Genomic DNA, 57,671 nt, shown 5'->3' on the forward strand with positions numbered 1-57,671 from the left:
TCATCCACGGTATCCGAATACCCTTCTGATACTACTCTCTTGATCAAGAGATTGCTTAAAAACAAGGGGGAGGTGTCAAAGCGTAATCCAAATGGATAGCCATGACCAATGTAGTCCACATAATGACCATTTGCCAAATCAACTCGACGACCTGAAAGAACTACAAAAAAGTCCATCTGTTCGCTTTCAAATGATTCAACCAAATCCTTAGGAAGAAGCTCACGGTCAAGTTCCACAACAGTACCCAAAGGATAGATACGACTTAAGCAGAGATCCACATAGGAAGCATACTGGATAAAAAGCGAACGAGGTAAAGTGACTTCTTCCTGGAGACGCCGAATTCGCACGAGTTCTTTTTCATAGAAAAACTCCAACGGTGCCCCTATCATTGGATGATAATGATAACTAGGTTCGTCATTCATAAAAGCTATATAACAGGCTCGAAAAACATCTGGATGTCCTGATAAGGTCATCGCTACCGCAGTCAATACTTCTTGGTCCTTTTCAGATAGGTTACATCTAGACAAAGCTCGGGCGAATAAAATCATTTGTTCTTCCTTCATGGTCGCAACCCTCCTGATGCGATAGCTCCTGCTGCGATAGCTCCTGCTTCATGCGCGTCATCATCTATCTTATTCTGTCCTGCTTGTTCCATTTTTAGAGCATCTGCGCTGGTAAAATTTTTCAAAGTAACAATAGACTTGTTAAAGTGCTCCAAAACGTCATTAAAAGTGGTAAAAGGGGTAAGATCTGTGCGACTAAATCGCATATCACTTAGTTTACCGATTCCTGTAGTTGAAGTAGAAACATCTCTTGTAATAGTGTTCCAACTGGATTGATTTACACCTGTATCTACCATTTTCTCCCTAATCCTCCATATATTCATAGACACGAGCCTGACGATAATAAGATGCTATTGCAGACTGTAGTTCACTTGATTGAGTTTCCAAACTTCGTATCTTATCCTCTATAGCCGTTTTATTATTGTTGTGACCATCTCGAAAATTAGTAATATTGGTTCCTAAATTATAAAAATATCCTTCAAAATCTTGCTGACGACTACCCTTAAAACTAGAGGAATCTAAAGGAAGAATCTGACCTAAAGATCTTGCACGATTATCAATAGACTGTATCTCACTTGCTAAACTACTGCTAGCTTTTCTTAATCTAGATATTTTCCCATCAACTACACTTTTTGCTCTTTGAGCTTCAGCAGCTTGTCGACGAAATCTAGCCGCAATTTGTTTATAATACGACCCCATTTCCCTTCTCCTTTTTATAAACTGTAATTCATTTTAGCATATTTTGCGTAGAATCAACAACCCATATACATATTCTTAAGATTAAACTTACACCATTTGAATCAATCCCCAAAAGTGAGAAGTCCTCTAGTTAACTTTTGGGGATGGACTCTTATCAAGTTCAAGCGTGAAGGATTGCTGATGCCAACCATACCTCCAATTGCAGAGTAAGCTATTGTCAGGTCTGGATGGGCAAATTTCATCAATAACCATTCTACTTATTCTTCATTATAACATTTTCTCACCATATAGAAAATCCTAGAATGAAATCCTAGGATTTGTATGTCATTTTTTAAAGTCTTCTATGGTGAAATGGTCATAGGTGATTTTTGAGACTTCCTCATCATAACGACTCAAAAAGTCTTGAAATCGACGATCGATATAGCCAAAGAATAGAACTTCATCTATATCCTCTTTGTTAAAGAAGATAATGTTTTGATTCATAAGCCCTAGTGGAAGACTGACAGCTCCAAAGTCAAAATAACCTTGCTTGCCGTCTTTTTCAGTAACTGGACAATGATTAACAATCATGACAGGCTCCACACCTTCTCTCACTCGAACAACACTCCCAATCGGTAAAGCCGTACGTTCTGACATCAGTTTTCTCCTTCTAAATATTTCTTCGCTTCCTGAACATAAAAGAGTTCTGGATTTTCATGGGCGATGCTTTCAAACAAACTACGAGCACGAGTTTCATCTCCTTTTAATTGGGCATTGAGAGCGCCGTAATACGAAAACATGATTCGAGCTAGCTTATTTTCAGGTTCTGTGGTATCGAAGTAGTCGTTCACTTCTTGATTGAACACAATATCTTTTATGGCTTGAGCTTGAGCAACCAGTTTGGCCTTACCACCTTTCGAATCTGGTGCCTTGGACAATTGTTCCTCAAAGAAAGCAATGTCTTGCGCATCTTGAAGATGGATGGAAACTAGCAATTGATTGGAGCTTGTTCTTAGAAATAAGTCTCCCCTGAATCTCTTCCAAATTTTTTTAAAATTAATCTTTGCAAAATTTTCCTTAGCAGCTTGAAAATCTCCTTTTAGGAAACTGACTTGCCCCTTAACAAAATGGAAATTTTCTTGGTACGTTGCTCTATAGGGCTTGATAGATTTCTCAGCTTCAACCTTGAACATGTCCACATAGAGCTTAAGATTAATAGAATCGTTTAACATTAGATAAATAACCTTGTTTAGGACAAAACGTAGATATAAAACCCACATGACTACAAGCGACATCAGTAAAGCAAGTATTATCCCCCACCTTTTTGTTTCAGGTTGGTGTTCTAAAAAAACTGCTAATACTCCGATAACTAATGATATGATATAACTTACCTGACTAATAGTCTCTATTTTAAGTAAGACATCCTCCGCTGCTGAACTGACTATTTTTTTTACTAATTTCATATATTACTTCCCTTTATCATTAAAAATAGCTACTCCGATAAGGATACCAATCGCAACTTCTATTAGTTTTACACTTCCAAAAGCAGCACCTACAGCAGGGGCAAACGCTACAGCACCAACTACAGCAACAACTGCGACAATAGACTCAACGGGGTGTTCCGCGACATAGTCAAATGTTCTTTGAAGATAATCAACACTTCTCACCCCTGTTTCAGTGGTTGTTTTAACTGTTCCGTAGTCTTGTTTGACCTGGTTATGTTCTTTCACATAGGTCACGCGGTAGCCATCCTCTGACTTGGTACCAACCTCAAGAGAGCGATTCTTATAGCCAAAGCCAATGGAAAGGTTAGGTGCGAGCCTCCCGTACTTCGAACTAATCTGGTCTGCTAAACTGAACTCACTCGTAACTGAATAATCCTTAATCGCTACCTTTCTCTTAAGGTTTACATTTTCATCTAGGAAATCTGTACTTAAACCTCCAACGCTATACTCTCCTTCTTGACTTAACTTACCATCTTTATATTTAGTGTTAAAAGTGATGGCACTTTCCCCTTTGAAGTGACCTTTTATCTGGATTTTACTCTTGAGGTAGTGTTGACCATTGTCAAATACTGTGATCTCCTTCTCAAACGTAACTTCATTCCCTTTCAAGAAATCAATCAGTTCCTGAGGTTTCTTACCGCCATTCCCATGGGAGGCAAGAGAGATCGTTCTACCCAAGGTCTGTAGTTCCTGCTCACTCATTTGGCTCAAGTCAAAGGCCGTTTCTGGATTATAATGTCGAATATAATGGATTAGTTCTTCGTGCAGAGTTTTAGAATTCTCGATCTGTTGATCCCGTAACTTCGTGTCCTTAAAAATTGCAAGGGCTTCCACATTGTGATAAGGGTCTGTCATGCCAACAGCTTTGCGAGACCGACTCAAACCACTTGCGATTGTGGAGAGGGTAGTGGTCACACCGCTCCCCAACAATTCACCATTAAATGATTCCATCCGACTTTCAGTTGTACGAAGAGATTGTAGGGCTTCTTCCTTATGGCTTTTGATATCTGCTGTAGAAGGATTGCTGATGCCCACCATACCTCCAATTGCAGAGTAAGCTATTGTCAGGTCTGGATATTTATGTTTACATCAGTGGGTATTCTACCTAATCTTCATTATAACATTTTCTCACCATATAGAAAATCCTAGAATGAAATTCTAGGATTTGTATGTCATTTTTTAAAATCATCTACACTAAAGTGGTCATAGCTGATCTTTGAGACTTCCTCATCATAACGACTCAAAAAGTCTTGAAATCTACGATCGATGTAGCCAAAGAATAGAACTTCATCTATATCCTCTTTGTTAAAGAAGATAATATTTTGATTAACAAGCCCTAGTGGAAGACTGACAGCTCCAAAGTCAAAATAACCTTGCTTGCCGTCCTTTTCAGTAACTGGACAATGATTAACAATCATGACAGGCTCCACACCTTCTCTCACTCGAACAACACTTCCAATCGGTAAAGCCGTACGTTCTGACATCAGTTTTCTCCTTCTAAATATTTCTTCGCTTCCTGAACATAAAAGAGTTCTGGATTTTCATGGGCGATACTTTCAAACAAACTACGAGCACGAGCTTCATCTCCTTTTAGCTGAGCATTGAGAGCTCCGTAATAAGAAAACATGATTCGAGCTAGATTATTTTCTGGTTCGGCAGTGTCGAAGTAGTCGTTTGATATTTTATTTAAAACAAGATCCTCTATAGCTTGTATTATGTTTATTGCATTCGTCTGCCTAGTGACCTGAGAATTTGTTCGAACTTTTAATGTAGCTAACATATCGATTTGGTTCGAAATTTCTTCTGTTTTATCAGCATGGATTAGAGAAAGAATCTTAAAGTAAGCTGTGGACAATTGGATTTCAAATTTCTTATTAAAATTTTTATCCTCAAAATTTATTCGTTCCAAATTATCAAGTGTTTCTTCAAACTTTCCTTGGTAGTATGACGCTTGGGCAATAGCTAGTAAATAATTTGCATTATTAAACAGTTGTTGAGACTTGACTGAGTGTTCAGCCACATAACGATAATAACTTATGTGCTTGTCGAAATTAATATCCGTCAAAAGGATATTATCTACAGCTAATTTAACTAGTTTATTGTTTAATGAAAGGAGTGTCTCAAACCCAAAACATACTACCGTATAAGCAATGAATTTCATAAAATTCATTTCCCCACCTTTAAATAATTCAACAACCATCCCTATAAATGCTAGACAAACTATAGGAAATAAGCAAATGTATACTATTTTTGTCAAATTATATAATTTTGGAATTTCAAATCCAGATATTTTCAACGAATAGTTATTTAATATTTCTTTCATCATTATCCTCCATTGTAGAACTTAAATATAAGAAGGCGCTCGCTATTACTGGAGCCGCTATCGAGACTCCAAATCCAAATGTAGATGCACTAACTGTAACACCATAAATTATAGCACCAATAACAAAAACTGTAGCAACTACTACTTTCCCCGCTTTTATTATCTGTTCTCCATGATCCACCGTTCTCACCCCTGTTTCAGTGGTCGTTTTAACTGTTCCGTAGTCTTGTTTGACCTGGTTATGTTCTTTCACATAAGTCACGCGGTAGCCATCTTCTGACTTGGTACCAACCTCAAGAGAGCGATTCTTATAGCCAAAACCAATGGAAAGGTTGGGTGTGAGTCTCCCGTACTTCGAACTAATCTGGTCTGCTAAACTGAACTCACCCGTTATAGAATAGTCCTTTAGCCCTATCTTCGTCTTATAATTGGCCTTTTCATCTAGAAAATCTGTACTCAAACCTCCTACGCTATACTCTCCTTCTTGACTTAACTTACCATCTTTATATTTAGTGTTAAAAGTGATGGCACTTTCCCCCTTGAAGTGACCTTTTATCTGGATTTTGCTCTTAAGGTAGTGCTGACCATCGTCATATACTGTGATCTCCTTCTCAAACGTAACTTCATTCCCTTTCAAGAAATCAATCAGCTCCTGAGGTTTCTTACCGCCATTCCCATGGGAGGCAAGAGAGATCGTACGACCCAAGGTCTGTAGTTCCTGCTCACTCATCTGGCTCAAGTCAAAGGCCGTTTCTGGATTATAATGTCGAATATAATGGATTAGTTCTTCGTGCAGAGTTTTAGAATTCTCAATCTGTTGATCCCGTAACTTCGTGTCCTGAAAAATCGCAAGGGCTTCCACATTATGATAAGGATCTGTCATGCCAACAGCTTTGCGAGACCGACTCAAACCACTTGCGATTGTGGAGAGAGTAGTGGTCACACCGCTCCCCAACAGTTCACCATTAAATGATTCCATCCGACTTTCAGTTGTACGAAGAGATTGCAGGGCTTCTTCCTTCTGGCTTTTGATATCTGCTGTAGAAGGATTGCTGATGCCAACCATACCTCCAATTGCAGAGTAAGCTATTGTCAGGTCTGGATGGGCAATCAAGTTCAAAATCTCTTGAGTCGGTTTCCCCACAGCTGTTTTTAAACCAGAAAATTCTGACGTATCAATGACAGCAGCAGGACTATGCTCATCAACCAACTCCTGAAAGCGTAACATCAGCCGATCCCACTCATTATATAAACCATTGGCTAAATCATGGTAACTAAATAATAAAGGCAGGTTATAATTACTCAGCTCTGCATTAATCGCATCTTTGGTGGCAGAACGAAAACTTTCGGTGCCAATCAACTCTCGAGTACCTTGAATCGCTGCTAGAATCTTATCCTCAAATCCACTTTTTGAACGATAAAGTCCCTCACGCGCTATCAATAATTCAGAATACTTATATTTCATCGGCTAGCCTCCATTTGATAATTGTGAAAAGTATAAGAATCCAGATCCTTTGCAAGTAGTTGGCGACGTAGGTTTAAGACATGTTGTTCCTGAATATCATTCTTCTCTAGCCCCCTAAAAAGGACGGATGCAATCATGTCATCGGATATAACTAAGGTTTCTTGATTTGGAATCAAACCTTTTGGCCAAAAATATCCTGTGTAATCTAGATAAAATTTGTTTTCAATTGATACCCGTTGTCCTGTAATTAATACATAGATAGGCATTTCTTCAATAAAATCCTCAAGGGCATCTTTGGGTAACTTTTCTCTATTTATTTGAATAACACTACCTAATGGCAGAATTTCTGTATAAATTTTATCAATTAATCCAAGTAAACGCACAAACTCAGATGTGGAAAAAAGCTGAGTTTCCCCAAGACGAGTGATAATAACCTCTCCCTTATTGAAGCGAAAATCAATACTTGCTCCAATTGTTGGATTGTACTCATAACTCATATCACTCTGAGACAAATTTAAAACCAATGTTCTAAATAAATCCGGTCTATAAATAATAGCTTTGGCGATTTGATCGATGAGTGAATTCGGCTTAAAACCAAGATAGGACTCTGTAAAATACTGCGCCCATAACATTTCTTGTGAAATCATCTTATCCTCCTCTAAAACCTGCAGCCCCAGCAGCATCATCAGACACTTTATTCGCTACAGCCCTAGACATATTTCCTGTCTGATCTATTGAATTGCTTTTAAATGTTTTTATCGAACTGTTTAACTCATCTATCATAGAATTAATTTTAAGGAAAGGTTGTAAGTCATTCTCACTCAAGGCAGGTTTTGAAAGATCGGACAAAGCATCAATTGATGAAGAATATGTAACAACATCAACAGACCAAATATTTAAATCTAATTTTATTTCTCCCATAAATCTCCCCCTTAATCTTCATTTTGACTTTGAAGATAAATATAAGTATTTAGTGATTGGCTAGCGTAATTCATACCAATTGCTAAATTAGAAGCTTCAGCCGTATAGGTTGAGATTTTTTGGTCAATCAAATCAATATTATTCTGGGTATTCTTCAACCATTGGGAAATCGACCCTTTTAGCGTCTCTATTTTATTATTAAAATCATCTCTTCTATTTCCAGCAAAATTAGAAGTAGCTTTTGCCTTTATCAAATCGTATTGAGACAATTGTTCTGAAATTGCACTTTTCTTGCTCTGTATTTTACTCTTATTCTGTTTTAGAATACTAATTTTATTTAATATATCCGCTCTTTCACTAGACATTGTTGAAATCTGTTGTCGTAAAGAGTAAATCTCATAACTGTAATCACGAGACATAGCTATATCTCCTTTGTTTTTTATCAACTTATGTTAAAGATTCTATCCATTATCTGTAACCAATCGTAAACGATAACCTATTCTACCCACAAAAAAGTTTGTCTCATCCTCTGCTACAACTGGCTCGCTGAAGCTCGTTTGTACTTTTGAAATATTTTGATCTTTGAACCTTGTTCCAACACATCCAGCAGGAACATTGCTCTTTAAGACCTTGTCAACATCTAAGTAGCCTACACTAATAGCTTGTTGTTCTCCCATAAATACAAAATGAATGTGAACTTTTCCGCTATTTCTAACAATCTTTTTAAATGCATCCTCGGTTACTTTCATATTTAATAAAGTCCCCAGCATATGCGCTTCTGGGATAAATACGTACATCATTGAAGCCTCCTTACCATTGTGACGGCTTTCAATTTCTCCTTGAATATCGTTAAAGAAACTAGGTATATTATCTCTATCAATAATTTTATCAAATACTTCTGTTTTTTTGTAACTATTGTTGGTATTTAATAATATTTTTTCAATATTTACTAATCTGTTCAGACCTGGTATCAAACTATTTTCACAATATTCCAATTGTTGCGGGGTATCATATAAGAATTCAAAATACCCATCTCTATCGGGAACAAACCCTTGAGGATCCGTTGTTTCTTTATCAAACCCTATTGGTAATTCCCCCCTCGACCACATCTCAAGTACTTTAGGATGATTACTAAAGTGTGTAAGCGTCACTTCATTTGGCAACATTGGGATTGGTTCTGGGCAAACTCCTGTCCAGCTTCTTGCAATCAACTTGACTTCTTCTTCCAAGTTATACAGGCGCTCAATGTCCCCTTCTCCACTTATTGGGAGATAAACCTGAATGGCATAAGGAATATCTTCTTTCAATTGGGCACGACCAAAAATTTCTTGCTGAATTAAAGCATCGCGTCCGATAATTTCCTTAGAAGCTCCTTCATCAACCAGGTAAAAGGCCAAGCGCGAGGTGATATTACTTGACATACTGATTTTAAGGCTATTTGAACGAAGTGCTGTCAAAATCACATAGCATCCAAGACTCGCTCCCTCACGTAGGATGCGGTTAATCATACTTTCAATAGCTTCTTCTAGCGGTGTGTCTTTTATAGTATCAAAGCCGTCAAAAATAGTAAGAATAGCAGGGAGTTTCTCACCCGATTTTTGTTCGTATTGAGAAAGGCTTGCTACATTATAGAGAGCAAATTTTTCCTTGCGAATCTTCAACTCTTGGTCAATACGTTTTAAAAACTTAACCAGTTTTTCTTCTTCATCAAACCGTGTCAAATCAACCACATGAGGTAAATCTTTTAGTGGCAAGAGTCCATTTGTCCCAAAGTCAAATAAATTGATTTGTACTTGCTCTGGAGTATTCAAACGAGCGAGATTTAACACTAGAGTTTGAAGAGCTAGGGATTTCCCAAAACCTGGTGAACCATAGAAAACTGTATGACCCATTTTTTCCAAATCAAAATGATAATCCTTCTGACGTTGCTCTGTCGGAATATCCATTCGAGCAAAGGGAACGGCCAATACTTTTTCGTCGGTCCAGTGAATATCTGTTTGTGGGGATATGATGGCTGTCTCTAGTGGTTCTAACCACGGTTTATCTGGCAGGTTGAGGGGAACAGTCTTGCTCACTCTTGCTATGTAGTTTACAACAGCTGAGAGTTCCGTGATTTCTTCCGTCTGATCAGCAGTATAATTTTCGTCCTTAGATAGGTCATCAGATAGCAATTCATATTGTCCTAAGTCATTTATCAACCAGATTCGTTCATCAACAACTTCTTGAACTCCCTCTGTTTGTGGGGCATACTGCGCACCACTCCATGCAGACTGGAACAATTCATAGATTTCGTTATTTCCTACTTGTAGGTAAGCACGCCCTGGTTCAGTAATGCTCGCCGCATCTGGTGTTTTGATAATTTCATTTGAATCAGACTCATCTGACACTTTCAAAGCTAGTTTGAAACGCGAGTTTGACCATATTTGATCATTCACGACACCTGATGGCTTTTGTGTAGCAAGAATTAGATGAACTCCAAGCGAACGCCCGATACGGGCTGTCGAAACCAGCTCTGTCATAAATTCTGGTTCATGTTCTTTCAATTCAGCAAACTCATCACTAATAAGGAAGAGATGAGGTAATGGTTTGTCTGGATAACCTGATTTGTCAGTAGCTTGTTGACCTTCCTTATATAATTTAGTGTATCCATTGATATGGTTGACGCCAAATTGATTAAATAGTCGTTGACGTTTTTGTAACTCTGCTTTGATAGAAGCTAGGGCACGCGCACTAGCAGCTCCATCTAAGTTAGTAATAGACCCAAGCATATGTGGTAAATCTTTGAAAAGATTCGCCATCCCACCACCCTTGAAGTCAATGGTAAGAAATCCAACATCCTCTGGACTAAAATTCACAGCCATGGATAATATATAAGACTGAAGAATCTCCGATTTACCTGAACCAGTGGTTCCTGCTACGAGGCCATGTGGTCCATGTGCACGTTCATGTAAGTTGAGCTCCACCTGATCATCTTTCCCACGTAATCCTAATGGCACTGCTAACGTTTTAAAAGTATCCGCTTTGGACCATCTAGAAGCAACCTGTAACTCTTCAACTTCTCTGACTTGATAGAGTTCCAAAAAAGTAACAGATTTAGGAATCGTATTCTTCTCTACTTCCATGTGTTTTAGATTTGCTAAAGTACGAATAGAATCTTCATAGCAATCCAACAGCGGGTGGGGAATAAAGGTTTGAGCACTATAGGCACCTTCATCATTAATGATTTGACCTAAATTTTGATTCTTATATTCAATTAGAGTTGTGATAGTTTCTGGCAAAAGACGACGTGCCTCTTTTACCCAAATGACTGTTACACCCAACTCTGTCAAATCCTTGGCTAGATACTCATTCAAACTATGGCCAAGTAAATGGGAGTCATCCATAATCGTTAAGACATAATGAGGTTTAAAGCGTGCATCTTTTTCCCCCATTTCACGTTTGATTTGGGAACGTTTTTGAATGATACGGTAAAGCGAATTTAGAACAGCATCACGGCTTCTAGCATCATGAACAAAACCACGAATATTTCGTTCCTGCATATTAAAATGAGGGAGAAAGCGCCACTCAGACCAATCTTTCTCATATCTCTGTTCTTGAACAAGGTTGATAAAATTAACATCTAAGTAGCTATGAAACATTGCCATCTGTAATAGCATATTATACACAGCTGTCCTAGTTACTTCACTGTTTCCAACAAGACCAACTGTCGCTTCAAAGATATTAACAGTGATTGGAACTTTCTTTTGCAAACTGTAGTCTTGCAAGACCGTTCGAGCAAACTGCGATATTTCATCTTTACTTTGCTCATCAAAATTTGTTTGCAACTCCAGCTGACTTAATTTATCTCCTAATCCTAAAGACACCTGCAAGAAATCTTCATTATAATCCATTCGCTCATAAATTCTAGAATCATACTTTGCAATCAGCTCAGTAATGGTTGATATTGACGGTTGATTGTAATGTAAAATATTAGTTTCTTCTTTGTAGTATCTTTCTAAGTCGGATACTTGTTTTAATAAATATGCTTCGTAATCTTGAATCCGATTTTTTTCCTGTTCTTTGGTATCCTTTCTCTCCTCAAAATACTGACTCATAGTTGTCGCTGCCGTCAGGAGGCTAAAACCACCCATCCCTAGCATCATTACAGGATTCCCTTTTGTCCAAATTGAACTCAATGCAGTCAAAGTAAACATTCCTAAAGCTGGGACAATGGCTCGGATGAGCGAGTTTTTGGGTGGCTTTATCGGCTGTGGAGGTTGATTGATAATGATTTTCCCACTATGGATAATAGGGTTAATTCTCGGACTCCTTCTATACTCTGGAAAATCCAACGGATATTCATTATTTTTTTCTTGTATCAGAATTTGATTCTTATTCAATTGTGGTTCTTCGAAAAGACATCCAATCTTCCACTGGTTCTTTCTTTTTTCTATAAAATAGTTAGAAACCTTCATTCGGTTTCCCACTTCAAACGGATAAAGCCCTTCCTCTTTGATAAGACGGTCATTTAGATAAATTGGAGATTCCCCAAGAGTAACCTGTACTTGATTATTTGAGAAAATAAGTTGGTTTGAAATAGACCAACTAATGTCAGCTGATTCTTTCTTGCTACAAATAAATCGTTGGGGCGGAAAAATATAAGTGACAAAAATATCCTCTCCAGGGACCAATAAGGTTACAGTTTCTTTATCAAAGGTAGATTTTCCTCTTTCTAATTCCTTACCGTTTCGATAGACTCTTCTGCCTTCTACTGTATACTCATTAGCACCTACTCTTACCTCTTGTCCTTCAAACAAATCTATTTTTTCCAGTTTTTCTTGTTCGATCAACAAGGTATAAAGAGGTTTATGAAGCTCTCCTAATTGGTCTCCCAGTTGATGATCATATTCTAGCTTTTTTGCCTTCATTTATCGTTCACTCTTTTCTTTTGTTTGGTTGTCCTTAGGAGTTGTGGTCTCAGTAGATGCTTTTGTATCACTACTATTTGTTGTAGCTTCTCCAATCTCAGCAGAAAGTTCTTTTATTTTCTTTTCATATTCCTCCAGTTTCTTTTGTTTTTCAGAACCGTTCATATTGATATCTGCTTTGACTGATTCATATAGATTTGTATAAGCGTGTAAAATCAATTGTGTGTCCCCGATATTTTGTGCCACATCTAGAGCTTTTTCAAATTTTCCACGTCCAAGATAAATCCAATAATAGAAAATTGTATCATCTGTTGATTCTGTAATCGTATTTAAAATAACTTCCTTTTGCTTATCGCTCAAACTATCTAAACGGACATAGCTGGCTGCTAAGATATACTTAGCTTCCTTCGGCAATGATTCTGCACCATAATTTTTTAATGATTCAACTGTTTCAGAATAGTCTTTTCGCATGAAATTTGATTGGGCCATAATGACTGATGATTTTAGGGGGCCGTCTTTAAACATAGACTTATAAGTTGCAAAACTTAAAACGACTGTGGTTGTAGCAAGTAAGGCTCCCCCTATTAACAAAGCCTTCCATTTTTTCTTGTTCACCAACAAATTAGCTTTTGAACTCTCTTCTGATAATTTTGCATACTTTTCTGCAATATATTTATTAACATCAGCTACACTCCCTAAGGGAATAATATCCTGTGCTACCTTTTCCTTTATTGCATCAATCCCATGGATGACTAAGTCAAAATCTACCTTAGGTAGTAAAATTGAAATTATTAAAGCTTTATAAGATTCTAAATAGAGTTCAGAACTATACTGTTGAGGTGCAAGTAATTTTTCGATTCCATAATGTAATATCTGTACATTACTCCCAAAAACAATGATATTTTCAGGATGAATATACGGAATTTTATAATCATTTTCAGAATGAACTAATACCGACATACTTTGTGCCAAACCAAAACGTTCAAGTTCCGTAGTTCTTTCTAAAATTTCTTCTTTAACAGTTTTAAAATACTCTGGAATAATATAATGCAAAGAAAGAACTCCATCTTTCTGCACTATTTCTACTGGACAATATTCTTTAATCAATTCAAGCTGTTCTCTATGGTAACCTGATGAAGAAATTTGAACTGATATTTGGTTGCCTTCTCTCACAAATTGTAGTTGATCTGCTTCAAACATTTTTTTCTCCTATGATACATCCTCAATCTCTATATAATCCCCATCACTAACTGGATAAGCAGCCAAGATATCCGTTTTTTCGATATGAATTTGTTTATTTCTGACTTTGAAACAAAACGAACTATTTAGGGGTAAATTCAACTGTTCTCTAACTTTGGTATCTTTTAATAATTCTTCTAATCTTAACCAAGTAAGGGATTTTGAAACTCGAATATCTATTTGTTTTGTTCTATACTCTAGAGTTAACTTTATTTTTCCGTAATCCATGCCATTTCCTTCCTAAATAAATACCCAAAAAAACCATAAACAACAAGAAAAAACTTGTCAATACACTTCCTATCCAATCCTTAAAAATTGAATAGTCACTTCGTTTAAAAGAAGGCTTCTCATCTACAGTGTATTGATTAAACAATGATGTTTTAAGGACAGTAGTTTCTAAACGATAAATAGAATGATTTTCACTATCGGTAAATATAGTCTTCTCTGCCCCCTGTAAAAGTTCGTTCGTTGTTTGAGTTCTCTGATCCACAACCTTTTGGGTACGATTTAAAAATAAATTTGGAGCATATTTGGATTCTATCCTATTTTTGACTGAGTCCTGTGTACTATTTGTAATGATATCTGTATCAAGTTTTAAGCTACCATCGTCTGCATAAACTAGCACAGGAAATACGATACAAAGAATTAATAGGTACTTTTTAATTTTCTTCATCATGGTATAAAAATAAGCGTCAAGTTTCCCTGACGCTCCTCAAAATTAACTACAAACCAAAGCTTTGTGCATCTTGTTGGTCACGTTCAGCTACTGTTTGAGCATAGTTGTTCAATTGTTGGTTGATGCTCGCTAGAAGCTCCTCGAATTTTTGAACATGTGTATACAACTGATTGTATTGCTCAAGGTAAGCATTAAATGCTTGCCCTTTCCATTGTGATGCCATTTCTCCATTTGTTCGATTAACGGTTTGTACCGCTTGTTCAATTTGATCTTTAGCGCTAAGATAAATTGCCGCCTGAGATTGTAACTGTTCTGGAGTTAAACTAATTGCTGACATAAGGATTCTCCTTTAAAATTTTTATCTGCTTTAGTTTATCATATTTTTTAATGTTTGTCTATCAGTTACACACTCGTAATACAAATTTGTACAAAAAAAGTATCTGCAAAAACATTTAGATAGAAAGAAACCTGTATTCAAAGTTTTCATACGCCCTAAAATGTCAGATCAAGTGCACATTTCCCCCATAGAAAACTTCATATTCTCATTTCATAGTATGTTGAATTAAAGTATCAATTATGAATTTCTTATTACTATAAGGAAAAACTAAAATAATTCTGGTATATTTTATCTAAATGATGTGTAATTGCGGCCTGTTTTTCAGTATATAATTACTTCCTTAAGATAAGAATATTCTATGGTCAAATTTTTTCTAATTGATTTAGAAATCATTAACAAGGGGGATATTATGGCTGAAAGAATAATACATCAAGCTGATCTTCGAGCTATCGAGAACAACTTGCGCTCTATCCATGAAGGATTGCAAACAATTGGTTTTCATACTTAAGTTTTGTCCCAGCTTTATCCTTTTGATATTCCTTTTGTAGATCATGAAGTTCTAGTCTCTCATGATCGTAAATACAGTATTGATATTTATTTTTTGTAAACATAATAATCCTTTCTAGTTATCAATAATTAAATCTTGTTTTAAAAAATCTGAAATGAGTAGTTATCTAAAACCAACATCTAATTTTCTTAAACAACACAAAAACGCTCTAGGCAATATGACTAGAGCGTTTTCTATATATCCGAACATCTAATTTATTTCACAAAAAATGTAGTCAAAAATGTAGTCATTCGGTTGATTTTTATTGCAATACATTGAAATTTAAAAATTCAAGAATCGCGTTAAATCAAGGTTTTTTCGTTTCTACTGAAACGTAATGACCCACTATTTAACCTCTGTAAACACAACGTGTTTGCGAAGTTTTGGTGAGTATTTCTTCAATTGAAGACGGTCTGGAGTGTTACGTTTGTTTTTAGAAGTAAGGTACAAGCGTTCACCAGATTCTTTGTGTTCAAGTGTAATATTTACGCGCATGGTATCTCCCTTCTATTATTCAGCTGATGCAGCTTTAGCGATCTTACGTCCTTTGTAGTATCCTTTAAGTGATACGCGGTGAGAACGTGAGTAATCTCCAGTAGTTTCGTCAAAGTTTACAGATGGAGCTGTTACTTTGTAGTGTGTACGACGTTTGTTTTTCTTCGCTTTTGATGTGCGACGTGCAGGTACTGCCATTTCGTTTTTCTCCTTTTAAGATATAAATTCAATTAGGTTTGATTTTCATCAACTTTAATAGTATATCAAAACTTTTTTGTAAAGTAAAGTTACTTGACAAAAAAAGTTGTATTTTTTTATCGTACACTGCTGAATTGTCTGAAAATTTAAAAATTTTCTTCTGTTATTCATGTGAAAATTGTGCTATAATGGAACAAACTGAAATGGGAGGGACTTGAATGACAGAATTAGATAAACGTCACCGCAGTAGCATCTATGACAGCATGGTAAAATCACCTAATCGTGCCATGCTTCGCGCGACTGGTATGACAGATAAGGACTTTGAAACACCAATTGTTGGGGTCATTTCGACTTGGGCGGAAAACACACCGTGTAATATTCACTTGCATGACTTTGGAAAATTGGCTAAAGAAGGTGTTAAATCTGCTGGTGCTTGGCCTGTGCAGTTTGGGACCATTACCGTAGCCGACGGTATTGCCATGGGAACACCGGGTATGCGCTTCTCCCTAACGTCTCGTGATATCATTGCGGACTCTATCGAAGCAGCTATGGGTGGTCATAACGTCGATGCCTTCGTCGCTATCGGGGGTTGTGACAAGAACATGCCTGGTTCTATGATTGCCATTGCCAATATGGATATCCCAGCTATTTTCGCTTACGGTGGTACTATCGCCCCTGGACAACTGGATGGCAAAGACATCGACTTGGTTTCTGTATTTGAAGGAATCGGTAAGTGGAACCACGGCGATATGACTGCTGAGGACGTGAAGCGTCTCGAATGTAATGCCTGCCCTGGCCCTGGTGGCTGTGGTGGTATGTATACTGCTAATACCATGGCGACTGCTATCGAAGTTCTCGGTATGAGTTTGCCAGGTTCTTCTTCTCACCCAGCTGAATCTGCCGATAAGAAAGAAGACATCGAAGCAGCCGGTCGTGCAGTTGTCAAAATGCTTGAACTTGGTATCAAACCTTCAGATATTTTGACTCGTGAAGCCTTTGAAGACGCCATTACAGTAACCATGGCTCTGGGTGGTTCTACTAACGCCACTCTTCACTTGCTTGCTATTTCTCACGCAGCAAATGTTGATTTAACACTTGAGGACTTTAATACCATCCAAGAACGTGTGCCTCACTTGGCCGATTTGAAACCTTCTGGTCAGTATGTCTTCCAAGACCTCTACGAAGTTGGTGGTGTGCCTGCGGTTATGAAGTACTTGTTGGCAAATGGATTCCTTCATGGAGACCGTATCACATGTACTGGTAAGACTGTCGCTGAAAACTTAGCTGACTTTTCAGATCTTACTCCAGGTCAAAAAGTCATCATGCCACTTGAAAATCCTAAACGTGCGGACGGTCCGCTTATCATCTTGAACGGTAATCTTGCTCCTGACGGTGCAGTTGCCAAGGTGTCAGGTGTTAAAGTGCGTCGTCACGTTGGTCCAGCTAAGGTCTTTGACTCAGAAGAAGATGCTATCCAAGCTGTCTTGTCAGATGAAATCGTTGATGGCGACGTAGTTGTTGTTCGTTTCGTTGGTCCTAAGGGTGGTCCTGGTATGCCTGAAATGCTATCACTTTCATCAATGATCGTTGGTAAAGGCCAAGGAGACAAAGTTGCCCTCTTGACAGACGGACGCTTCTCTGGTGGTACTTATGGATTGGTTGTTGGACATATCGCTCCTGAAGCTCAGGATGGTGGACCAATTGCTTACCTTCGTACAGGCGATATCGTCACTGTCGATCAAGACACAAAAGAAATTTCCATGGCTGTATCCGAAGAAGAACTTGAAAAACGCAAGGCAGAAACAACCTTACCACCACTCTATAGCCGTGGTGTCCTCGGTAAATACGCTCATACCGTATCTTCTGCATCACGTGGTGCCGTTACAGATTTCTGGAATATGGAACAATCTGGTAAAAAATAAGCACTATTACGGATTGATTTATTACTAACCATTCTAAAAAACATACAAAAAGGATGAAGTTCCTAAGAACTTCATCCTTTTCTAGTATCATAGCCGCAGAGTATGTCAGCTATTCTATTTTTTGTTTTTTCCACAAGAAAACGAGTAATATAAGAGAAGCTAGTGAAAGCATTACTCCAAAGTTTAACCCTGGAGGATTATATGTCCATACGATCTCATGTTCTCCTTCCGTTAGTGATACACCCATAAAGAAACCAAGCGATTTTTGAACTTCTTGAGCTTGACCATCTACTGTTACACTCCAACCTGAATGGTATGGAATAGTGAAAGTTGCAAAGGATTGTTCACTATTTGTAACATTAACGTGTGCTTTCACTGTTGAATTTGAATAGGAATCAATGGTGATGTCATTTGCTTTTTTAAACTGTTCCAAAGTATTGGTTAGAGTTGGTATATCGATTGAATAGAATTTAAAACCACTAATATCCCATTCTTTGGCTTTTCCTTCATCAATTGTAAATGTGAGCGTTTTGTTTAAGTTTCCATTTCCAACCACCCATAATTGATTTTCTCGGAATCGATTTTCATAAGGATAACTTGATCCGTCTACCAACACTTTTGATTTAATGACTGGACCGGCTTGTCTTTCTGGAATTTCGACAAAGTACAACTTGTTTGGTTCAAGAGATAACTGCCATTCAATTTTTACCGGAGTACCTTCTTTAGTAATTGTATATTTGTCACCATTTTTCGTTAAATTTTCAACATGGGCTTCTGATACACTTACTTCTTTAAGACCTTCCTTCTCAGAAATCCCCACAACTTGTAAGAATTGATTTAAATTGTTAACAGGTTTGTGCTTTTCAAAGTTTACATTTGTTGCAAGATCCTTATTTGTTAAATATCCCAAGGAGAGGGCATATGGATTTTGATAAACAGCAAAGTTCTTTAAGGTTCCTTCTTTCTGATATAAACCACGAATATCCGCAAAGACTTTATTTTCATCGCCACCCATCATAAACCGCGAAAAACCAAACATAGAATCTAAAATAATATTTCGCCCTGTATAGTTTACAACTGATTGTGAGGCAGGAAGTCCCAAGTGACTAAATTCTTCAATTAATGTATGCTCTAAACTCGATGTAAAGTGAGAGGCTCCATTATAATTATAAGCAATCGGGAAATTGGCATGCGACAATCCCTTATTCATCTCCAGACGTGTAAATTGATTTAATTTACTATAACCTTCTTCATCAAAAGCAATCGCATACTCCATTTGAGTCTTTAAACTAGAATTACTAACGAAAAATGGTACTCTTTTCAGTCCAATAAACGCACCCAATATTAACTCTACAATAACAACTCCGGTTACTATTTGTAGTCTTCGAGATAAATCGACCTTTGTTAGAAAGAATGCACATAAAACGATACTATAAATAATAAATGCAAGTATTTTCTGTAATGTTTCTACATAAGAAAGTGTAGCAAGCATTGAGAACAATAAAATTGACCCAAAACCTATAAGAGCTACCAAGAACTCATTAAAGCGGAAGCTATTTTTCCACTTCATCAGACTTTCGGAAGCTAAGACCAACATAAAGGCATTTGCAATCCAAGAATTTCTAAAGTAGAAACCGACCGGACGTTGCCCCATATGCCAAATCTGATCAAAGCCTTGAATATTGAAGGAAAGTAATAAAATCAATAATACGAATGTTGCAGATAATTTGCTACGAAGGGAAATTTCTTTTTTTACATAGAAAACAAACAGTCCAAAGAGACCTAAACTTCCAATGAAAAGGTGCGGTAAGGCTTTTGGGTCTCCCCACTCTTTTTCACTAAAAGAGCCTAAAATAAATTTTTGAGGAAAAGTTATAAGATCATTTACGATTTTAGAAGACCATTCAAATGTACTTCCTGCACTTGCCTTACTTTCTACCAAGGCACCAAAGACTGGTAGCAGCCAGAACATTGCAAGTCCTACTCCAATCATTGCAAACAATGCAACCCTACCAATTTTCAATAGGTAGTCTTTCAAGGAAGCTTTCTTTGAAAAAACAGCATAGAATGCATATAGAGCCACAAAAAGGCACATCATATACCCTGTATAGAAATTCGTAATCAAGCTGACTGCAAGGAAAATCGGTAATTTAAGTGATCGTTTTCCTTCTACGATTTCTTCAATACCAAGAAGAATGAAGGGGACATAAACTAGATTATCTAAAAAGTTGGGATTGAAATGCTGAGAAACGATAAATCCACTAAGTGCATAAGATGTTGATAAGGCTAATGAAAGCCAATAATTTTTGCTAATCCCTTGATATTTCTTTTCAAGAAAATATCCAAACGCCACTCCCATTACTCCAAAACGAATAAGTGGAATCACATAACTCAAAATATGAAATGTCGAAATTGGAAAAATTACGTATAAAAACGTGAAAGGACTTAAACTATTAAAGCCCCATACACTTGGCATTGCTCCTCCCAGGGATTTAGAGAAGGACCAAAACAGACCGCTAAAATCGCCGCTCCAAAATAGTTTATGTAATCCGATATAAAGCGGAAAATATTGTGAAAGAAAATCTCCACTATGCACCGAATTTTGTGAAAAGGGAGTCAACCCTAAACAAAGGAAGACTCCTAACATACCCATAAATGGAACAAAGAATAGCGAACTAAATTTTAATTTCATTTTTGAAATTTTCATTATAGTCTACTCCTACTAAATTAAATCCATTTTTTATAAATTGCAAATCCATAAAGAGAGGTTGATAAGATTGAAATTAGAAAACCTGCAACAAATCCAGCTGGCAAGTAGCTGATTTCAATTGTATGTTCGCCTGGTGTAATCTTGTAGGCTAACAAACTATCCCAAACTTTAGCAGTTTCAACTACTTTTCCATCTACTTTAACAGTCCAACCTTTTTCATATGGGATACTGGTCATCATCCAAGTACTGTCATCAGTTATATTAACTGTTCCTTTGAAACTACGATTATCCCAATGAGTTAATTTTATTCCTTGCAGCTGACGTTCTTGAATGATACGATTTGCTAGAGCAGCATTAGAACGGGCTAAGCGCAGTCCAGATAAATTATATTCATTATCCGAATCAATTTCAATCGTTAAATCTGTAGGTTGACCAACTGAATTATGTGCAATTTGAATAAATTGCATTTGTTGGAATTTATCTTGGAATTCATAATTTTTGCCATTTAACATGACACGAATTTTATTTTTGTCTGTATGAGATAATATTTGCGGAATTGCTACCCAATAATCCTCAGCAGATTGAGGTACTAAATGATAGGTAATCGTTCCTGGTTTTGAAGAATCAATACGCTTATAGGTTTCCGGTTTAGACGGATCTACAACTTCCATATTATCCAATTTCATATCATTTGCTCCAAGTACAGCTAAATAATTTTCGCTCGTTGCCCCCATAGCTTGTACAATCTTATTTTGATTTTGAATTGGTTGATGGTTCTCTAATTTTACATTCACCGTTGCATCATTAACACCATAAGCAATTGGCAAAATCAAACCTGTCTCGAATGTCTTTGTTCTAGCAGCTTCATAAACAGGTGCTTTTGTCGTAATATCTTTACGCGTTACCATGTTTCCGAATATATACAGTTTGGATGTATCAGGATAGTCCTCTTTAAGCACTGGTTTTGGAGCAACTAGATATTTTACTGAGAAGAGCGCATCTTGGAACGGAGTTCCTTGATAGTATGTCGTTGCATTTATTCCGTTGTTTCCTAAACGGTCAAATAAATCACGTGTACTATTTTCCAGGTTGGAACTGAAAACCGATAGTCCTGGATAATCCACCATAAATGGATCATTCTTACTTAAATTAAATGATTTGTTAATTCTGTAAAAATCACTGTGGTCAGGTCTAATTGGATTAATCGCTTCCTTTAATTGCAAAACTGCATCGTGATACTTATAAGCGTCTGTATACCCAACTCTTGATTGAACAAGTGCTGCATTAGCTGTCAATTCAACCACAGTCAAAGCAGCTATAATCATCCAAGCTCTTTTTACTTTGGGATAGAATAAAGCTGCAAGCAAAACCACAAAAATCAAAATCGTTGCAAGACGTTGCCAAACTGTTAAGAAAGAGTGTTGTTGTAACTGTACAATAGAAAAGATAACTGCACCGCTAATCAGTAGGAAGCTAGCTTCTTTCTTAGTAAATTTCTCCACTTCTCGTAGGCTCTGATAAGCCAGATAAACTAAAAAGAAAGCAATAATCCATGAGAAGCGATAGAAAAATCCAGCAGGATTTTGTCCCATATGCCACAACTTACTTGTAAATTCATGGGCACAAGAAATCAAAAACACTACGAGAACAAAACTTGCTGCAATTTTACTCCATTTTGAAATCTTACTTGAAATAAAGTAATAAAGTGTTCCTAGTAAACCAAAGCTAGCCACATATATATTTGGTAAGTTAGGTCCAGCTGGCCAAGAAGTATTATCAAAAGCTCCTAAAAAGAGTTTTGCTAAAATCTCAAACGGATTGATTTGTAACTTCCAATCAAATCTCAGAGTGCTTTGCAAGCCCCCTTTTGTTGATACCAAACTAATCAGAATTGGGAGCAATACAGCTGATACTATTCCAACAGCTAGTATAGATGCGGCAGCTAATTTCCCCAGTCTTGTTAGAATAACCTTTTTATTTCTTAAGTTCTCTGAACGAATAATGTAGAACAAAGCATAAATGACCACAAAAATGCAGGTCATATAACCCATGTAAAATTGTACAAAGAGAGATAATGCAAGCATGCCAATATAGCCTCTTGGAGACTTATTATCTAGTACTTGTTCAACCCCAATTAAAACTAATGGAAGCATGATCATTCCATCATAGAAAATTGGGTTCATTTGATAACTAACATTAAACCCATTTAATGCGTAGATGGTAGCGACGATTGGAACTAAGTAGGCCTTATTCTTTAATCCATCATAACGTTTAACCAAGAAATGTGCCATGGTTAATCCCATCGCTCCATAACGTAAGGCAATAACGATTGGAACCACCCATTGGAAATTCTCTTCAGGGAATAATAGGAACAGGAAGTTAAATGGACTCAACAAATTGAAGCCCCAAATCCCTAACATCCCGCCTCCAATGGATTTAGAGAAAGAGTAAAAGAAACTACTCCAATCTCCATTTAAAAACAAATGTTTGAAATAGGCATATAAGCCAATATACTGAGCATTAAAGTCAACCGCCATGAGTGACTTTGTTCCGAAAGGAAAGAAGCCATCAATAGCCCAAGCCACAAACATGATGGCCATAGGCGCAATAAAACTTGCTAGATAGACTTTTTTCTTAGTCGTCATTTTGCTCTCCTTTCACAGTAATGTTCGTTTGGTCGACAAGATAATGTGGACGTTTCTTCACTTCATAATAAATCTTACCAATATATTCTCCGAGTACCCCAATAGAAATCAATTGAATTCCACCAAAGAGAACGACTGAGAAGATTGTAGTAAAGTATCCACTCACGAGTGAATCCGGTACTACGAGATATTGGATAAAGGTCCAAAGAACATAAACCAATGAAATTAATAAGCAGAATAAACCAAAATTAATACACATACGTAGAGGTTTATCGTTGAATGATAAAATCCCTTGAATCGCATAGTTCAATGAGAACTTCAACGAGTATTTTGTTTCACCTACAGTACGAACTTGGTTTTCATATTCGATAACTTTTTCGTTAAAGCCGATCCAAGCAAAAATTCCTTTAGAAAAACGATTGTATTCTTGCATAGATATAATGGCGTTTACAACTTTACGGCTAAACAATCGGAATTCAGAGACTCCGTCCATTAGCTCGATATCCATCATTTTATTGGCAAGTTTATAAAAATGTTTAGCTAAAAAAGTACGGTGACGTTTTTCTCCTGTACGTGTACGACGAGCACTTACAACATCGTATCCTTGCTCATAAGCTTCAATCATTTTTGGAAGCATTGCTGGTGGATGCTGCAAATCTCCATCCATTAGAATAACTGCTTCTCCTGTTGCATATTCAAGTCCTGCAATAGTTCCAGCTTCTTTCCCGAAATTTCGACTGAAGCTGATGTATTTAACACGTGAATCACCAGCTGCGATGGCTAACATACGTTCAAAAGTACGATCCTTACTACCGTCATTAATAAAAATAATTTCAAATTCCGCTTTTGTAATTTGATTGATTTCTTTAACCAATTCATCATACATCTTCTGAATCATATTCTCTTCGTTATAAAACGGAATTACTACAGATAATTTCATATCTATCCTACCTTATTCTTTTTATTATAATCACTTCTACTATAATAACATTTTTTTGAGTGAAGTGGTTACTCTTAACAAAAATTTTTGTTTATTGTATGAAATAAATAAACAAAAAAAGAAAAATATAAATCAGGTCTTTAATCCCGATTCATAATTCATCCCATATCCCTCTATTATTTAACGCGGAGGTAGCCCTAGAGCTATACGCCCATAACGACTAATGCGTGTAATCTTCCATGCAGGAGACCAGGTCACCTCAACCTTGACATCCTCAATCCCATCAATTTGTTTTAAACCTGCCACAATCTCGATTGGCAGACTTTCTGCACAGTCACAGGCAGTATCAGTGAAGGTCATAACAACTGTACAAAGGCCAGCCTCATCTAAATGAATCTCATAAATCAATCCGAGATTGTATACATCTAACTCTACATCTGTATCATAAACTTTTTCGAGTACTTCAATGATTTGATCTTCCAATGCTAGAGCACGGTCATTAATCTTGATGTCTTCTCTCATTGCATTCCCTCCATTTTTTGATTGTTCCTATTTTCTCATAATTCTGACAATTTGGCAAGTTTTTCCCAATTATCGTTAAAGCAAAAAAGCAGAGATAGAATCTCTACTTTTTAGTGATTATTTTGATTTGACAGGTTTGTCTGCGAGAGCTTTAACGGCAGCACTAATGGTTTCTGCGTAAAGTTTTGCTCCTTCATCCTGCTTGGTCGTATCACTACCGAAGTGAACCTGGTCTGTTCCCTTCCAAATATCTGGATGATCTTTGGCGACTTGGTTCCAATCTGCAAGTGCTATATATGGATATTTTTGTGCCAGTTCACGCGCATAGCTTGCATACTGCTCAACATAAGGTTGTGTTTCCTGCGTTGTGTCTCCCTCGTATGGAGTAACTAAAACAAGTTGATGTCCTTTTGGAAGATTTGTTATCAGCAGATCCAAATCAGCTTTATAATTTTCAGGATTATTAACGCCAGTCGCAATGACTACAATTTTAGGCAAGGCTTTATTCTGACTGTAATTCAACATCAATTCATTTGCCTGTTTGGTAGTTCGACTGACCTGACCATCAATCTGCGCATCTGGCAAGACTTCTTTTAGTCCCTCTGAAGCACGCAAGGTTACCGAATCTCCAATGATGGATACACCCTCAGCTATATTATAGCGACTAGCTTCTGCTTGATCTGCCATGGTTTTTGTTCGGTTCATATTGGTTTGCGCCTGATTGAGACCATTAACCATCAAATCCGTTTCAAATGCGCCTACTTGAGGAGCTATCAATATCACGACAACGGTAATCAGACCAAGTACTCCAGCACTACCAGCAAAGACCGGTTTAATGTGCGGAATTTCTTTTGCCTTTTGCAAGAGGTCAGTAGATTTTCCTGCTACTAAAGGTTCGATGACATAGAAAGAAAGGGTTGCGAAGATATAAGAGAAGATGGTGGTTAAAATCACTGCCGGAATATTTCCCATTAACTGTGAGAAAATAATATAGAACGGCCAGTGGAAAAGATAGACAGCATAGCTTGTATCCGCTAAAAAGCTGATAATCTTTGGCTCTTTGATGGTCGGTGTTTTCTCATGCAAGACGCGTGCCGCAACAATCATCAGAAGCGCTGCTAAACTTGCAAACAAGAAGCCGAGTAAATAGGCAAAGAGATATGTAAATTTCACAAAGAAGGTCAGTAATAGCAAGACTCCGAGCCCAGCTCCAAAGACTAGCAAAGTCTGCTTCAAATCCAAGCTTCTATTCAAACGTTTAAAAAGTGGCGTTGCATGACGAACCCCTATTACGGTAGCAAGCACACTACCTAAGAAGAAGGGATACACATGAGTCAAACTTGAAAAGTATACTGTCGAGTAAGAACTTACAATAAAACTACCAATAAACATCGAAAGGAAACTGACGATAAAGGCAGCTGATGAAAGTAGAAAGATTGTTCCTCGTAGTTGTCCGCTTGATTTCGCTCGCTTAGATAGGAACCAGACTGCCAACCCCCACAAGATATAATAATGAACTTCAACAGCTAAGCTCCAGTTGTGAACAAAGAGGTGAGGGATAAACTGAGATTCATAACTTCCTCCTGTCAGCATTTCATAGAAGTTAGTCATAAATCCTAGAACACCGGCAATCTGCCCACCAATTCCTGCCACATAATCTTGGCGAACCAAGAAGGTGAATGGCATGATGACAAGAATCATTAAAACAACTGGTGGAAAAATCCGATAGAAACGTCTTCTAAAAAATCCTAAGATATCAATCTTCCCTTTTTGTCCAAATTCTTCTAATAAAAGTGATGTGATCAGAAAACCTGAGAAGGTAAAGAAGACGTCAACCCCGAAGAAACCTCCTGGGAAAGCCGTTTGAAAGAAATGATACAAGAGTACCAAAAGCAAACCTGTAATCCTAATCAAGGAAAACCATTTAATACGCATACGAGTTTATTCTCCATTCATTAGATTGGCGAGAAAAGCCATCTAACTTTCATTCATAGTACCTTTATTTTATCAAAAAAAACAGAAAAATCCTAAGATAAAACTTAGGATTTTTAGCTGATTTCAAGCTAAATTTAGAAATTTCGCCCTGACTTGTTATAACCATATTTTTCAACAAAATGTTCACGAAATTCCAGAAGATTATCATCCATGATAGCCTGGCGAACCTGCTTCATCAGATTGATCAAAAAATACAGGTTATGGTAACTTGTCAAGCGGATACCAAAGGTTTCATCTGCCTTAAGCAAATGGCGTAGATAAGCACGGGTATAATTCTTACATGTGTAGCAATCACACTCTGGATCAAGTGGTGTAAAGTCCTCCGCAAACTGAGCATTCTTGACTACCAAGCGACCTTGACTGGTCATACAAGTCCCGTTACGAGCGATACGAGTCGGCAAGACACAGTCAAACATATCGACACCACGGATAACACCATCAATCAAGCTATCTGGCGCTCCTACTCCCATCAAGTAACGAGGTTTGTTCTCAGGAAGCAGTTGGGTCGTAAAGTCCAAAACTGCATTCATCTCTTCGTGGGTTTCTCCAACTGCTAGTCCTCCGATAGAGTAGCCTGGGAAGTCCATACTTACAAGATCATGCGCTGATTGACGACGAAGATCTTCAAATCCTGCCCCCTGTACAATCCCAAATAAACCTTGGTCATGTGGACGACGGTGAGCCTTTAAACCACGCTCTGCCCAACGGCTAGTACGTTCAATCGATTTTTTCACATAATCATAAGGTTGATAAAATTGGGGACATTCGTCAAAGGACATCATGATGTCTGAGCCCAGATTGTTTTGAATAGAAATGGCCTTTTCAGGTGAAAGAAACATCTTAGAACCGTTGAGGTGGTTTTTGAAGGTTACTCCTTCTTCTGTAATATTACGACTGTCTGCTAGGGAATACACTTGAAATCCACCGCTATCCGTTAAGATTGGTTGATCCCAATTCATGAACTTGTGAAGACCTCCAGCACGGGCAATGAGTTCGTCCCCAGGGCGAAGCCACAAGTGATAGGTGTTGGATAGGATAATCCCTGAACCCATCTCTTTCAATTCTTCTGGCGACTGAGTCTTGACCGTTGCCTGAGTCCCTACTGGCATAAACATAGGCGTCGGGAAGGTTCCATGGGGTGTGATAATCTCACCCAAACGAGCTCCTGTGTGTTTTTCTTTTTTAATCAATCGATATTTAATTGGCGAATCTGACATTTTTACCTCCGAAACCGGGAAAGACAGTCCCAGTTCTTACTTTGTGCCTAGGGGCATACTGTATGATTCTATCAAAAAAAACAGGAACTGTCACGAACTATGGTATAATGAAAGAATGAAGTACCCAAAAATTAATTTAAAAGAAGTTCGCGAGCAGGCTAGACAATTTCAAGCCGAGCACCCTCGCTTACTGCTTGTCTTTTTATTACCAAGTATTCTTTTGATTCTATCGAGCTTTATCAGACCTTTATCCCTACTTGATGAAGGCATTCTTGAACAGTCCTTCTTGAGTTTTCTAGGGATTACAATCCAGTCTGCTCTCTTTCCGATAGCCGTTGGATTTACAAGTTCCATCATCCTAGCTGGTGCCCTCTTTACCACGATTAATCTTTACAGAATTTCTGAGATAGAGCTTTCCTTTAAAGATAGTCTGTCCTTGCTTGACAACCGCTTCTTTACCCAAACTTTTCTAACGCTCTTACTCAAGCGTTTCTATCTCTTTTTATGGAGCATCCCTAATCTTTTTGGTGTCTACTTGCTCTTTTATAGCAGTGCCATGGCTCGTAAATTTGTGGAACTTCATCCCGAATTTCCATCTGTTGACGTCACCAATCCAGATATCGAACACTTCCTACTGACTTTCGCTCTCTATTTCTTTGGTAGCGTCCTAGTAATGATTTTGGGAACCATTATCTATCTGCCACAATATTATGCCTATTCCCAAGTTGAACTACTTTTATGTGACACCCTTGCAATCGGAATTGCCAAACCGAGCCGCGTGCTACATACCAGCCGCTTTCTCATGAAAGGCTATAAGTTCCAACGCTTTGTCCTTGATTTACAGCTACTTCCTTGGTATATCCTCATCTGGATTAGCTTTGGAATCGCAAGTATCTCTATCTTCCCTTATATCTATAGTAGCCAAATCTTCTTCTATCAAAGACTACTTGAAATTAAGCGGAGAAAAGTTTAAGATCAGTTATTAAAAACCAGCACCTTCATAGAAAGTGCTGCTTTTTTTATTTTAACCAGAACTACTCTCCAAAAATATAAAACAGTCTCCTCGTCATGTTTCTATAAGGCTTTTTATCTATATTTATGCCTGGATTTTTTCACTACCTAAGAATTTGAAATAGAAAAAAGAAGTGGAAACTAAATCAGTTCCCAACTTCTCATTCATTATTAGTTCATAGATACGTGAACGTGGTCATAGTGGTTTTCTGTTACGCTACCACGATCTGGCATTGGATTCCAAGTGTAAGCTGGTCCGTATTTGCTAGCGTATGGTGCGTAGAAACGTTGTTTCCAGATGATGTAGTTGATTCCACGGCTAGCCATATTTTGGATAGCATAATCTGCAATTTGGTCACCGAGAGCTGAGCTAACTGGGACCATGAAGTCAATCGCTAGACCTTTTCCGTGGTCACCTGGATCTCCTGGACGGTAACCACTAAATGATGTGATACCAAACAAGTTAGCTACTTCTTCTTTAAATGCAGCTGTTTGTGGTTGGAGACCTGCATTTTCTGATTTTGTTGCTGCAATAGTTGCATAATCAGGAGCCGCCGGCGCTGTATAAGTTGCTGATGCACCTTGACTTGGTTCAGCTTGGTAAGTTGCTGGAGCTGATTGAGCTTCTGTTACAGCCTCAGTTGTTGCTTCTGTTGTAGTTGTTTCTTCAACTGTTGTAGTTGGTTCAGCGACCGTAGTTGTTTCTTCAACTGTTGTAGTTGTTTCAGCGACCGTAGTTGTTTCCTCAACTGTTGTAGTTGGTTCAGCAGCCATAGTTGTTTCCTCAACTGTAGTTGTTGGTTCAGCGACCGTAGTTGTTTCCTCAACTGTAGTTGTTGGTTCAGCGACCGTAGTTGTTTCTTCAACGACAGGTGCCGCAGCTTCAGTTGTTGCTTCTGTTGTAGTTGTCTCCTCAACAGTAGTCGTTGTTTCTTCAACTGGTTGTGTCAAATCTTCGACTTGAACAGTTTGTTCATCTACTGTTACTTGATTCGTTGTTAAATCTGCTGTTGCACTTGCTACATCAGAACCAACTTCTTGAGGTGTATAAACCTCAACCTCTGTTACTTCTTCATTTTCGTTAACAGTTGTAGTCAGTACAGTTTCTGGGAAAATCAAGTCAATATTTGTGATTTTGTTCAAGTTTGCAAGGACATTTAAGTCTACTCCCAAAGCCTCTGCAATCGTGCTTAGGGTATCTCCGTACTTAATTGTGTAACTTGTTTTATTTTCGCTTTTAGCAACATCGTTTTGAATTTGCTCAACTGAACGTGGCGACCATACAATTTCTTCTGCTTGAGTTGCCAAGGTAGGCGCAAGTGATAGAGCTACTGTTGATGCTAAAATAATTCGTTTCTTCATACTATTCAAACTCCTTTTCAAATGTAGTACCTTTCTATCATAACATAAAGAAAAAAGAAAAAAAGCCCATTAGGGGCTATTTAATAAAACTGTCTAGTCTCTGTAACAAAGCACATTAATTGAAATAGTTTGTATGAATTTTGTCACAAAGCTGACATATTCTCTTTCATAAAGAGAGAGAAGGAATATCCGCTAAACAAGAAATCTGATGATTGCAATCCACCGGAGTTCCAAGGAAATTGATACTCTGAATGCTACTATTCTGAGCAAATTCGATATCCAAAGTACGGTCCCCTATATAATAGGTGCGCTCTGGTTTTAAATGGTATTTGCTGATAAGGTAGGTCGCTGCTTCTGGACTTGGTTTACGAGCAAAACCGCTCTGGCTTGTCAAAATTTCTGTGAAATAAACATCCAAGCCCAGATCTCGTAAAATAGTCAAGGCATTATCACCTTTGTGGGTGTAGACAAATTGCTGAATTCCTTGCTGATTTGCCCAGGCTAAAACCTCGCGGGCCCCCGGCATCAAGATGACCTGGGCATTCTTTTCAGCCAAGCTCTGAGCACGGACTTGATTGAGCCTATCAACATCCAAGCCTCTTTCTTCTGCCACTTGCATTAGTAAATCCTGGACAGAGTATTTCAAGATAAAAGCTCGAACTTTCTCCTTGTCAAAAGGAATGGAAAATTGTGCATAGGTCTCCTCAATTCCTGACAAAATAGCTTCATAGGAGTCCAATAAGGTCCCGTCTAAATCCCAAATAAAAGCCGTTTCTTGCATTTCTTATCCTTTCAATGTCATATAAGATTTGTAACGATAGCGTAGGAAAATCCAACGGAAACCATTATCCAAAAGCGTTCCCGCCCAGATACCAGGCAAACCCCATCCAAGAACAATTCCCATCAGGTAACCAGTCCCAATACGGATGCACCACATTCCAATACTTGTCGCATAAAAGGGAAGTCGAGCATTTCCCAAACCTTGCCAGACAGCTGTATAAATGACCGTTCCCGTTGTCATAGGAGTCCCTAAAAGTGAAAAAAGAGTCACTAAAACACTGGCTTTGATAGCCACAGGATCGCTGGTGTATAGATAGCTTAGTGGTGTCCCGAGAGCATAAATACTAAGCGTTAAAGGCAACATGAGAAAGAAAGATAGCCAAAAAGTTTGCTTACTTAGTTTGTCCACCCTTGCCCAATCATTCTCCCCGACTGCTCTAGCCACCTGCATGACTGTTGCTGTCGCAACACCAAAAGCAGGCATATAGTTGAACTGAGTCAAAACTTCACCGATAGCATTTCCCGCGACTGCCTCCGTCCCAAAGGAAACAACCAAGGCAATTATGACTACATCGCCAGCCCGCATCATGAGACGTTCTCCCGCTGCAGGTAAAGCCAAGGTCAGCAGGTCTTTATCCAGTCCAAACGTCGGCCTCATATATGGAAGTTTTAATTGTGACCACAAAATTACAACCCCGATCAAACGAGACAAAATAGTCCCCCAAGCTACACCAGCTATCCCCATATCAAGGATAAAAATGGCGACACTTGAAAAAACAATATTTAAAGCATTGGATAAAAAACTAACATAAAGCGGAAGTCGAGGATTGTGGGTGGCGCGAATCAAGGCCCCTAAACTAGTCATTAAGCCCAGGAGAACGATTGTCCCACCAACTAAAGATAGGTATAAGCCACCACTTTCAGCCACAGCCTGTTCAGTACCCAAAAGACCAATCATCTCTTGACCTGCAAAGATGGACAAGCCACCTAAAATTAAACTCAATAGCAAGGTTATCTTGAGAGCTTCTGTCACATGGTAGGCTAGTCTAGGCTGATCTTTCTGTCCCACACTTTTTGAAATGACACTAGAAATTGCTGCTCCCAAGGCAATAAAAATAGCCTGATAAATGGTGATTATATTTCCAGCTACAGACACACCCGAAATGGCGATCAACCCCAGATTAGCTACCAAGTAGCTATCTACCATCCCCATGAGCATCTGCAAGAAATTTTCACCCATGGCAGGTAAAGCTATGTTGAGAATATCCTTATTTTTCTTAAACAATCCTTCCTCCTGATGAAAAGAAACTCAGTTAGTTTCCCAACCGAGTTTACTTCCTCTCTTTTAAAGTCCTAAATAAGATTCTACTGCTGCCTGCATATCTGCCGCTGCAACAGTTGTCTTGTGACGAACTGGAGCTGTTTCAAGACCATCAACTGCTGGTGGCACTGCCACTCCTGAAATTTCGTGCAACTGAGCCAAAGCTTCAAAGTCGGTCAAGCCTGATTTCCCTGTTACAGCTTCTACTGCAACTACTGGGAATTTATAAGGACTAGCTGTTGAAGCAATCACGGTCTTAGTCACATCACCCGTCGCCGCTTGGTATTTTTTATATACGGCCGAAGCAACTGCTGTATGAGGGTCCTCAATATAAGCATCTGCCTCATAAACACGCTTGATTTCTGCTGCTGTTTCCGCTTCAGTCGCATACTCTGCTGCAAAAAGGTCAAGAATCTCTGCATCAAAATCTGTCAATTCATACTGACCTTGGTTATTCAAAGCATTCATGAGTTCAGCTGTCTTAAACGCATCATTACCCAAAAGGTGGAAAATCAAACGCTCCAAGTTTGAAGAGACCAAGATATCCATAGATGGGCTAGTGGTTACCTTGAACTCACGCTTCTTGTCATAAACACGAGTTTTGAAGAAGTCTGTCAAGACATTGTTGTCATTTGAAGCACAGATTAACTTGCCGACTGGTAGGCCGATTTGTTTAGCGTAAAAGGCAGCCAAGATATTGCCGAAGTTTCCTGTCGGTACGGTGAAGTTAACCTTGTCACCAGCCTTAATCTCACCAGTTTTAACGAGCTGAGCGTAGGCATACACATAATAGACAATCTGTGGGACCAAACGACCAATATTCATAGAGTTAGCTGATGAGAACTGGAGCTTATTGGCTGCTAATTTTTCACGAAGAGCCACATCATTGAACATATGCTTCACATTAGTCTGAGCATCATCAAAGTTTCCATCAATAGCGATAACATGGGTATTTTCGCCCGTTTGAGTGGTCATTTGCAACTCTTGTACCTTGCTGACACCGTCTTTTGGATAAAAAACGATAATTTCAGTTCCTGGGACATCCGCGAATCCTGCCATAGCAGCTTTACCAGTGTCTCCAGATGTTGCTGTCAAGATGACAATCTTGTTTTCCAAGCCATGTTTCTTGGCAGCCGTTGTCATAAAGTATGGCAAGATAGACAAGGCCATGTCTTTAAAGGCAATGGTTGAACCATGAAAGAGTTCCAAGTTGTATTGACCATCGAGTTTGACAAGAGGAGCAATGGCTGGTGTATCAAACTTGCTGTCATAGGCGTTGGTAATACAATAGTCCAACTCTTCTGCTGTAAAGTCATCCAAGAAAGCTGACAAGACAAGCTTAGCTACTTCTTGGTAAGAAGCGTCTTTTAATGTTTCAAAATCCAAATCAACCTTTGGATAGCTAACTGGAGTAAACAAGCCTCCATCTGTTGCCAAACCTTGCAAAATCGCTTGGCTGGCTGTTACTGTATTGTTCGCATCACGCGTTGATTGATAAACTAATGTCATAAATCTCTATCCTTTATCTATAGTCTCATTCATTATAACATGATTTTTCAGAAAATTCTTCCGTTATAAGAAAATTATACGTCCAATTCTTCTTTCAAAGGTTCTAAATAAGTCGTTTCACTCTGACCTCTCATCTCAAGTCCTTGCTCTGCTATTGCTAGCAAGTCTTTGGAGAACTGGACTATCCCAACTGTTTCTTCATCTGTGAGGTGTTTCTTAGAAAATTGTCTTCTCAAAGACTTGTAGTCACGACCAACACTTTCAAAGAAAGGAGCTGTTTCTAGGTAAGCTTCAAGCTTGTCAAGATTCACCAACAAACCTAGATGAAAGGCTGCTGAAGCAAAAGTTCGGTCTAACGGCTGTGTACAAACACTACGAAATTCGACCGTTCCTCGAGTTGTTAAATCTTGGAATTGATAACTACGGTGCGTTTGAAAATCCTTCTCTTGAGGGACAAGCAGAGTCTCTTTCCCATTTAAAGTATAAGCATGAATCTCATCAGTAGCTAGGTAATCTCTAGCTTGAATCGGAGAAAAATAGTAGGTTTCTCCATCTCGTTCTGCTGTGAAAATCGCAGAGTGGTCTAGATAATCAAAGAAATCATCCTCATCTTTGAAGAGTTTTGCATTGACACCGACATTCTCTGGATAAATTCCATGCATGGATTCTTCCCAAAAGATATCTCGTGAAATCTGAGTATCCCAGTCTGCTCCCGAAAACTCAGAATTGGCAAATAAGTAAGCTTTTGCTGCTTCAATCTGAGTGAAAGCATTGATGACACGTAGGTAGTTAGCAGTCGATACATCTAACTGAACTTGACTCCCACAGATAAAGGCTCCATATTGTGGGAAGTCATGCAAATTAGCTCTCTCTTGGCGACTTCCCATATGTAGGTAATCCATCAGCATCTGATAGCGTGGATAAGCCACCGGTCGATTGTCATTCTGATCCCAGTTTGGATGAATCCCCCAGCCCTGGATAGCATGATCCTTTTCGCCTAGTTTTTCCTGAATGACCTTCATATAAGCTTGAAATCGTCCTTGGACCTCTTGGATTTTCTGGGCTCTGCCAAAGGCAAACTCCAAGGTCGTGTAGGAAACTTCAAACAAAATTCGATCTTGGCTTTTCGGTTCTACAAGTTGAATCGGATTGCCATCCTGGTCTTCCTTCTCGACTTCTAAACCGAGAGCATCCACCAAAAAGCGTAGCAAGTCCTTGCTGACTTCAATATCCGTGGGTTTCCCTTTCGTATGTACGATAGGAAATTCTAACTCTATCCCAATATAGAGATCTGGATTTTCTTTGATATTTTTTAAATAGCGGTCTTTTAATAACTGAATTGAAGGGGACATACATACCTCTCGCTCTAAATTCTCTTACTAGAAAATAAATTACTCTCTATTATACCAAAAATCGAAGATAATCTTGTCGAAAACATACTATCTAAAAATGATGACAAATTTGGAATTTATATTAAATTTTACATGCTTGCTTTCAAAATCTCATCTAAAATGTTGATATATCAATATTTTTAAAAATCGATACTCCTATGATTTTTGTATAATTTAGTTTAATTTGTTGATTTTTTTATGAAAACGGTTTATACTTAGTTAGTCTTAAAGTTTTCTTAAACTACAAGTCAAACATTTTATAAGGAGGAATGACAATAATGAGTATCGGAATCATTATTGCGAGTCACGGTGAATTTGCCGCGGGTATTCATCAGTCAGGATCTATGATCTTTGGTGAACAAGAAAAGGTTCAAGTTGTAACCTTTATGCCAAATGAAGGTCCAGATGATTTATACGCAAAATTCAACAATGCTGTGGCTGCATTTGACGCAGAAGATGAGGTTCTAGTCTTGGCTGACCTTTGGAGTGGTTCTCCATTTAACCAAGCTAGCCGCGTAATGGGAGAAAATCCTGAGCGTAAATTTGCCATCATCACAGGACTTAACTTGCCGATGTTAATCCAAGCCTACACCGAACGCCTTATGGGCGCCAATGCCGGAGTGGACAAAGTCGCTGCGAACATCATTAAAGAGGCCAAAGATGGCATCAAGGCTCTTCCAGAAGAGCTAAACCCAGCTGAGGAAGTTGCAACTGCTGCAGCTGCTCCTGTAGCCCAAGCTGCTATCCCAGAAGGAACTGTTATTGGAGACGGAAAATTGAAAATCAACCTTGCTCGTCTTGACACACGTCTTCTTCACGGACAAGTCGCAACTGCTTGGACACCAGATTCAAAAGCAGACCGTATCATCGTTGCTTCAGATAACGTTGCCAACGACGACCTTCGTAAAGAATTGATCAAACAAGCTGCTCCTAACGGAGTGAAGGCTAACGTTGTTCCAATCCAAAAATTGATTGAGGTTGCAAAAGACCCTCGCTTTGGTGAAACACACGCCCTTATCTTGTTTGAAACACCACAAGATGCCCTCCGTGCTATCGAAGGCGGTGTACCAATCAAGACTCTTAACGTTGGATCAATGGCTCACTCAACTGGTAAAACAATGATCAACAACGTATTGTCAATGGACAAAGATGACGTTGCTACATTTGAAAAAATGCGTGATCTTGGTGTTGAATTTGACGTACGTAAAGTACCAAACGACACTAAAAAAGATTTGTTTGACTTGATTAGCAAAGCTAACGTTCAATAATTAACATTAAATAGAAAAGGAATAAAACCATGTCAGATATTTCAATCATTTCTGCTATCTTGGTTGTAGTTGTTGCCTTCTTCGCAGGTCTTGAAGGTATCCTCGACCAATTCCAATTCCATCAACCAATCGTAGCATGTACCCTTATCGGTCTTGTAACTGGTAACCTCGAAGCAGGGGTTATGCTTGGTGGATCACTTCAAATGATCGCCCTTGGTTGGGCTAACATCGGAGCTGCTGTAGCTCCTGACGCTGCTCTTGCCTCTGTTGCTGCTGCAATTATCATGATCAAAGGTGGTAACTTTACTACTGAAGGTATCGCAGTCGCAACTGCAACTGCAATCCCTCTTGCCGTAGCTGGACTTTTCTTGACTATGATCGTTCGTACAATCTCAGTTGGTTTGGTTCACACTGCAGATGCTGCTGCTAAAGAAGGAAACATTGCTGCTGTTGAACGCGCTCACTACTTTGCCCTTGCTCTTCAAGGTCTACGTATTGCTATCCCAGCTGCGCTCTTGCTTGCAATGCCAACTGAAGCCGTTCAAGGCGTATTGGAACTTATGCCAGAATGGCTTAAAGGTGGTATGGCTGTCGGTGGTGCTATGGTCGTTGCCGTTGGTTACGCTTTGGTTATCAACATGATGGCTACTCGTGAAGTATGGCCATTCTTCGCTATCGGTTTTGCTCTTGCAGCAATCTCTCAATTGACTTTGATTGCCCTTGGTGTCATCGGTGTTGCCCTTGCCTTCATCTACCTCAACCTTTCTAAACAAGGTGGAAACGGCGGAGGAGGAGCTGCAACTTCTAACGATCCAATCGGTGATATCCTAGAAGACTACTAGAAAGGGGAACAATCATGGCTGAAAAAATTCAATTATCAAAATCAGATCGCCAAAAAGTTTGGTGGCGTTCACAATTCCTTCAAGGTTCTTGGAACTACGAACGTATGCAAAACTTGGGTTGGGCTTACTCTTTGATCCCAGCTATCAAGAAACTTTACACTAAAAAAGAAGACCAAGCTGCTGCTCTTGAGCGTCACCTTGAGTTCTTCAACACTCACCCATACGTAGCTGCTCCAATCATGGGAGTTACTCTTGCACTTGAAGAAGAACGCGCAAACGGTACTGATATCGATGACGCTGCTATCCAAGGTGTTAAGATTGGTATGATGGGACCTCTTGCTGGTATCGGTGACCCAGTCTTCTGGTTTACAGTACGTCCTATCCTCGGTGCCCTTGGTGCATCACTTGCTGCGACTGGTAATATCGTCGGACCACTTCTCTTCTTCTTTGGATGGAATGCAATTCGTATGTCTTTCCTTTGGTATACACAAGAGTTTGGTTACAAGGCTGGATCTGAAATCACTAAAGACATGTCAGGTGGTATCTTGAAAGACATCACTAAAGGAGCTTCAATCCTTGGTATGTTCATCCTTGCCGTTCTTGTACAACGTTGGGTATCTATCAACTTCACTATCAACCTTCCAGGTAAACAATTATCAGAAGGTGCCTACATCAACTTCCCAGAAGGTGCTGTTACAGGTGGAGAATTGAAGGGTATTCTTGGTCAAGCACTTAGTGGTATGAGCTTGGATAGTGTTCAACCACAAACGCTTCAAGGTCAGTTGGACGCATTGATTCCAGGATTGATGGGACTTCTCCTTACTTTCCTTTGCATGTGGTTGCTTAAGAAAAAAGTATCTCCAATCACAATCATCCTTGCCCTCTTTGCAGTTGGTATCGCAGCTCGTTTCTTCGGTATCATGTAATCTCGGCGAGAATTTACAAATAAAAAAAGAATCAGGATTATCACCTGATTCTTTTTTGTATTCTTTTATTCTGCCAAGGCACCCATTGGATCCCAAGGTGCAAGAACGATTGGTTCTGCTTCATAGGCAGCTCGTTCTTCTGCTGTTAGTAATTCTTTACGGACAACAATTTGGTAAGTGTACTCATCCATCCAAGCGTCTGAGGCAACAAAGTAACCATCTGTACCTACTTTATCTCCCCATGAGTTTTCAACTTTCCACTTAGTTGATTTACCATTTTCATCCAAATCAACACCTGTCAAGACCATTGCGTGGGTCATCAAGCTTTCGCTGTAGTCCAAACGTCCTGCCTTGTCTTGATTGAGTTGGATATCCATGCTTGATTCAAAGTCATAAACATCTGTCGCAAGGATTCCGGCTTTACGGTTGCTGAGTTGGCCGACATCTGAACCAAACCAGACAGTTTCTCCTGTTTGCATTTGGGCAATGGCCAATTCTTTCAAGCGTTCCATCGGTACGTTGATGTAACGAACCGCACGGCTACCAACGACATTTCCCAACATCTCAACTGTGTAAGATTTCCCGTAAGGTTTATCAGCAGTTGGAGCATTGATGACAGAAACGTAGTCTTCTAGTGGAAGGTCAACGTATTTCTTGTAAAATTCTTGTGGGGTGATGCCTTTTTCGCTTTGGTAGTTGTTGTCTTTATCGCGATAAGCAAAGTCAAATTGACGTGGTGGGAGACCTAGTGACATGGCAAGGAAGTTAAAGATTTCTTGCAAGAGGTCTTCTTTCTTAGCTTGAACAGTCGCTTGGTCAGCACCAGAAGCCAAGAGGTCACGCAAGATTTGAGCATCTTGACGAAGCAATTTGTTAAGGATTGCATTGAGCTCACGACTATTGCTAGATGAAACAGACTCTGGATAAACAGACTTAGGTACGACACCGTATTTCTCAAAGAGAGAAACAACCATATCCCACTGACCACCATCTTGTTGTGGAGTTTGGAGTAGGAAGCTAACCTTGCGGCTAGTCAATTCTTGATCTGCAGTCGCAATCACTTGCTCCAAGAACCAGTTAGACTTTTCATACTTGTCCCAGAAGAAGGTGTGAGCTTGTGACAATTCAAAGTTTTCAAGTTTGTATTGAGAGATGAGTTTGTGACGGAAGGTATTGAGGGCCGCAAACATCCAGCAACGACCAGAAGCCTTCTGGTTAGTGACCTTGTCCTTTGTCAAATCAAGTGAGAAAACTGGTGTGTTGTCGACATGACTTTGACGACGCTCAAGGGCTGCAAAAATTCCATTGTGGCTAGCAGCATTTTCGATAGCTTGGTATTTAACATTTGCTTCATAGTTGGCAAATAATTTATCTGTAAATGATTCTTGAATCGCGTTCATAAAATCCTCCTTTTTTCTTACTGTCTATTATAACTCTTTTCACAAAGGAAGCAACCAAAAACTGAAAAAGACAAGGATATTTTCCTCGCATTTTCCTAATATTTCATGGTGCTACTATCACTAGCGGATACTCTCAAGCAACCCTTCTAGTTCTTCCTTGGTCAAACGACGCCATTCTCCACGTTTCAAATCCTCATCCAAGGTCAAAGTTCCCATGGTCACACGCTGAAAGTCCACCACTTCCTTGCCACAGTAGGCTACCATCCGTTTGACTTGGTGAAATTTTCCTTCTGCGATGGTCACACGAACCAGACTTTTATTCTTTTCTGCATCCATAGACACAAGCTCCAACTTGGCAGGCTGACAGGTAAAGTCCTTGAGCGGAATACCTTGCGCAAATGTCTCAATGTCTTCATCTGTCATGATTCCCTTGACCTGTGCCAGATAAGTCTTATCCACATGGCGTTTAGGGGAAAGAAGAGCATGAGCTAACTTGCCATCATTGGTCAAGAGCAAGAGGCCATGCGTATCAATATCCAAACGACCGACTGGGAAAACTTCCTTTGAACGAGCCAAGTCATCCAACAAATCCAGTACAGTCTTGTGTTTGGGGTCTTCAGTCGCTGAGATAACCCCCTGGGGCTTGTTCATCATATAGTAAACAAACTCCTCGTACTCTAACTTTTGCCCGTCAAAACAAATCTCGTCCGTGTCTTCATTGATTTGCAGTTTGGCAGATTTTTCCTTTTTCCCATTGACCGTCACGCGCCCAGACTTTAGAAAGTTTTTGACTTCCGTCCGGCTACCAACAGCACAGGCAACTAAATATTTATCTAATCTCATAGGGCTATTATATCACAAAAAGAGAGCGGTTTTCGCTCTCTTTTTCTCGGATTATCTTTCTCCAATTTATTTTTTAATCATACTTTCTATCCCTTTGAAAAGAATTTCTGAAATAGCTTCTGGATAGCCTTCATAGCCATTCTGTTCTGAAAGGGCGTCGATGATATTTCTAATTTGGCCATCCAATATAATGGTTACTGCAGGAACGAGTTCGTCTGAGCCTTCTTTTTTAAACATCTCTTGCATAATTGATACTTTGTTACTCATATTTACTCCAATCTTTTTTAAGAATTTTATTCATAGTACTCCACGAGACTTACTATTCATTCTCACCTTCCGCAACCAATTCATATGGAACATACGAAAGGTCTTCGCTAGTTAATCGTTAACCAAATTAGTTTTTTTATCACTTTATTCCTCCTATGTACATTATTGACCACACAAATGTAGAGAATGAACAAAAGAACAGAATAAATCAGCAATCCTAAAAACTTTGCATAGACCAGGTAAACTATCAAGGAACCTATCAAACTGATACTACTAATACAAATAAATAAGAAAGCAAGATTTCCATTTTTCTTTGCTATTTCTAAGAACTCTGAGTACTCAATATCTGTAAACAATGCAGGATATAAGTCCAAGTCTTTGTTAGAATAGTCAACTACAAATTTCCCTATGAGCAAGGAAAGACAGGTACATAGAATGAAGCTAGAATATTTGATAGTAGGAATATCAAAAACGGTTAAACCATTCAGCAATCTAATAATGGGGAGAGATAGCAAAGTGAGTCCAAGAGTGTAATAGTGTTGATTCTTAGAGGTTCTTTCGAGAATGGAAAAGTAAAGTCTCTTTTCTTTTAAGTCATAATAGACTATTTTGTTTTGATACAATCCTAGATTAACTAGTTTCCTATTGTTTTTCATTCTTTTAGTCATTGTTCAACATCTCTTTCTCAGCCCACTGGACTTCCATTTACTCTATTCTCAGAAAATCTCTGGCCTTACTTCTTATACTAGAGAAATCTTTGACCTTTGTCAACATTTCGCTGGTGTTTGCCCTTGATTAGCAACCATTCTCACCTCAAGTTCGCAACAAAAAAAGCCGCCTGATTAGGCGACTTAATTTTTTTATAGGGAGATTATTATGAAAAAGTTTTAGGAGTATAAGTTAAGGTCTTCTTAACTTATGAGATAAGTATACAGCTCCTATCTTAAAGTTTCCTTAAGTATTTTTAAATGTGAGATTTTTCCATTTTTCTCGCCAATTTTTCTTAGATAAACGCTGTTGATAAAGCTTCATCCGGTCGTCATTTTCTAAAAAATGAGGAGTCGGAGCAACTTGAAAGTTCAAAATATCTTCCAAACCATAAGGCGCAAATAGCTCTAAAGTTGCGTCAGCATGCAAGCGAAGTCCTATCGCCGTACAACGTTCGGGATATTTACTCATAGCGTCACAGGAATTCATATACGGTTCCGTATGGGGACTATGCTGATGCATATAGACCTGATTTTTCAACTCCCACTGATACTGGGGGAAGTCCTCTCTCAACTTGTTTTCTAGAGCTAGCGTTTCTTCGTAACTCACATCTGGGTCAAAGAAAATCACATCCACATCCGTTTCACGGTCAAAGGCTGGCTTATCTGACAAGAGATTCCAGATAAAATTTCGGACCGAACCAGCTGCCAACCAGGAATCTTTCAACTCCAAGTCACGGATGATGGTCAGAATAGCCATCATGTCAGAATTTTCCCTGAAAGAGTCTAAGATTTCAGACTTATTTTTCAATGTATTCATACCCCAAATGCTCATAAGCCTTAGCTGTCGCGACCCGTCCTGAACGAGTTCGCATGATAAAGCCTTTCTGGATCAGGTAAGGTTCGTACATGTCTTCTACCGTCTCACGCTCTTCGGCGATATTAACCGAAAGGGTACCTAGACCGACAGGACCGCCACCATACATTTCAATCATGGTACGGAGAATTTTCTGGTCAACATAATCCAAACCTTCATGGTCTACATCCAGCATAGTCAAAGCCTTATCCGTAATCACATCATCAATCAAGCCATCGCCCATAATCTGCGCAAAGTCGCGCACGCGCTTAAGGAGACGATTAGCGATACGAGGAGTCCCACGACTGCGTAAAGCCAACTCCGAAGCTGCTTCATGAGTGATTTCCATCTCAAAGATATCTGCCGTCCGCTCGACAATCTCTGTCAAGTCGTCATGGGTATAGTATTCCATGTGACCAGTGATTCCAAAACGTGCACGAAGAGGATTTGAGAGCATCCCTGCTCGTGTCGTCGCACCAATCAAGGTAAACGGTGGCAAGTCTAGATGAACGCTACGGCTAGCTTCCCCTGCTCCAATCATGATGTCGATGTAGAAATCTTCCATGGCACTGTATAGAACCTCTTCTACCGACATGGGCAAGCGATGAATCTCATCAATAAAAAGAACATCTCCTGGCTCCAAGTCATTCAAAATCGCTACCAAATCACCGGCTTTTTCGATGACAGGACCAGACGTCTGCTTGAGATTAACTCCCAATTCATTGGCAATGACAAAAGCCATGGTTGTTTTCCCGAGACCTGGAGGGCCAAACAAAAGAACATGGTCCAGCGCCTCATCACGCATTTTTGCTGCCTCGATAAAGATTTGAAGCTGATCCTTGACCTTGTCTTGTCCGATATATTCACGTAAATATTGGGGACGGAGGGTACGTTCTACCAACTCCTCATCACCCATGATTTCATTATCTAAAATTCTACTCATGTTCCTATTATAGCAAAAATCCAGCCTACAAACAAAAAAGCCACCTGATTTGGTGGCTTCTTTAGGGAGATTATTATGAAAAAGAAAAGTTAGGATTTCTATTAAATAAAGTTAGGAGGTCTTTACTTAATGGTTACATGATACATGAGTAAACTTAAAGTTAACTTAACCTATAATTTTTATTTTTTTGCTAGAGATTTTAACTACTACCAGCCAAAGCAGAAAAGTTAGGAGGCAGATACTCACCACTATTAAGTATGTTTCTTCCTTTGTTAAAAGGTTCTGCCAATTAAGCCGGACTCCTAATTTTTCTTGAAACTCTTCTAATAAGCTACTATTCCCCATAAATGTAGTTTCTAATTGCTCCTTCATTAAGGCCTGTCTATAGAGAGAAGCAAGATAGGTAGCCGGTGTGCACTTCATGAGAACTTGAGCGAAGTTAGGAAGAATTCCCATTGGTACATAAGTTCCTACTAAAAATCCTGAAGCTGTACCTACAATGGTAGCCAATTTACCCAGACTATCTACTGACTGGAAATGGTAAATCAAGAGTGCATTTACCAATGTTGAAAGGAGACTACTTAGCAGCATGATTAAACTTATTTCAAATAGCTTACTCATAGCTGGAATTTCTTGAAAATAAAGGCTCATAACAATAAGCATAAAGGCTTGCATAACAAAGGAAATGATAAGGCTACTAATAAGATAAGACAGTTGCAAGCCCCAGCTCCCTAAATCTGTCAAAAAGAGATCCTGATCCACTTGATTTTCACGGTCTTGTACCATCTGGGTCAAAGCTGTAAAACTGGTTGTAATCCCAGTCACAGCCAAGGTTCCACCCATCAGCCAGTTATTTAAAAGGCTCTTATTATCAGGAAGTTGGGACCAGGCATCCATCAAATTTTTCTGCAAAAAAATGATATAGAGTAGAAAGGAAATCAAAGCTCCCAGTAATGAGAAAAAGACTCCTGAACGATTACGAAAATACAATAAAAAATCACGTTTTAATAAGGCTAACATCAGCGCACCTCTCTTCCTGTAAGGGCTATGAAGGCATCATCCATAGTTCCTGGACGAAATTCAAAGCCAGCAATCTTCTCACGAACTTGGGTCAAATAATCAATAGCTTCCAATTGGTTCTCGGGATAAAGACTATACTCAAACTCATTTTCTTTTTCCACAGGCATATTTTTAGGTAAGAATTTCTCCACTTGCTTGTCTTTAAAATAAATTTTTAAAAGATTAGAAGCATACTCACTTTTAATCTCAGCAGCAGAACCTTGGGCAATAACCTTTCCATGATCTATAATATAAAGTTGATTTGCCTCATCTGCTTCATCCAGATAATGAGTCGTTAAGATAATAGTCATCCCTTCATCTCTTTGTAGACGATACAATAAATCCCAAATGGATTTACGAGTCTGAATATCTAGTCCAGTCGTAGGCTCATCTAGAAATAAAATATCGGGATTGGATAGGAGAGCCCGAGCAATGTCAACTCGACGTTTCTGTCCTCCTGATAAAGTTCCATAAAGTTGTTTTTGAAAAGCAGTCAACCCTAGTTGATTGATTAAATCTTCCACACGACCACCTTTAATCCCCTTATACTGCTGGGCTCGAATGGTTAGGTTTTCTTTGACTGTCAACTTTTCATCCAATACACTTGCTTGAAAAACAACTCCAATCCTAGTATTGGGCGCATAGATGATTTGACCATTAGTAGCTCGTTTAAGTCCGATTAACATTGAAATCGTGGTCGATTTGCCAGCCCCATTAGGTCCTAAGATTGCGTTAAAACTTCCTTTTTTAAACTCTAAATTTATATCTTTTACTGCTGTATGGTCTCCATAGTTCTTAGTGAGGCCTTTTGCTTGTAAAATCATATTTCCTTCCTCCTTTTTACACCTTCAGTTTAACAAAAAGGAAAAAGAAAAAATATAGTTTGGTGCTATGTGGTCGAAATGGATGATTATGTGGTCAATTCTACCTTAAAACTTCTGAATTTGAACATAAAAAAGCCACCTGATTTGGTGGCTTCTTTAGGGAGATTATTATGAAAAAGAAAAGTTTAGGATTTCTATTAAATAAAGTTAGGAGGTCTTTACTTAATGATTACATGATACATGAGTAAACTTAAAGTTAACTTAAGATAAAAGAATTATTTTAATTTTTTTTCGATCCACCCAAATCATTCCTGTACAATCATAAGTAGATAAGGTTTCAAACCCCAGAGAACGGTAAAAACCCAAGGTTTTTTCTGTCTGTTCAGTCGCTAGTTGTATTTGATAGGCATCCTTATAGTCAGCCAAGGCTTCTTTCATCAAGTTACTACCAATTCCTTGGCGCTGATAGCTAGGCAAAACAATCAAATCCTGGACAAAAACGGATGAAAAACCGTCTCCAACCAGACGCACTAAACCAACGATTTCCTCACCATCACGGGCAAGATAAGTTGCTAGTGAGTGATACAAGGCCTGCTCCAACATCTGTGGCTGATTGGTATAGTTTGTCCAACCAACTGCCTGATAGAGATGCAAAACATCATCAATTGAAACAGAGCTTTCTTTTGTAATCTTAATCATAGCAAACCTTTCTAACATTTCCTAAGCGATTTTATCTGCTGCCCATTTTTATCAAAATTTTCAGGATGCAACCACGATTCAAAACGAGCTTTGACCTTTGGCCAGTCCTTATCGATCATAGACATCCAATCCGTGTCTCTGGTGCGACCTTTATAGATAACAGCTTGGCGGAAGGTTCCTTCATAGACAAAGCCCAAACGTTCTGCTGCTTTTCTAGATTGAAGATTGAGGGCGTCGCACTTCCACTCATAGCGTCGATAGTTGAGTTCTTCAAAAACATAACGAGCTAGCAAATAGTGAGCTTCTGTTCCCATCCTGGTCTGTTTGAGAGCCGGAGAAAAGGTCACCGCGCCAACTTCAATGGTGCGATTGGCTTGGTCAATACGCATGAGCGAAAAAGTACCCAGTGCTTTACCAGTCGCTTTATCAATAATCGTATAATAGAAGCGATCCTTTCGCTCAATCATCTGCTTTAAAGAGACGATTAATTCTTCTAGATTTTCTACTGGTGGTTGAAAGAGATAGGTCCACATGTCACGGGGGCTATCGGGGCCATAGACAGCTAACAAATCCTCTGCATGCTTTTCCACTGAAAGAGCTTCTAGAATCGTATACTGTCCTTCTATCCGTACAAGCGAGGGTAAAACTCCAGGTGTATTATCTACAGGTTCACCAATCATCTGACCATATTCATTTACTGGCATAGCTTTCTCCTTATCTCACACTTATAAGTTTAAAGATGTGAATAGTATATCACATCTCACAGGTAATCTACAAAAAATCCTCCAGAACTTAGCTCTGAAGGACTTTTAAATTTATTTCGTTACGATATTTACAAGCTTGTTAGGTACACTAATCACTTTCACGATGTCCTTGCCATCGATCTCTGCTTTGACTTTGTCATCAGCCAGAGCAATTTCTTGCAATTCTTCGCGTGACAGATCTTTAGCGACCATGAGTTTGGCACGGACTTTTCCTTTGATTTGAACAACGATTTCGATTTCGTCTTCAACCAATTTGCTTTCGTCCCAAGTTGGCCAAGCCACGTAAGAGATAGACTCACCTGTTGCTGCCACTGTTTGCCAGAGTTCTTCTGCCAAATGAGGCGCAAATGGGGCAATCAATTGGATAAAGCCTTTGGCGTAATCCACGTAGAGTTTGTCTTCCTTGTTAGCTGCGTTGATAAAGACCATGAGCTGGGCAATGGCTGTGTTGAATTTCATGGACTCGATTTGCTCTGTGACAGCTTTAACGGTTTCGTTATAAACCTTGTCTAGAGCACCATTGTTTTCCGCAACGATTTCTTTACTTGTGATCAAACGGTAAACACGGTCGAGGAACTTACGGCTTCCTTCTAGACCTTCTTCTGACCAAGCGATTGAAGCATCAAGTGGTCCCATGAACATTTCATAGACACGAAGGGTATCAGCACCGTATTGTTCCACCACATCGTCTGGGTTCACCACGTTCTTGAGGGATTTAGACATCTTAGCCGGTGCTTGCTCCAATTCTTCCCCTGTTTCCATGTGGAAGAATGAACCATCACGTTTTTCAACCTTGTCAGTCGCCACAAGAGCACCACGGTGGTCACGGTAGCTAGTTCCCAAGATCATTCCTTGGTTAAAGAGTTTTTGGAATGGTTCTTTGGTTGGAACAACACCGATATCATAGAGGAATTTATGCCAGAAACGAGCGTAAAGTAAGTGGAGAACGGCATGCTCTGCACCACCCACGTAGATATCCACGGGCAACCATTGTTTGAGGAGATCCTCATCAGCCAATTTCTCTGTGTTATGTGGATCAATGTAACGGAGGTAGTACCAGCTTGAACCAGCCCATTGTGGCATAGTGTTGGTTTCACGACGACCTTTGACGCCATCTTCACGAGTCACTTCCAGCCAGTCGGTCAAGTTAGCCAATGGGCTTTCCCCAGTACCTGAAGGGCGGATGTCCTTGGTTACCGGCAAGACAAGTGGGAGGTCGCTTTCTGGAACGGCTGTCGAAGTCCCATCTTCCCAATGAATGATTGGGATTGGTTCACCCCAGTAACGTTGACGGCTAAAGAGCCAGTCGCGGAGGCGGTAAGTCACCTTCTCTTGGCCACAACCTTTTTCTTCTAACCAAGCCACAATCTTGGCAATCGCATCTTCCTTGTTCAGTCCATCAAGGAAGTCTGAGTTAACGTGAAGGCCATCTTCTGTGTAAGCAGTTTCTGCTACATTTCCACCTTCCAGTACTTCTACGATTGGAAGACCAAACTGTTTAGCAAATTCCCAGTCACGTTGGTCATGGGCTGGTACGGCCATTACCGCACCTGTACCATAGCTAGCGAGAACGTAGTCGGCAATCCAAATTGGAATTTCTTTGCCGTTTACAGGGTTGATGGCATAAGCACCCGTCCAAACTCCTGTTTTTTCCTTGGCAAGGTCTGTACGAGCCAAGTCTGACTTGAGGCTAGCTTGATGTTTGTAGTCTGCTACAGCCTCAGCCTGTTCAGGACTTGTGATGGCATCTACTAGTTCATGCTCAGGCGCCAAGACAGTGAAAGTCGCACCAAAAAGGGTGTCAGGACGAGTGGTAAAGACGGTGAATTCCTTATCTGTTCCCTTCACTTTAAAGGTTACATTAGCACCAGTTGATTTACCAATCCAGTTGCGTTGCATGTCCTTGATAGACTCTGGCCAGTCAAGGTCATCCAAGTCATTGAGCAAGCGCTCTGCATAGGCCGTGATTTTGAGCATCCATTGGCGCATTGGTTTACGGACAACTGGATAGCCTCCACGCTCAGATGTTCCATCTGGAAGAACTTCTTCGTTGGCGATGGCCGTTCCCAATTCTTCGACCCAGTTTACTGGTACTTCCGCTTCATAGGCCAAGCCTTTTTCATAAAGCTTGGTAAAGATCCATTGCGTCCACTTGTAGTAGTTTGGATCAGTTGTATTTACCTCACGGTCCCAGTCGTAAGAGAATCCAAGCGCATTGATTTGGCGTTTGAAGTTGGCAATGTTTTCCGCTGTGAATTCCGCTGGATCATTCCCTGTATCCATAGCATATTGCTCTGCAGGCAAACCAAAGGCATCCCATCCCATTGGGTGAAGGACGTTGTAGCCTTGGGCACGTTTGAAACGGCTGAGGATATCAGTCGCTGTGTATCCTTCTGGGTGCCCTACGTGAAGACCCGCTCCAGATGGGTAAGGGAACATGTCCAATGCATAGAACTTAGGTTTTGAGGCATCTGTTCCTGTCTTAAAAGTGTGATGGTCAGCCCAGTATTTCTGCCACTTAGGCTCGATTTCTTTGTGATTGTAAAAACTCATGCTGTCTCTCCAATTTTCGTGATGCTCCTATTATACCATTTTTAGGGGAAATATTGTTCCTCTTTTCGTGTTTTTTATCGTTTCGCCCTTTGAATACTAAACTATTTTACAAATAAATTCTAAAAATTCTCCAATTTATATAATTTCCTATTCAAACAATTCTTAATAAATAATATAGATGCAAGATAGGGCTTTTTATGGTAGAATATAGGAAAGTGCTTTCTCAGAAGGAGGGGAAAATGAACAAACAAACCATCGCTGTTTTAGGGCCTGGTTCTTGGGGTACTGCTCTGTCACAAGTTTTAAATGACAATGGACATGAAGTACGTATCTGGGGAAATATTCCTGACCAAATTGACGAAATCAATACACAACATACCAACAAACGCTATTTTAAGGATATTGTATTAGACGAAAAGATTGTTGCCTATCATGATTTGGCAGAAGTCTTGAAGGGCGTTGACGCTGTCTTGTTCGTAGTTCCAACTAAGGTGACAAGATTGGTAGCTCAACAAGTAGCTGCTGTTCTTGATCATAAAGTGGTTATTATGCATGCTTCAAAAGGTCTCGAGCCAAATAGTCACAAACGTCTTTCAACCATTCTTGAAGAAGAAATCCCTGAAGAGTTCCGTAGTGAAATTGTGGTTGTATCTGGTCCTAGTCACGCAGAAGAAACAATTGTACGTGACATCACCTTGATTACTGCTGCTTCTAAAGATTTAGAGACAGCTCAGTATGTTCAAGCACTCTTTAGCAACCACTACTTCCGTCTTTATACCAATACAGATGTGATTGGAGTGGAAACAGCTGGTGCTCTTAAAAATATCATTGCTGTTGGTGCAGGGGCCCTTCATGGACTTGGCTTTGGTGATAATGCTAAGGCTGCCATTATCACGCGCGGGCTTGCGGAAATCACTCGTCTGGGGGTTAAACTTGGAGCAAATCCATTAACTTACAGTGGTCTTTCTGGAGTTGGGGATTTAATCGTTACAGGAACTTCTGTCCACTCACGTAACTGGCGTGCTGGAGATGCTCTTGGGCGCGGTGAAGCCTTGGCAGATATCGAAGCAAATATGGGAATGGTCATTGAAGGAATTTCAACAACCAAAGCTGCTTACGAATTGGCGCAAGAGCTTGGAGTCTATATGCCTATTACCCAGGCTATTTACCAAGTTATTTATGAAAATGTTAATATTAAGGATGCTGTTTCTGAACTCATGAGTAACGAGTTCAAGGCAGAAAACGAGTGGTCATAATCACCGTTAGAAAGGAAGCTCATGAAGCAAAAAGTTAGAAAAGCTGTTATCCCTGCCGCGGGGCTTGGAACTCGTTTCCTCCCGGCAACCAAAGCCTTGGCCAAAGAAATGTTGCCAATCGTGGATAAGCCAACTATCCAATTCATCGTAGAAGAAGCTCTTAAATCTGGAATTGAGGACATCCTTGTGGTAACAGGGAAGTCAAAACGTTCTATCGAAGACCACTTTGACTCAAACTTTGAACTAGAATACAACCTCAGGGAAAAAGGAAAAACGGATCTCTTAAGATTAGTTGATGAAACGACTGGCATGCGCCTTCACTTCATCCGTCAGACACACCCACGTGGCCTCGGAGATGCCGTTTTACAAGCCAAAGCATTCGTTGGGAATGAACCTTTTGTGGTGATGCTCGGAGATGACCTCATGGATATCACTGATGACAATGCTGTCCCATTGACTAAGCAACTTATGAATGATTACGAAGAGACTCACGCTTCTACTATCGCCGTAATGCCTGTACCACACGAAGAAGTTTCTGCCTATGGTGTTATCGCACCTCAAGGTGAAGGAAAAGATGGACTTTATAGCGTTGAAACCTTCGTTGAAAAACCAGCTCCTGAAGATGCACCAAGTGATTTAGCAATCATCGGCCGTTACCTTCTCACACCTGAGATTTTTGGTATTCTTGAAAACCAAACACCTGGTGCCGGAAATGAAATCCAGCTAACAGACGCTATTGATACCCTCAACAAAACCCAACGAGTATTTGCTCGTGAATTTAAAGGTTCACGTTATGACGTTGGAGATAAGTTTGGATTCATGAAGACTTCCATCGAATATGCCCTCAAACATCCTCAAGTTAAAGACCACTTGAAAGACTACTTGATTGATCTTGGAAAAGAACTATCAGGTGAATAACAAACCCTTAAACCAGGTTGAAAACACCTGGTTTTCTGCTGCCTAAACACCTCCAAAGCTAGTCCAAGCCTAATTTCTTGCAATCATTGCTTTTATGGTATAATAATAAGGAGTGAGGAAAGAAATGAAGAATAAATTATTATTTATGAAAGAAAAAGGACTGGCCTTACTGGAGTCCCTTAAAACAAAACTAAAAAATATACATCTAGGAAAAAAAGGTCCTAAAAATTCTAAAAAGAAAAAGCAAACCAAAACGAATATTTGGACTATCTTTGCCAATATCTTACTGGGAATCAAGGCAACCTTTAATACCCTATTCATCATCGCCTTTCTTGGTGGACTTTTAGGTACTGGGGTTGTTTTCGGTTATGCTGTATCTCTATTTGACAAAGTGACCGTCCCTCAAACAGAAGATTTAGTCAAACAAGTGAACGATATTTCATCCATCTCTGAAATTCGCTATGCTGATGGTTCCATGATTGGCGCTATTGAAAGCGACCTCCTTCGGACATCTGTCGCATCAGATGCTATTTCAGAAAATCTCAAGCAAGCTATCGTTGCGACCGAGGATGAACATTTCGCTGAACACAATGGAGTCGTTCCTAAAGCGGTTATTCGTGCCAGTCTAGGAAACTTTATCGGACTTGGTTCTTCTAGTGGAGGCTCTACACTAACACAGCAGCTCATTAAGCAGCAAGTGGTTGGGGATGCTCCTACACTAGCTCGTAAAGCTACTGAAATCGTGGATGCCTTGGCCTTGGAGAGAGCAATGAGCAAGGACGAAATCTTGACAACCTATCTCAATGTCGCTCCATTTGGTCGTAACAATAAAGGGCAAAATATCGCAGGAGCTCAACAAGCTGCCAAGGGTATTTTCGGTGTTGACGCCAATCAGCTAACGATACCTCAAGCAGCCTTCATAGCAGGCTTACCACAAAGTCCCATCTCTTACTCACCTTATGAATCTACTGGGGAGATGAAGAGCGAAGAGGATATGGCACTTGGTATCAAACGTTCCAAAGATGTTCTTTACAATATGTACAGAACTGGAGTCCTTAGTCAAGAAGACTACGAAACCTATAAGGCATACGACATCAAGCAAGATTTCTTGCCAGCTGAAAGTGTAGACGTAACTTCTAGGGGCTATCTCTACTTTACTGCTCTCGATGAAGCAACTAATCTCATGTATGACTACTTGGTACAAAAAGACAATGTCTCTGCCCAAGAACTAAAAAACGAGTCTATCCAAAAGTCCTATCGTGAATTAGCTGAAAAAGAAATTCAAAATGGTGGTTACCGTATCACAACTACAATCGACAAAGCTATCCATACTGCCATGCAAGATGCAGTGGCCAACTATGGCTATCTAGTTGATGATAATACCGGTCAACCTGAAGTCGGAAATGTTTTGATGGATAATCAAACGGGAGCTATCTTAGGTTTTATTGGTGGCCGCGATTACCAAAGTAACCAAAACAACCACGCTTTTAATACCAAACGTTCTCCTGCTTCAACTACTAAACCAATCCTAGCCTACAGTATTGCCATTGACCAAGGTTTGATGGGAAGTGCAAGTGTCCTATCTAACTATCCAACTAACTTCTCAAACGGAAACCCAATCATGTATGTCAATAGCCCTGGTACAGCCATGATGAGCTTGAAAGAAGCCCTCAATTATTCGTGGAACATCCCAGCCTACTGGACTTACCGCACACTCCGTGAAAAGGGTGTTGATGTTCGCTCTTACATGGAAAAAATGGGCTATGAAATCCCGGAATACGACATTGAAAGTTTGCCTATGGGTGGAGGAATCGATGTTACTGTAGCTCAACATACAAACGGATACCAAACCTTAGCCAACAACGGTGTTTATCATAAAAAATTCATGATTTCGAAAATCGAAAAAACTAGTGGTGAGGTTATCTATGAGCACAAAGACGAACCTGTTCAGGTATACTCTAAAGCGACTGCAACCATTATGCAGAGCTTGTTGAGAGATGTTATTTCGTCACGAATCACTTCAAGCTTCCAGAGCGACCTTGCTGCTATCAATCCAAGTTTAGCGGGTGCTGACTGGATTGGTAAAACTGGTACAACCAATGAAGATGGTGATATGTGGCTTATGCTTTCAACTCCAAGATTGACACTTGGGGGTTGGCTTGGCCACGATGACAATCGACCTCTTGGAAAGGGAGCTGGTCACTACCGCAATGCTAAATATATGGCTTATCTGGTAAATGCTATTCAGCAAGCTTCTCCTTCTGTTTGGGGTTCTGAACGCTTTAGTCTTGACTCCAGCGTCACTTCTTCTCAAGTTCTTAGATCGACTGGTCAGAAACCAGGTAAGGTTACTATTAACGGCAGAGAAATTGAAGTAACTGGAGAAATGGTAACCAGCTACTGGGCAAACCAAACTGGTGCTCCGACTACTACCTATAAATTCGCTATTGGTGGAAGTGACTCTGATTACCAAAATGCTTGGAATACGATTTTGGGGAGTTTACCAAGGTCATCAAATTCCAACAATAATAACTCAAACAACAATAATAACTCAAACAACAATAGCAATAATAACAATAATCGAAATAATAACAACAATAATAATAGCAATAGTAACAGCAATAACGGTAATAATAACAATAATATTACCAACGGAAGTAACGACTCTTCGTCAAATAGACTACAACGCTAACCTTTTATATGAATCAGTATCAAAAGAATATTTTTAAGGGGACCATCTACTCCCTCCTATCTGGATTAATATGGGGTATTTGTGGCATTTTAGGAGAATTCTTCTTTACGCATTATCCAGTATCATCCGGCTGGATTACTTCCATGCGACTAAGCCTTGCAGGTGGTTTCGTACTTATCTTTTCTAGCTTTAAGTTCCGTTCACAGCTATTCGATATCTGGAGAAAGCGCAAAAACTATCTGCCTTTTCTGGCTTATGTCATCTTAGGAATCTTCTCTGTTCAGTATTTCTTCTATCTTTGTGTAGAGTACTCTAATGCGACAACTGCAACCATCCTACAATTTATCAGTCCTGTCTTCATTCTTATCTACAACCGTATCATCTACAAGAAAAAAGCTTCTAAAAAAGCAATCTTCTATGTTTTAACTGCTATGCTTGGAGTCTTTTTGATGGCTACCAAAGGCGATTTGTCTAAGTTATCCATCACTCCTATTGCCTTACTAACTGGACTTCTCAGTGCCCTAGGGGTTATGTTTAATGTCATCTTACCCCAACCATTTGCTCGAAAATACGGTTTTGTGCCAACTGTTGGCTGGGGAATGATGCTAGCTGGACTCTTTAGTAATTTTCTCTACCCCGTTTATAGAATTAGCTTTCAGCTGGATTGGGTGAGCATCTTGATTTGTTTGACCATTGCCTTTCTGGGAACAGCTTTTGCCTTTTTCCTATCCATGAAGGCTGTCTCGTTGGTATCCCCATTGGTGGTATCGGTCGTCAGTGCTAGCGAACCTCTATCCTCTGCTATTCTAAGCGTTCTATTTCTAGGTCTGGTCTTAGATAGCTACCTGCTATTAGCTATGATTTTGATTATTATTCCCATGATCTTCTTATCCATCGAAGAATCAAAAGACAAACTGAAAGAATCTTCTTTTAACACTTAAGGCTTCAATTTTGAAGCCTTTTTTGGTAGAATAGTAAGCATTACAAAGAGTGAGGAGACATCTATGACTGCTACAAAAATGAATGCACAAGAAATTATCCAATTTATCGCAAATGCTGAGAAAAAGACAAGTGTAAAAGTGACCTTTGAGGGGCAACTTGCCGGAGATATTCCTGCTTCTGTTACCAAACTTGGAAATGTTCTTTTTGGAGACTGGAAAGATATCGCTCCTCTTCTTGAAGGACTTACAGAAAACAAGGACTATGTTGTTGAGCAAGACGCTCGCAACTCAGCTGTACCTCTCCTTGATAAACGCGACATCAATGCTCGTATCGAACCAGGCGCTATCATCCGTGACCAGGTTGAGATTGGCGACAACGCTGTTATCATGATGGGAGCTGTTATCAATATCGGTGCTGAAATCGGTGCTGGCACTATGATTGACATGGGTGCTATTCTAGGCGGACGTGCTATTGTCGGTAAAAATAGTCACGTGGGTGCGGGAGCTGTTCTTGCAGGTGTTATCGAACCAGCTAGTGCAGAGCCTGTCCGTGTCGGTGATAATGTACTCATCGGTGCTAACGCTGTGGTTATCGAAGGTGTTCAAATCGGTAGCGGATCTGTTGTTGCAGCAGGTGCCATCGTCACTCAAGATGTTCCAGAAAATGTTGTGGTGGCAGGTGTTCCGGCTCGTATCATCAAAGAAATTGATAGCCAAACCCAACAAAAAACAGCGCTAGAAGATGCGCTTCGTACCTTGTAATTAGTAACAGAGGCGGAACCCTTTCCAGCCTCTTTATCGTATCAATAGAAGGAAATTAGATATGTTAGATTTGATTCAAACTCGACGCGATCTTCACCAAATTCCTGAGATTGGTTTAGAAGAATTCAAGACTCAAGCTTATTTGCTAAGTGTCATTGAGAAATTAACAGCTGGCAAGGATTTTGTTCAAATTCGGACCTGGCGAACAGGCATTTTAGTTTACTTGCAGGGAAGTCAGCCAGAACGTACCATTGGTTGGCGGACAGATATCGATGGACTCCCAATCGTTGAACAAACAGGCCTTCCTTTTGCCTCTCAACATCCAGACCGCATGCATGCTTGTGGACACGATTTTCATATGACCATTGCCCTTGGAAGTCTCGAACGTGCTCTGGAAAACCAACCAAAAAACAATCTCCTCTTTCTCTTCCAACCTGCCGAGGAAAACGAAGCCGGCGGTATGCTCATGTATGAAGATGATGCCTTTGGCGACTGGTTGCCTGACCAATTCTATGGGCTTCATGTTCGTCCAGACCTAAAGGTTGGTCAGATTGCGACCAATACCCATACACTCTTTGCAGGTACTTGCGAAGTCAAGATTCGCTTTCAGGGTAAAGGGGGACACGCTGCCTTTCCACATGAAGCAAACGATGCTCTGGTTGCAGCTAGCTATTTTGTCACTCAAGTTCAGTCGGTTGTCAGTCGTAATGTAGACCCTATCGAGGGAGCTGTCGTCACTTTTGGTGTTTTTCAAGCTGGTACAACCAATAATGTCATCGCTGATACAGCCTTCTTACATGGAACCATTCGAGCTCTTACACATAGCATGAGTCTCTTGGTTCAAAAACGTGTCAAAGCCATCGCTGAAGGTGTGGCTGCTGCTTTTGATATGGAAGTGGAAGTTGAACTCAAGCAGGGAGGTTACCTACCTGTCGAAAACAACCCTGAATTAGCCCAGGAATTAATGACCTTTTTTGATGAAAAAGAGGGCATTGAACTAATCGACATTGAACCTGCCATGACAGGGGAGGACTTTGGTTATCTTCTATCAAAGATTCCTGGAGTCATGTTCTGGCTTGGAATTGATAGTCCCTATGCTCTTCACCATCCACAGATGAGTCCTAAGGAAGAAGCTCTGGCTGTCGGTGTCGAGGCTGTATCAAGCTTTTTAGCAAAGAAAGCTGCGGAGTAAACAATGAAAAAAGCCCTACGCAAGCAGGTCTTGCAAGAACTCAAATCTCTATCCAAAGAAGAAAAGGAAGTCATGGACGCTTGGTTGACTGAGCAACTACTTCTACATCCCTTCTACAAGGAAGCAAAAACCATCGCCACTTACCTGTCTTTTCCTCATGAATTTCAGACAGCTAGACTCATTGAACAGGCTCAAAAAGATGGGAAAACACTCCTCATTCCCAAAACCTATCCACATGGAAAAATGGACTTTGTTCTATATGAACCAGAGAAACTCGAAAGAAATTCTTTTGGACTTCTTGAACCTCAAGGAGACTTCACAATCCTTGAACCCTCTCAAATTGACCTGATTCATGTTCCTGGTTTGGCTTTCAATCCTTCAAGATATAGGGTTGGCTACGGTGGTGGCTACTACGACCGCTACTTGGAGCATTTCCCAGGTCATACTATTAGTACGCTTTATCCTTGTCAGATTCAGAACTTCCATCCTGATCTACACGATATTCCCGTTAAGGAGGTAATTATCTATGAAAGAGATTTTTGATCGTCGTTATCCCGTCACGAGCTTCTTTCTTCTCGTGACAACCCTGGTTTTTATCATCATGTTTCTAACCAGTGGTTTCAACTATACCAGCGCAGCCACCTTGTATAAATTCGGAGCTGTGTATCCCCCTGCTATCAAGGCCATGCCTGAACAAATCTGGCGCTTATTCTCCGCAACCTTTGTCCACATTGGCTTGGAGCATTTTTTAGTCAACATGCTATCCCTCTACTTTTTGGG

The 57,671-nt window shown here is 39.6% G+C and carries 53 protein-coding genes (1 of these 53 running past the window's edge); 13 read left to right on the forward strand and 40 right to left on the reverse strand.

The window, feature by feature from the left end; all coding sequences use genetic code 11:
- From AB8E63_RS05525 to rpmF, 19 genes are all read right to left on the reverse strand, one after another.
- Nucleotides 1–563: DUF4176 domain-containing protein (locus AB8E63_RS05525; protein WP_368910334.1), on the reverse strand; the 563-nt coding region annotated here is incomplete at its 3' end.
- The gene (locus AB8E63_RS05530) at nt 560–859 is read right to left on the reverse strand and encodes a variable surface protein mvspG (RefSeq protein ID WP_368910335.1); all 300 of its coding nucleotides are present in this window, start codon (nt 857–859) and stop codon (nt 560–562) included. The genes AB8E63_RS05530 and AB8E63_RS05525, both read right to left, overlap by 4 nt.
- A gap of 7 nt (nt 860–866) precedes the next feature.
- Nucleotides 867–1,262 (reverse strand): DUF5082 family protein, encoded by a 396-nt coding sequence (locus AB8E63_RS05535; protein WP_368910336.1) that lies wholly within the window; start codon nt 1,260–1,262, stop codon nt 867–869.
- Nucleotides 1,263–1,586: 324 nt separating this feature from the next.
- On the reverse strand, nt 1,587–1,898 hold the full coding sequence (locus AB8E63_RS05540; RefSeq protein ID WP_268709671.1) for a DUF4176 domain-containing protein: 312 nt from the start codon (nt 1,896–1,898) through the stop codon (nt 1,587–1,589).
- Nucleotides 1,898–2,704: a hypothetical protein gene (locus AB8E63_RS05545; protein WP_368910337.1), complete on the reverse strand. Its 807-nt coding sequence runs from the start codon at nt 2,702–2,704 to the stop codon at nt 1,898–1,900. The genes AB8E63_RS05540 and AB8E63_RS05545 overlap by 1 nt, the downstream gene beginning before the upstream one ends.
- A gap of 3 nt (nt 2,705–2,707) precedes the next feature.
- Nucleotides 2,708–3,784, reverse strand: coding sequence for a hypothetical protein (locus AB8E63_RS05550; protein ID WP_368910338.1), 1,077 nt, complete (start codon nt 3,782–3,784; stop codon nt 2,708–2,710).
- A 134-nt stretch (nt 3,785–3,918) separates the two neighbouring features.
- Nucleotides 3,919–4,230 carry a DUF4176 domain-containing protein gene (locus tag AB8E63_RS05555; protein ID WP_368910339.1) on the reverse strand — a complete coding sequence of 104 codons (312 nt, stop codon included), beginning with the start codon at nt 4,228–4,230 and terminating at the stop codon, nt 3,919–3,921.
- Entirely contained in the window at nt 4,230–5,069 is an 840-nt protein-coding gene (locus tag AB8E63_RS05560) for a hypothetical protein (RefSeq protein ID WP_368910340.1), read from the reverse strand. The genes AB8E63_RS05555 and AB8E63_RS05560 overlap by 1 nt, the downstream gene beginning before the upstream one ends.
- Entirely contained in the window at nt 5,050–6,534 is a 1,485-nt protein-coding gene (locus AB8E63_RS05565; RefSeq protein WP_368910341.1) for a hypothetical protein, read from the reverse strand. Before AB8E63_RS05565 ends, AB8E63_RS05560 begins: the two co-directional genes overlap by 20 nt.
- The gene (locus AB8E63_RS05570) at nt 6,531–7,181 is read right to left on the reverse strand and encodes a DUF4176 domain-containing protein (RefSeq protein ID WP_223333976.1); all 651 of its coding nucleotides are present in this window, start codon (nt 7,179–7,181) and stop codon (nt 6,531–6,533) included. The genes AB8E63_RS05565 and AB8E63_RS05570 overlap by 4 nt, the downstream gene beginning before the upstream one ends.
- A 1-nt stretch (nt 7,182) precedes the next feature.
- Entirely contained in the window at nt 7,183–7,455 is a 273-nt protein-coding gene (locus AB8E63_RS05575) for a hypothetical protein (protein WP_368910342.1), read from the reverse strand.
- Nucleotides 7,456–7,466: 11 nt separating this feature from the next.
- Complete coding sequence (locus AB8E63_RS05580) at nt 7,467–7,874, reverse strand: DUF5082 family protein (protein ID WP_368910343.1); 408 nt, start codon at nt 7,872–7,874, stop codon at nt 7,467–7,469.
- A 42-nt stretch (nt 7,875–7,916) separates the two neighbouring features.
- Nucleotides 7,917–12,362, reverse strand: a complete 4,446-nt coding sequence (essC, locus tag AB8E63_RS05585) for a type VII secretion protein EssC (protein WP_368910344.1) — start codon at nt 12,360–12,362, stop codon at nt 7,917–7,919.
- Entirely contained in the window at nt 12,363–13,562 is a 1,200-nt protein-coding gene (gene essB / locus AB8E63_RS05590; protein WP_368910345.1) for a type VII secretion protein EssB, read from the reverse strand.
- A gap of 9 nt (nt 13,563–13,571) precedes the next feature.
- On the reverse strand, nt 13,572–13,829 hold the full coding sequence (locus AB8E63_RS05595) for a type VII secretion protein (RefSeq protein WP_368910346.1): 258 nt from the start codon (nt 13,827–13,829) through the stop codon (nt 13,572–13,574).
- The gene (locus tag AB8E63_RS05600; protein ID WP_368910347.1) at nt 13,792–14,277 is read right to left on the reverse strand and encodes a type VII secretion protein EssA; all 486 of its coding nucleotides are present in this window, start codon (nt 14,275–14,277) and stop codon (nt 13,792–13,794) included. The genes AB8E63_RS05595 and AB8E63_RS05600 overlap by 38 nt, the downstream gene beginning before the upstream one ends.
- A gap of 46 nt (nt 14,278–14,323) precedes the next feature.
- Nucleotides 14,324–14,614 carry a WXG100 family type VII secretion target gene (locus AB8E63_RS05605; protein ID WP_368910348.1) on the reverse strand — a complete coding sequence of 97 codons (291 nt, stop codon included), beginning with the start codon at nt 14,612–14,614 and terminating at the stop codon, nt 14,324–14,326.
- A gap of 892 nt (nt 14,615–15,506) precedes the next feature.
- Nucleotides 15,507–15,656 (reverse strand): 50S ribosomal protein L33, encoded by a 150-nt coding sequence (gene rpmG / locus AB8E63_RS05610; RefSeq protein ID WP_001265622.1) that lies wholly within the window; start codon nt 15,654–15,656, stop codon nt 15,507–15,509.
- 15 nt (nt 15,657–15,671) lie between these two features.
- Nucleotides 15,672–15,854, reverse strand: coding sequence for a 50S ribosomal protein L32 (gene rpmF / locus AB8E63_RS05615; RefSeq protein ID WP_000290417.1), 183 nt, complete (start codon nt 15,852–15,854; stop codon nt 15,672–15,674).
- 218 nt (nt 15,855–16,072) lie between these two features.
- Here rpmF and ilvD point away from each other — a divergent pair, with 218 nt between their 5' ends.
- Nucleotides 16,073–17,776, forward strand: coding sequence for a dihydroxy-acid dehydratase (ilvD, locus tag AB8E63_RS05620; RefSeq protein ID WP_368910349.1), 1,704 nt, complete (start codon nt 16,073–16,075; stop codon nt 17,774–17,776).
- Between the two features lie 109 nt (nt 17,777–17,885).
- Here ilvD and AB8E63_RS05625 read toward each other — a convergent pair whose 3' ends face one another.
- From AB8E63_RS05625 to tgt, 6 genes are all read right to left on the reverse strand, one after another.
- Nucleotides 17,886–20,483 carry a YfhO family protein gene (locus tag AB8E63_RS05625; protein WP_368910350.1) on the reverse strand — a complete coding sequence of 866 codons (2,598 nt, stop codon included), beginning with the start codon at nt 20,481–20,483 and terminating at the stop codon, nt 17,886–17,888.
- A gap of 20 nt (nt 20,484–20,503) precedes the next feature.
- Entirely contained in the window at nt 20,504–23,131 is a 2,628-nt protein-coding gene (locus AB8E63_RS05630; RefSeq protein WP_368910351.1) for a YfhO family protein, read from the reverse strand.
- On the reverse strand, nt 23,121–24,071 hold the full coding sequence (locus tag AB8E63_RS05635; protein ID WP_006149289.1) for a glycosyltransferase family 2 protein: 951 nt from the start codon (nt 24,069–24,071) through the stop codon (nt 23,121–23,123). The genes AB8E63_RS05630 and AB8E63_RS05635 overlap by 11 nt, the downstream gene beginning before the upstream one ends.
- Before the next feature lie 180 nt (nt 24,072–24,251).
- Complete coding sequence (locus tag AB8E63_RS05640; protein ID WP_004250665.1) at nt 24,252–24,593, reverse strand: metal-sulfur cluster assembly factor; 342 nt, start codon at nt 24,591–24,593, stop codon at nt 24,252–24,254.
- A gap of 117 nt (nt 24,594–24,710) precedes the next feature.
- Nucleotides 24,711–26,528: an acyltransferase family protein gene (locus tag AB8E63_RS05645; protein ID WP_368910352.1), complete on the reverse strand. Its 1,818-nt coding sequence runs from the start codon at nt 26,526–26,528 to the stop codon at nt 24,711–24,713.
- 134 nt (nt 26,529–26,662) lie between these two features.
- Nucleotides 26,663–27,805 (reverse strand): tRNA guanosine(34) transglycosylase Tgt, encoded by a 1,143-nt coding sequence (tgt, locus tag AB8E63_RS05650; protein WP_254724733.1) that lies wholly within the window; start codon nt 27,803–27,805, stop codon nt 26,663–26,665.
- A gap of 115 nt (nt 27,806–27,920) precedes the next feature.
- Here tgt and AB8E63_RS05655 point away from each other — a divergent pair, with 115 nt between their 5' ends.
- A complete protein-coding gene (locus AB8E63_RS05655) occupies nt 27,921–28,778 on the forward strand; it encodes a DUF975 family protein (protein WP_036756847.1) in 858 nt (285 codons plus the stop codon).
- A 209-nt stretch (nt 28,779–28,987) separates the two neighbouring features.
- Here the strand turns inward: AB8E63_RS05655 and AB8E63_RS05660 are convergent, their stop codons facing one another.
- The 5 genes from AB8E63_RS05660 to AB8E63_RS05680 form a co-directional block, all read right to left on the reverse strand.
- Entirely contained in the window at nt 28,988–30,178 is a 1,191-nt protein-coding gene (locus AB8E63_RS05660) for a LysM peptidoglycan-binding domain-containing protein (protein ID WP_368910353.1), read from the reverse strand.
- A 166-nt stretch (nt 30,179–30,344) separates the two neighbouring features.
- Entirely contained in the window at nt 30,345–30,959 is a 615-nt protein-coding gene (locus tag AB8E63_RS05665; RefSeq protein ID WP_368910354.1) for an HAD family hydrolase, read from the reverse strand.
- A 3-nt stretch (nt 30,960–30,962) separates the two neighbouring features.
- Nucleotides 30,963–32,243: an MATE family efflux transporter gene (locus tag AB8E63_RS05670; protein ID WP_368910355.1), complete on the reverse strand. Its 1,281-nt coding sequence runs from the start codon at nt 32,241–32,243 to the stop codon at nt 30,963–30,965.
- A 60-nt stretch (nt 32,244–32,303) separates the two neighbouring features.
- Nucleotides 32,304–33,788, reverse strand: coding sequence for a threonine synthase (thrC, locus tag AB8E63_RS05675; RefSeq protein ID WP_368910356.1), 1,485 nt, complete (start codon nt 33,786–33,788; stop codon nt 32,304–32,306).
- Between the two features lie 74 nt (nt 33,789–33,862).
- The gene (locus AB8E63_RS05680; protein ID WP_368910357.1) at nt 33,863–35,140 is read right to left on the reverse strand and encodes a gamma-glutamylcysteine synthetase; all 1,278 of its coding nucleotides are present in this window, start codon (nt 35,138–35,140) and stop codon (nt 33,863–33,865) included.
- A gap of 317 nt (nt 35,141–35,457) precedes the next feature.
- On the opposite strand from AB8E63_RS05680, the gene AB8E63_RS05685 reads away from it, so the two are divergent.
- From AB8E63_RS05685 to AB8E63_RS05695, 3 genes are read left to right on the forward strand one after another with little or no spacing between them, the layout of a single operon-like run.
- The gene (locus AB8E63_RS05685) at nt 35,458–36,447 is read left to right on the forward strand and encodes a PTS sugar transporter subunit IIB (RefSeq protein ID WP_368910358.1); all 990 of its coding nucleotides are present in this window, start codon (nt 35,458–35,460) and stop codon (nt 36,445–36,447) included.
- A 29-nt stretch (nt 36,448–36,476) separates the two neighbouring features.
- Nucleotides 36,477–37,289, forward strand: a complete 813-nt coding sequence (locus tag AB8E63_RS05690) for a PTS mannose/fructose/sorbose transporter subunit IIC (RefSeq protein ID WP_006151319.1) — start codon at nt 36,477–36,479, stop codon at nt 37,287–37,289.
- 14 nt (nt 37,290–37,303) lie between these two features.
- Nucleotides 37,304–38,215, forward strand: coding sequence for a PTS system mannose/fructose/sorbose family transporter subunit IID (locus AB8E63_RS05695; RefSeq protein WP_368910359.1), 912 nt, complete (start codon nt 37,304–37,306; stop codon nt 38,213–38,215).
- A gap of 65 nt (nt 38,216–38,280) precedes the next feature.
- Here the strand turns inward: AB8E63_RS05695 and pepC are convergent, their stop codons facing one another.
- The 10 genes from pepC to leuS all read right to left on the reverse strand — a co-directional run bounded on the left by pepC (nt 38,281) and on the right by leuS (nt 49,130).
- Nucleotides 38,281–39,615: an aminopeptidase C gene (gene pepC / locus AB8E63_RS05700; RefSeq protein ID WP_368910360.1), complete on the reverse strand. Its 1,335-nt coding sequence runs from the start codon at nt 39,613–39,615 to the stop codon at nt 38,281–38,283.
- Between the two features lie 120 nt (nt 39,616–39,735).
- Nucleotides 39,736–40,458, reverse strand: coding sequence for a pseudouridine synthase (locus tag AB8E63_RS05705; RefSeq protein ID WP_368910361.1), 723 nt, complete (start codon nt 40,456–40,458; stop codon nt 39,736–39,738).
- A gap of 66 nt (nt 40,459–40,524) precedes the next feature.
- The gene (locus tag AB8E63_RS05710) at nt 40,525–40,725 is read right to left on the reverse strand and encodes a hypothetical protein (protein WP_006153032.1); all 201 of its coding nucleotides are present in this window, start codon (nt 40,723–40,725) and stop codon (nt 40,525–40,527) included.
- A gap of 954 nt (nt 40,726–41,679) precedes the next feature.
- Complete coding sequence (locus AB8E63_RS05715; RefSeq protein ID WP_368910362.1) at nt 41,680–42,252, reverse strand: nucleotidyltransferase family protein; 573 nt, start codon at nt 42,250–42,252, stop codon at nt 41,680–41,682.
- Nucleotides 42,233–43,231, reverse strand: coding sequence for a Holliday junction branch migration DNA helicase RuvB (gene ruvB, locus AB8E63_RS05720; RefSeq protein WP_006151318.1), 999 nt, complete (start codon nt 43,229–43,231; stop codon nt 42,233–42,235). Before ruvB ends, AB8E63_RS05715 begins: the two co-directional genes overlap by 20 nt.
- Nucleotides 43,232–43,396: 165 nt before the next feature.
- A complete protein-coding gene (locus tag AB8E63_RS05725; protein ID WP_368910363.1) occupies nt 43,397–44,251 on the reverse strand; it encodes an ABC transporter permease in 855 nt (284 codons plus the stop codon).
- Complete coding sequence (locus tag AB8E63_RS05730; protein ID WP_368910364.1) at nt 44,251–45,114, reverse strand: ABC transporter ATP-binding protein; 864 nt, start codon at nt 45,112–45,114, stop codon at nt 44,251–44,253. Before AB8E63_RS05730 ends, AB8E63_RS05725 begins: the two co-directional genes overlap by 1 nt.
- A 261-nt stretch (nt 45,115–45,375) precedes the next feature.
- A complete protein-coding gene (locus tag AB8E63_RS05735; RefSeq protein WP_368910365.1) occupies nt 45,376–45,813 on the reverse strand; it encodes a GNAT family N-acetyltransferase in 438 nt (145 codons plus the stop codon).
- A gap of 11 nt (nt 45,814–45,824) precedes the next feature.
- Nucleotides 45,825–46,517 (reverse strand): GNAT family N-acetyltransferase, encoded by a 693-nt coding sequence (locus tag AB8E63_RS05740; protein WP_368910366.1) that lies wholly within the window; start codon nt 46,515–46,517, stop codon nt 45,825–45,827.
- 111 nt (nt 46,518–46,628) lie between these two features.
- Nucleotides 46,629–49,130, reverse strand: coding sequence for a leucine--tRNA ligase (gene leuS, locus AB8E63_RS05745; RefSeq protein ID WP_368910367.1), 2,502 nt, complete (start codon nt 49,128–49,130; stop codon nt 46,629–46,631).
- Nucleotides 49,131–49,369: 239 nt separating this feature from the next.
- On the opposite strand from leuS, the gene AB8E63_RS05750 reads away from it, so the two are divergent.
- From AB8E63_RS05750 to AB8E63_RS05785, 8 genes are all read left to right on the forward strand, one after another.
- On the forward strand, nt 49,370–50,386 hold the full coding sequence (locus tag AB8E63_RS05750) for an NAD(P)H-dependent glycerol-3-phosphate dehydrogenase (RefSeq protein ID WP_368910368.1): 1,017 nt from the start codon (nt 49,370–49,372) through the stop codon (nt 50,384–50,386).
- Nucleotides 50,387–50,407: 21 nt separating this feature from the next.
- The gene (gene galU / locus AB8E63_RS05755) at nt 50,408–51,304 is read left to right on the forward strand and encodes a UTP--glucose-1-phosphate uridylyltransferase GalU (protein WP_368910369.1); all 897 of its coding nucleotides are present in this window, start codon (nt 50,408–50,410) and stop codon (nt 51,302–51,304) included.
- 124 nt (nt 51,305–51,428) lie between these two features.
- The gene (gene pbp1b / locus AB8E63_RS05760; RefSeq protein ID WP_368910370.1) at nt 51,429–53,996 is read left to right on the forward strand and encodes a penicillin-binding protein PBP1B; all 2,568 of its coding nucleotides are present in this window, start codon (nt 51,429–51,431) and stop codon (nt 53,994–53,996) included.
- A gap of 8 nt (nt 53,997–54,004) precedes the next feature.
- The gene (locus AB8E63_RS05765) at nt 54,005–54,937 is read left to right on the forward strand and encodes a DMT family transporter (protein ID WP_368910371.1); all 933 of its coding nucleotides are present in this window, start codon (nt 54,005–54,007) and stop codon (nt 54,935–54,937) included.
- A gap of 63 nt (nt 54,938–55,000) precedes the next feature.
- Nucleotides 55,001–55,699 (forward strand): 2,3,4,5-tetrahydropyridine-2,6-dicarboxylate N-acetyltransferase, encoded by a 699-nt coding sequence (gene dapD / locus AB8E63_RS05770; RefSeq protein ID WP_368910372.1) that lies wholly within the window; start codon nt 55,001–55,003, stop codon nt 55,697–55,699.
- 61 nt (nt 55,700–55,760) lie between these two features.
- Entirely contained in the window at nt 55,761–56,891 is a 1,131-nt protein-coding gene (locus AB8E63_RS05775) for an N-acetyldiaminopimelate deacetylase (RefSeq protein WP_368910373.1), read from the forward strand.
- A 3-nt stretch (nt 56,892–56,894) separates the two neighbouring features.
- The gene (locus AB8E63_RS05780; protein ID WP_368910374.1) at nt 56,895–57,434 is read left to right on the forward strand and encodes a 5-formyltetrahydrofolate cyclo-ligase; all 540 of its coding nucleotides are present in this window, start codon (nt 56,895–56,897) and stop codon (nt 57,432–57,434) included.
- Nucleotides 57,418–57,671 carry the 5' end (the start) of a rhomboid family intramembrane serine protease gene (locus AB8E63_RS05785; RefSeq protein ID WP_368910375.1) on the forward strand. It continues 421 nt past the right edge of the window, so only the first 254 of its 675 coding nucleotides appear in the window; it begins with the start codon at nt 57,418–57,420; its stop codon lies beyond the right edge, outside the window. The genes AB8E63_RS05780 and AB8E63_RS05785 overlap by 17 nt, the downstream gene beginning before the upstream one ends.

This window comes from Streptococcus sp. oral taxon 061 (genome assembly GCF_964211575.1).
Taxonomy (GTDB): domain Bacteria; phylum Bacillota; class Bacilli; order Lactobacillales; family Streptococcaceae; genus Streptococcus.

Excerpts from the sequence above, each read along its gene's own strand:
- AB8E63_RS05765 (WP_368910371.1), top strand. The coding sequence starts at position 54,005 with ATGAATCAGTATCAAAAGAATATTTTTAAGGGGACCATCTACTCCCTC.
- pbp1b (WP_368910370.1), top strand. The coding sequence starts at position 51,429 with ATGAAGAATAAATTATTATTTATGAAAGAAAAAGGACTGGCCTTACTG.
- AB8E63_RS05705 (WP_368910361.1), bottom strand. The coding sequence starts at position 40,458 with ATGAGATTAGATAAATATTTAGTTGCCTGTGCTGTTGGTAGCCGGACG.
- AB8E63_RS05530 (WP_368910335.1), bottom strand. The coding sequence starts at position 859 with ATGGTAGATACAGGTGTAAATCAATCCAGTTGGAACACTATTACAAGA.
- ruvB (WP_006151318.1), bottom strand. The coding sequence starts at position 43,231 with ATGAGTAGAATTTTAGATAATGAAATCATGGGTGATGAGGAGTTGGTA.
- AB8E63_RS05630 (WP_368910351.1), bottom strand. The coding sequence starts at position 23,131 with ATGACGACTAAGAAAAAAGTCTATCTAGCAAGTTTTATTGCGCCTATG.
- AB8E63_RS05595 (WP_368910346.1), bottom strand. The coding sequence starts at position 13,829 with ATGGATTACGGAAAAATAAAGTTAACTCTAGAGTATAGAACAAAACAA.
- essB (WP_368910345.1), bottom strand. The coding sequence starts at position 13,562 with ATGTTTGAAGCAGATCAACTACAATTTGTGAGAGAAGGCAACCAAATA.
- AB8E63_RS05740 (WP_368910366.1), bottom strand. The coding sequence starts at position 46,517 with ATGCCAGTAAATGAATATGGTCAGATGATTGGTGAACCTGTAGATAAT.
- AB8E63_RS05660 (WP_368910353.1), bottom strand. The coding sequence starts at position 30,178 with ATGAAGAAACGAATTATTTTAGCATCAACAGTAGCTCTATCACTTGCG.
- pepC (WP_368910360.1), bottom strand. The coding sequence starts at position 39,615 with ATGAACGCGATTCAAGAATCATTTACAGATAAATTATTTGCCAACTAT.
- AB8E63_RS05690 (WP_006151319.1), top strand. The coding sequence starts at position 36,477 with ATGTCAGATATTTCAATCATTTCTGCTATCTTGGTTGTAGTTGTTGCC.
- tgt (WP_254724733.1), bottom strand. The coding sequence starts at position 27,805 with ATGTCAGATTCGCCAATTAAATATCGATTGATTAAAAAAGAAAAACAC.
- AB8E63_RS05565 (WP_368910341.1), bottom strand. The coding sequence starts at position 6,534 with ATGAAATATAAGTATTCTGAATTATTGATAGCGCGTGAGGGACTTTAT.
- essC (WP_368910344.1), bottom strand. The coding sequence starts at position 12,362 with ATGAAGGCAAAAAAGCTAGAATATGATCATCAACTGGGAGACCAATTA.
- thrC (WP_368910356.1), bottom strand. The coding sequence starts at position 33,788 with ATGACATTAGTTTATCAATCAACGCGTGATGCGAACAATACAGTAACA.
- AB8E63_RS05575 (WP_368910342.1), bottom strand. The coding sequence starts at position 7,455 with ATGGGAGAAATAAAATTAGATTTAAATATTTGGTCTGTTGATGTTGTT.
- rpmF (WP_000290417.1), bottom strand. The coding sequence starts at position 15,854 with ATGGCAGTACCTGCACGTCGCACATCAAAAGCGAAGAAAAACAAACGT.
- AB8E63_RS05550 (WP_368910338.1), bottom strand. The coding sequence starts at position 3,784 with ATGGTGGGCATCAGCAATCCTTCTACAGCAGATATCAAAAGCCATAAG.
- AB8E63_RS05605 (WP_368910348.1), bottom strand. The coding sequence starts at position 14,614 with ATGTCAGCAATTAGTTTAACTCCAGAACAGTTACAATCTCAGGCGGCA.
- AB8E63_RS05545 (WP_368910337.1), bottom strand. The coding sequence starts at position 2,704 with ATGAAATTAGTAAAAAAAATAGTCAGTTCAGCAGCGGAGGATGTCTTA.
- AB8E63_RS05535 (WP_368910336.1), bottom strand. The coding sequence starts at position 1,262 with ATGGGGTCGTATTATAAACAAATTGCGGCTAGATTTCGTCGACAAGCT.
- AB8E63_RS05555 (WP_368910339.1), bottom strand. The coding sequence starts at position 4,230 with ATGTCAGAACGTACGGCTTTACCGATTGGAAGTGTTGTTCGAGTGAGA.
- AB8E63_RS05655 (WP_036756847.1), top strand. The coding sequence starts at position 27,921 with ATGAAGTACCCAAAAATTAATTTAAAAGAAGTTCGCGAGCAGGCTAGA.
- AB8E63_RS05600 (WP_368910347.1), bottom strand. The coding sequence starts at position 14,277 with ATGATGAAGAAAATTAAAAAGTACCTATTAATTCTTTGTATCGTATTT.
- rpmG (WP_001265622.1), bottom strand. The coding sequence starts at position 15,656 with ATGCGCGTAAATATTACACTTGAACACAAAGAATCTGGTGAACGCTTG.
- AB8E63_RS05625 (WP_368910350.1), bottom strand. The coding sequence starts at position 20,483 with ATGAAAATTTCAAAAATGAAATTAAAATTTAGTTCGCTATTCTTTGTT.
- AB8E63_RS05635 (WP_006149289.1), bottom strand. The coding sequence starts at position 24,071 with ATGAAATTATCTGTAGTAATTCCGTTTTATAACGAAGAGAATATGATT.
- AB8E63_RS05735 (WP_368910365.1), bottom strand. The coding sequence starts at position 45,813 with ATGATTAAGATTACAAAAGAAAGCTCTGTTTCAATTGATGATGTTTTG.
- AB8E63_RS05695 (WP_368910359.1), top strand. The coding sequence starts at position 37,304 with ATGGCTGAAAAAATTCAATTATCAAAATCAGATCGCCAAAAAGTTTGG.
- AB8E63_RS05780 (WP_368910374.1), top strand. The coding sequence starts at position 56,895 with ATGAAAAAAGCCCTACGCAAGCAGGTCTTGCAAGAACTCAAATCTCTA.
- leuS (WP_368910367.1), bottom strand. The coding sequence starts at position 49,130 with ATGAGTTTTTACAATCACAAAGAAATCGAGCCTAAGTGGCAGAAATAC.
- AB8E63_RS05665 (WP_368910354.1), bottom strand. The coding sequence starts at position 30,959 with ATGCAAGAAACGGCTTTTATTTGGGATTTAGACGGGACCTTATTGGAC.
- AB8E63_RS05750 (WP_368910368.1), top strand. The coding sequence starts at position 49,370 with ATGAACAAACAAACCATCGCTGTTTTAGGGCCTGGTTCTTGGGGTACT.
- galU (WP_368910369.1), top strand. The coding sequence starts at position 50,408 with ATGAAGCAAAAAGTTAGAAAAGCTGTTATCCCTGCCGCGGGGCTTGGA.
- AB8E63_RS05580 (WP_368910343.1), bottom strand. The coding sequence starts at position 7,874 with ATGTCTCGTGATTACAGTTATGAGATTTACTCTTTACGACAACAGATT.
- AB8E63_RS05540 (WP_268709671.1), bottom strand. The coding sequence starts at position 1,898 with ATGTCAGAACGTACGGCTTTACCGATTGGGAGTGTTGTTCGAGTGAGA.
- AB8E63_RS05570 (WP_223333976.1), bottom strand. The coding sequence starts at position 7,181 with ATGATTTCACAAGAAATGTTATGGGCGCAGTATTTTACAGAGTCCTAT.
- AB8E63_RS05645 (WP_368910352.1), bottom strand. The coding sequence starts at position 26,528 with ATGCGTATTAAATGGTTTTCCTTGATTAGGATTACAGGTTTGCTTTTG.
- AB8E63_RS05680 (WP_368910357.1), bottom strand. The coding sequence starts at position 35,140 with ATGTCCCCTTCAATTCAGTTATTAAAAGACCGCTATTTAAAAAATATC.
- AB8E63_RS05710 (WP_006153032.1), bottom strand. The coding sequence starts at position 40,725 with ATGAGTAACAAAGTATCAATTATGCAAGAGATGTTTAAAAAAGAAGGC.
- AB8E63_RS05685 (WP_368910358.1), top strand. The coding sequence starts at position 35,458 with ATGAGTATCGGAATCATTATTGCGAGTCACGGTGAATTTGCCGCGGGT.
- AB8E63_RS05715 (WP_368910362.1), bottom strand. The coding sequence starts at position 42,252 with ATGAATACATTGAAAAATAAGTCTGAAATCTTAGACTCTTTCAGGGAA.
- AB8E63_RS05560 (WP_368910340.1), bottom strand. The coding sequence starts at position 5,069 with ATGAAAGAAATATTAAATAACTATTCGTTGAAAATATCTGGATTTGAA.
- AB8E63_RS05725 (WP_368910363.1), bottom strand. The coding sequence starts at position 44,251 with ATGTTAGCCTTATTAAAACGTGATTTTTTATTGTATTTTCGTAATCGT.
- AB8E63_RS05730 (WP_368910364.1), bottom strand. The coding sequence starts at position 45,114 with ATGATTTTACAAGCAAAAGGCCTCACTAAGAACTATGGAGACCATACA.
- ilvD (WP_368910349.1), top strand. The coding sequence starts at position 16,073 with ATGACAGAATTAGATAAACGTCACCGCAGTAGCATCTATGACAGCATG.
- AB8E63_RS05640 (WP_004250665.1), bottom strand. The coding sequence starts at position 24,593 with ATGAGAGAAGACATCAAGATTAATGACCGTGCTCTAGCATTGGAAGAT.
- dapD (WP_368910372.1), top strand. The coding sequence starts at position 55,001 with ATGACTGCTACAAAAATGAATGCACAAGAAATTATCCAATTTATCGCA.
- AB8E63_RS05775 (WP_368910373.1), top strand. The coding sequence starts at position 55,761 with ATGTTAGATTTGATTCAAACTCGACGCGATCTTCACCAAATTCCTGAG.